The 57,671-nt window shown below is 41.0% G+C and carries 49 protein-coding genes and 2 tRNA genes (1 of these 51 running past the window's edge); 22 read left to right on the top strand and 29 right to left on the bottom strand.

Annotated features, from left to right (window positions below):
- Window positions 1-945 carry the 3' portion of an ABC transporter permease gene (locus FTU37_RS02790; RefSeq protein ID WP_180003320.1) on the top strand. Its footprint begins 186 nt before the window's first position, so 945 of the gene's 1,131 nt are visible here — the last part of the coding sequence; its start codon lies beyond the left edge, outside the window; the stop codon is at window positions 943-945.
- Window positions 942-2,060 (top strand): ABC transporter permease, encoded by a 1,119-nt coding sequence (locus FTU37_RS02785; protein ID WP_180003322.1) that lies wholly within the window; start codon window positions 942-944, stop codon window positions 2,058-2,060. The genes FTU37_RS02790 and FTU37_RS02785 overlap by 4 nt, the downstream gene beginning before the upstream one ends.
- A gap of 119 nt (window positions 2,061-2,179) precedes the next feature.
- On the opposite strand, the gene FTU37_RS02780 is transcribed toward FTU37_RS02785, so the two are convergent.
- The gene (locus tag FTU37_RS02780) at window positions 2,180-2,728 is read right to left on the bottom strand and encodes a hypothetical protein (protein ID WP_180123760.1); all 549 of its coding nucleotides are present in this window, start codon (window positions 2,726-2,728) and stop codon (window positions 2,180-2,182) included.
- A gap of 459 nt (window positions 2,729-3,187) precedes the next feature.
- Here FTU37_RS02780 and gltP point away from each other — a divergent pair, with 459 nt between their 5' ends.
- Entirely contained in the window at window positions 3,188-4,483 is a 1,296-nt protein-coding gene (gltP, locus tag FTU37_RS02775; RefSeq protein WP_180123759.1) for a glutamate/aspartate:proton symporter GltP, read from the top strand.
- A gap of 65 nt (window positions 4,484-4,548) precedes the next feature.
- Here the strand turns inward: gltP and FTU37_RS02770 are convergent, their stop codons facing one another.
- The 6 genes from FTU37_RS02770 to FTU37_RS02745 all read right to left on the bottom strand — a co-directional run bounded on the left by FTU37_RS02770 (window position 4,549) and on the right by FTU37_RS02745 (window position 12,271).
- The gene (locus tag FTU37_RS02770; protein WP_180123758.1) at window positions 4,549-4,992 is read right to left on the bottom strand and encodes a DUF3887 domain-containing protein; all 444 of its coding nucleotides are present in this window, start codon (window positions 4,990-4,992) and stop codon (window positions 4,549-4,551) included.
- 73 nt (window positions 4,993-5,065) lie between these two features.
- Window positions 5,066-8,050: a DNA gyrase subunit A gene (gene gyrA / locus FTU37_RS02765; protein ID WP_180123757.1), complete on the bottom strand. Its 2,985-nt coding sequence runs from the start codon at window positions 8,048-8,050 to the stop codon at window positions 5,066-5,068.
- Window positions 8,051-8,340: 290 nt separating this feature from the next.
- On the bottom strand, window positions 8,341-8,973 hold the full coding sequence (locus FTU37_RS02760; protein WP_180123756.1) for a hypothetical protein: 633 nt from the start codon (window positions 8,971-8,973) through the stop codon (window positions 8,341-8,343).
- Window positions 8,974-9,435: 462 nt separating this feature from the next.
- A complete protein-coding gene (locus tag FTU37_RS02755; RefSeq protein ID WP_180123755.1) occupies window positions 9,436-10,368 on the bottom strand; it encodes an FAD-binding protein in 933 nt (310 codons plus the stop codon).
- Between the two features lie 18 nt (window positions 10,369-10,386).
- Window positions 10,387-11,139, bottom strand: coding sequence for an electron transfer flavoprotein subunit beta/FixA family protein (locus tag FTU37_RS02750; RefSeq protein ID WP_078192067.1), 753 nt, complete (start codon window positions 11,137-11,139; stop codon window positions 10,387-10,389).
- 526 nt (window positions 11,140-11,665) lie between these two features.
- Entirely contained in the window at window positions 11,666-12,271 is a 606-nt protein-coding gene (locus FTU37_RS02745; RefSeq protein WP_180123754.1) for a LysE family translocator, read from the bottom strand.
- A gap of 113 nt (window positions 12,272-12,384) precedes the next feature.
- On the opposite strand from FTU37_RS02745, the gene FTU37_RS02740 reads away from it, so the two are divergent.
- Complete coding sequence (locus tag FTU37_RS02740; protein WP_078190405.1) at window positions 12,385-12,879, top strand: Lrp/AsnC family transcriptional regulator; 495 nt, start codon at window positions 12,385-12,387, stop codon at window positions 12,877-12,879.
- A 460-nt stretch (window positions 12,880-13,339) separates the two neighbouring features.
- On the opposite strand, the gene FTU37_RS02735 is transcribed toward FTU37_RS02740, so the two are convergent.
- From FTU37_RS02735 to FTU37_RS02705, 7 genes are all read right to left on the bottom strand, one after another.
- Window positions 13,340-13,711 carry a hypothetical protein gene (locus FTU37_RS02735; RefSeq protein ID WP_218954632.1) on the bottom strand — a complete coding sequence of 124 codons (372 nt, stop codon included), beginning with the start codon at window positions 13,709-13,711 and terminating at the stop codon, window positions 13,340-13,342.
- A 281-nt stretch (window positions 13,712-13,992) separates the two neighbouring features.
- Window positions 13,993-14,916 (bottom strand): tyrosine recombinase XerC, encoded by a 924-nt coding sequence (locus FTU37_RS02730; RefSeq protein WP_180008330.1) that lies wholly within the window; start codon window positions 14,914-14,916, stop codon window positions 13,993-13,995.
- A gap of 71 nt (window positions 14,917-14,987) precedes the next feature.
- Window positions 14,988-15,821, bottom strand: coding sequence for an enhanced serine sensitivity protein SseB C-terminal domain-containing protein (locus tag FTU37_RS02725; protein ID WP_180123753.1), 834 nt, complete (start codon window positions 15,819-15,821; stop codon window positions 14,988-14,990).
- An 84-nt stretch (window positions 15,822-15,905) separates the two neighbouring features.
- Window positions 15,906-16,751, bottom strand: coding sequence for a diaminopimelate epimerase (gene dapF / locus FTU37_RS02720; protein WP_111883917.1), 846 nt, complete (start codon window positions 16,749-16,751; stop codon window positions 15,906-15,908).
- Window positions 16,752-16,764: 13 nt separating this feature from the next.
- Entirely contained in the window at window positions 16,765-18,009 is a 1,245-nt protein-coding gene (lysA, locus tag FTU37_RS02715) for a diaminopimelate decarboxylase (protein WP_180123752.1), read from the bottom strand.
- A 24-nt stretch (window positions 18,010-18,033) separates the two neighbouring features.
- Window positions 18,034-18,243, bottom strand: a complete 210-nt coding sequence (locus FTU37_RS02710; protein WP_372491094.1) for a lipoprotein — start codon at window positions 18,241-18,243, stop codon at window positions 18,034-18,036.
- 345 nt (window positions 18,244-18,588) lie between these two features.
- On the bottom strand, window positions 18,589-19,992 hold the full coding sequence (locus FTU37_RS02705) for an amino acid permease (protein WP_180009988.1): 1,404 nt from the start codon (window positions 19,990-19,992) through the stop codon (window positions 18,589-18,591).
- A 330-nt stretch (window positions 19,993-20,322) separates the two neighbouring features.
- Here FTU37_RS02705 and FTU37_RS02700 point away from each other — a divergent pair, with 330 nt between their 5' ends.
- Window positions 20,323-21,678, top strand: coding sequence for a sodium:alanine symporter family protein (locus tag FTU37_RS02700; protein ID WP_180123751.1), 1,356 nt, complete (start codon window positions 20,323-20,325; stop codon window positions 21,676-21,678).
- A 75-nt stretch (window positions 21,679-21,753) separates the two neighbouring features.
- On the opposite strand, the gene FTU37_RS02695 is transcribed toward FTU37_RS02700, so the two are convergent.
- Window positions 21,754-22,278, bottom strand: a complete 525-nt coding sequence (locus FTU37_RS02695; RefSeq protein WP_306670191.1) for a hypothetical protein — start codon at window positions 22,276-22,278, stop codon at window positions 21,754-21,756.
- A gap of 185 nt (window positions 22,279-22,463) precedes the next feature.
- Here FTU37_RS02695 and radA point away from each other — a divergent pair, with 185 nt between their 5' ends.
- From radA to FTU37_RS02665, 6 genes are all read left to right on the top strand, one after another.
- Window positions 22,464-23,852, top strand: coding sequence for a DNA repair protein RadA (radA, locus tag FTU37_RS02690; RefSeq protein ID WP_180123750.1), 1,389 nt, complete (start codon window positions 22,464-22,466; stop codon window positions 23,850-23,852).
- A 123-nt stretch (window positions 23,853-23,975) separates the two neighbouring features.
- Complete coding sequence (locus FTU37_RS02685; RefSeq protein ID WP_180123749.1) at window positions 23,976-24,977, top strand: Tim44 domain-containing protein; 1,002 nt, start codon at window positions 23,976-23,978, stop codon at window positions 24,975-24,977.
- Window positions 24,978-25,179: 202 nt separating this feature from the next.
- Window positions 25,180-25,527: a hypothetical protein gene (locus tag FTU37_RS02680; RefSeq protein WP_180123748.1), complete on the top strand. Its 348-nt coding sequence runs from the start codon at window positions 25,180-25,182 to the stop codon at window positions 25,525-25,527.
- A gap of 1 nt (window position 25,528) precedes the next feature.
- Complete coding sequence (locus FTU37_RS02675) at window positions 25,529-27,280, top strand: PepSY domain-containing protein (RefSeq protein ID WP_180123747.1); 1,752 nt, start codon at window positions 25,529-25,531, stop codon at window positions 27,278-27,280.
- Window positions 27,277-27,615 carry a DUF3325 domain-containing protein gene (locus tag FTU37_RS02670; protein ID WP_180008350.1) on the top strand — a complete coding sequence of 113 codons (339 nt, stop codon included), beginning with the start codon at window positions 27,277-27,279 and terminating at the stop codon, window positions 27,613-27,615. The genes FTU37_RS02675 and FTU37_RS02670 overlap by 4 nt, the downstream gene beginning before the upstream one ends.
- Before the next feature lie 102 nt (window positions 27,616-27,717).
- Window positions 27,718-28,230: a tetratricopeptide repeat protein gene (locus FTU37_RS02665; protein WP_180123746.1), complete on the top strand. Its 513-nt coding sequence runs from the start codon at window positions 27,718-27,720 to the stop codon at window positions 28,228-28,230.
- A gap of 64 nt (window positions 28,231-28,294) precedes the next feature.
- Here the strand turns inward: FTU37_RS02665 and FTU37_RS02660 are convergent, their stop codons facing one another.
- The 3 genes from FTU37_RS02660 to FTU37_RS02650 all read right to left on the bottom strand — a co-directional run bounded on the left by FTU37_RS02660 (window position 28,295) and on the right by FTU37_RS02650 (window position 30,169).
- Window positions 28,295-28,819 carry a peptidase C39 gene (locus tag FTU37_RS02660; protein ID WP_180039612.1) on the bottom strand — a complete coding sequence of 175 codons (525 nt, stop codon included), beginning with the start codon at window positions 28,817-28,819 and terminating at the stop codon, window positions 28,295-28,297.
- A 65-nt stretch (window positions 28,820-28,884) separates the two neighbouring features.
- Window positions 28,885-29,832, bottom strand: coding sequence for a DUF4424 family protein (locus FTU37_RS02655; protein ID WP_180123745.1), 948 nt, complete (start codon window positions 29,830-29,832; stop codon window positions 28,885-28,887).
- Between the two features lie 34 nt (window positions 29,833-29,866).
- A complete protein-coding gene (locus FTU37_RS02650; protein ID WP_111883908.1) occupies window positions 29,867-30,169 on the bottom strand; it encodes a hypothetical protein in 303 nt (100 codons plus the stop codon).
- Between the two features lie 236 nt (window positions 30,170-30,405).
- Between FTU37_RS02650 and ahcY the strand changes: the two genes are divergently transcribed.
- The 7 genes from ahcY (at window position 30,406) to FTU37_RS02615 (ending at window position 40,995) form a co-directional block, all read left to right on the top strand.
- Window positions 30,406-31,788, top strand: coding sequence for an adenosylhomocysteinase (gene ahcY / locus FTU37_RS02645; protein ID WP_180039608.1), 1,383 nt, complete (start codon window positions 30,406-30,408; stop codon window positions 31,786-31,788).
- Window positions 31,789-32,005: 217 nt separating this feature from the next.
- Entirely contained in the window at window positions 32,006-32,842 is an 837-nt protein-coding gene (metF, locus tag FTU37_RS02640) for a methylenetetrahydrofolate reductase [NAD(P)H] (RefSeq protein WP_168378282.1), read from the top strand.
- Window positions 32,843-32,874: 32 nt separating this feature from the next.
- Window positions 32,875-33,588 carry a 16S rRNA (uracil(1498)-N(3))-methyltransferase gene (locus FTU37_RS02635; protein ID WP_180003365.1) on the top strand — a complete coding sequence of 238 codons (714 nt, stop codon included), beginning with the start codon at window positions 32,875-32,877 and terminating at the stop codon, window positions 33,586-33,588.
- Between the two features lie 183 nt (window positions 33,589-33,771).
- Entirely contained in the window at window positions 33,772-36,648 is a 2,877-nt protein-coding gene (locus FTU37_RS02630; protein ID WP_180123744.1) for an EAL domain-containing protein, read from the top strand.
- 140 nt (window positions 36,649-36,788) lie between these two features.
- Entirely contained in the window at window positions 36,789-39,068 is a 2,280-nt protein-coding gene (locus FTU37_RS02625; protein WP_180123743.1) for an NADP-dependent malic enzyme, read from the top strand.
- A gap of 81 nt (window positions 39,069-39,149) precedes the next feature.
- Window positions 39,150-40,385 carry a multifunctional CCA addition/repair protein gene (locus FTU37_RS02620; RefSeq protein WP_180113923.1) on the top strand — a complete coding sequence of 412 codons (1,236 nt, stop codon included), beginning with the start codon at window positions 39,150-39,152 and terminating at the stop codon, window positions 40,383-40,385.
- Window positions 40,386-40,554: 169 nt separating this feature from the next.
- Complete coding sequence (locus FTU37_RS02615) at window positions 40,555-40,995, top strand: GNAT family N-acetyltransferase (protein WP_180123742.1); 441 nt, start codon at window positions 40,555-40,557, stop codon at window positions 40,993-40,995.
- 36 nt (window positions 40,996-41,031) lie between these two features.
- On the opposite strand, the gene epmA is transcribed toward FTU37_RS02615, so the two are convergent.
- The 6 genes from epmA to greB all read right to left on the bottom strand — a co-directional run bounded on the left by epmA (window position 41,032) and on the right by greB (window position 45,096).
- Window positions 41,032-42,000, bottom strand: a complete 969-nt coding sequence (epmA, locus tag FTU37_RS02610) for an EF-P lysine aminoacylase EpmA (RefSeq protein ID WP_373683566.1) — start codon at window positions 41,998-42,000, stop codon at window positions 41,032-41,034.
- Window positions 42,001-42,005: 5 nt separating this feature from the next.
- On the bottom strand, window positions 42,006-43,073 hold the full coding sequence (locus tag FTU37_RS02605) for a 4-phosphoerythronate dehydrogenase (RefSeq protein WP_180123741.1): 1,068 nt from the start codon (window positions 43,071-43,073) through the stop codon (window positions 42,006-42,008).
- 115 nt (window positions 43,074-43,188) lie between these two features.
- Window positions 43,189-43,941 carry a class II aldolase/adducin family protein gene (locus FTU37_RS02600; RefSeq protein WP_180123740.1) on the bottom strand — a complete coding sequence of 251 codons (753 nt, stop codon included), beginning with the start codon at window positions 43,939-43,941 and terminating at the stop codon, window positions 43,189-43,191.
- A gap of 165 nt (window positions 43,942-44,106) precedes the next feature.
- A tRNA-Ser gene (locus FTU37_RS02595) sits at window positions 44,107-44,196 on the bottom strand.
- A gap of 229 nt (window positions 44,197-44,425) precedes the next feature.
- Window positions 44,426-44,515 (bottom strand) — tRNA-Ser (locus FTU37_RS02590).
- Window positions 44,516-44,601: 86 nt separating this feature from the next.
- Window positions 44,602-45,096 (bottom strand): transcription elongation factor GreB, encoded by a 495-nt coding sequence (gene greB, locus FTU37_RS02585; RefSeq protein WP_180113919.1) that lies wholly within the window; start codon window positions 45,094-45,096, stop codon window positions 44,602-44,604.
- A 365-nt stretch (window positions 45,097-45,461) separates the two neighbouring features.
- Here greB and FTU37_RS02580 point away from each other — a divergent pair, with 365 nt between their 5' ends.
- Complete coding sequence (locus FTU37_RS02580; protein WP_180116881.1) at window positions 45,462-46,574, top strand: transglycosylase SLT domain-containing protein; 1,113 nt, start codon at window positions 45,462-45,464, stop codon at window positions 46,572-46,574.
- A gap of 76 nt (window positions 46,575-46,650) precedes the next feature.
- On the opposite strand, the gene FTU37_RS02575 is transcribed toward FTU37_RS02580, so the two are convergent.
- Window positions 46,651-47,034 carry an SCP2 sterol-binding domain-containing protein gene (locus FTU37_RS02575; RefSeq protein WP_180008384.1) on the bottom strand — a complete coding sequence of 128 codons (384 nt, stop codon included), beginning with the start codon at window positions 47,032-47,034 and terminating at the stop codon, window positions 46,651-46,653.
- 222 nt (window positions 47,035-47,256) lie between these two features.
- Window positions 47,257-48,186 (bottom strand): tRNA 2-thiocytidine(32) synthetase TtcA, encoded by a 930-nt coding sequence (ttcA, locus tag FTU37_RS02570; protein ID WP_180049072.1) that lies wholly within the window; start codon window positions 48,184-48,186, stop codon window positions 47,257-47,259.
- Window positions 48,187-48,686: 500 nt separating this feature from the next.
- Here ttcA and FTU37_RS02565 point away from each other — a divergent pair, with 500 nt between their 5' ends.
- A complete protein-coding gene (locus FTU37_RS02565; RefSeq protein ID WP_180020710.1) occupies window positions 48,687-49,550 on the top strand; it encodes a lytic transglycosylase domain-containing protein in 864 nt (287 codons plus the stop codon).
- 133 nt (window positions 49,551-49,683) lie between these two features.
- Window positions 49,684-50,589: a protease HtpX gene (gene htpX, locus FTU37_RS02560; protein WP_078190437.1), complete on the top strand. Its 906-nt coding sequence runs from the start codon at window positions 49,684-49,686 to the stop codon at window positions 50,587-50,589.
- A 148-nt stretch (window positions 50,590-50,737) separates the two neighbouring features.
- On the opposite strand, the gene FTU37_RS02555 is transcribed toward htpX, so the two are convergent.
- The 3 genes from FTU37_RS02555 to FTU37_RS02545 form a co-directional block, all read right to left on the bottom strand.
- Window positions 50,738-51,328, bottom strand: coding sequence for a DUF4112 domain-containing protein (locus FTU37_RS02555; RefSeq protein ID WP_180026673.1), 591 nt, complete (start codon window positions 51,326-51,328; stop codon window positions 50,738-50,740).
- Window positions 51,329-51,408: 80 nt separating this feature from the next.
- Window positions 51,409-52,752 carry a magnesium transporter gene (gene mgtE / locus FTU37_RS02550; RefSeq protein WP_168378306.1) on the bottom strand — a complete coding sequence of 448 codons (1,344 nt, stop codon included), beginning with the start codon at window positions 52,750-52,752 and terminating at the stop codon, window positions 51,409-51,411.
- Between the two features lie 232 nt (window positions 52,753-52,984).
- Window positions 52,985-56,086: a multidrug efflux RND transporter permease subunit gene (locus FTU37_RS02545; RefSeq protein WP_180123739.1), complete on the bottom strand. Its 3,102-nt coding sequence runs from the start codon at window positions 56,084-56,086 to the stop codon at window positions 52,985-52,987.
- 277 nt (window positions 56,087-56,363) lie between these two features.
- Here FTU37_RS02545 and FTU37_RS02540 point away from each other — a divergent pair, with 277 nt between their 5' ends.
- Window positions 56,364-57,551 (top strand): glycerophosphodiester phosphodiesterase family protein, encoded by a 1,188-nt coding sequence (locus FTU37_RS02540; RefSeq protein ID WP_180123738.1) that lies wholly within the window; start codon window positions 56,364-56,366, stop codon window positions 57,549-57,551.
- Window positions 57,552-57,671 lie beyond the last annotated feature (120 nt).

Below are 57,671 nucleotides of genomic sequence, written 5' to 3'. Positions count from 1 at the left end.
CATTTTGCGCAGCTGAACCATACCTTAAAAGTAGCCACCATTACACCCAGTATGGATGATGCTGAAAAGCTTTTAAATCAGACTCAAATTTGGGGCTATATTCATATTCCTGCTGGTGCAGAGCAACGACTGGTTCAAGCAAAAGATGCAGAAGTCAGCATTGCCTATAACCAAAGCTATTTTAGTGTCGGCAATAGTATTTCATCAGCCATGCTGCTAAGTACATTGCAAGCCATGGCCGATTTTAGTGGTCATCAGTATTTAGAAAATACAATTCCCTACCTCGATGCACCGACACCCAATGTCAAAATTTCACCTTTATATAATCCAGGTTTAAATTATGAGTTCTATTTAGAGCCGTACATGATTCCTGCGATTCTGCATTTATTACTGTGTTGCTGTGTCGCATTTTCAGTCGGTCAAGAAATCAAATATGGCACTGTAAATCAATGGGTGAAACCGACTTCTGTCTTTCAAGCTTTAATCGCTAAAAATCTCAGTTATGTTTTCATTTTTACCGCTTGGACATGGGCATGGATGTTCTGGCTAATCGTGTTTCGAGGGTGGTTTGTTCAGGGTTCATTACTGCTAATTTTGCTCGGGCAATTGTTTTTTTATACAGCCTATGCCTTTATCAGTTCTACTGTAGTTTTGGCGACACGTGATCTCACCAAATCTTTTGGTTTTATTGCGGTATATGGTGGCTCATCACTGAGTTTTGCAGGGGTGACATTGCCGCTGAATAACGCGCCGATGTTTACAAAATTCTGGGCCAATATTATTCCCTATACGCCTTATGCCAAATTACAAACAGAACAATGGGTCATTGGTAGCCCAATCTCCATTTCAATCACACCGCTTGTCACCCTGATCATTTACTGTCTGTTCTATTTGGTTCTTGCCAGCTTCTTTTTACGGAAAGTACTGAAGGAGCAAAGCATATGAATAAAATCGTGTCATTTCTATCAACTTTGCTCAGACACTATATTCAAACCTTTAAAGATATTGTTAAGCACAGTTCGATTTTTACCACCTTAGTGCTTTCTGTTTTTCTTTACAGTTTTTTTTATCCCATTGCTTATCAAGCGGAACACGCAGAATCGCTCCCCATTATTGTGGTGGATGAGGAACAAAGCATACTCACCAATACGATTATTGGTGCTGTAGCCAATAGTCCCAATGTAGAAATTCTAGCTGTGACTGGTAATTTTGCGGAAGCTGAAAATATGCTCCGAAGTCAGCAAGCTGACGGGATTTTACTGTTGCCGAGTAATCTTTCAAATAGCATTCGCCGTGGTGAAACCGGTGGAATTGGTTTATATCTCAGTGCTGCAAACTTTCTAAAGACGCAAAAAATTGGCTTAGGTTTAGCCAGTTCGATGGAAAATGCTCTCGGCGAATATGCAGAAAAATTCCAGAACATATCCGATTTTAGCCCAGCTTTATCTATCCATAAGATTCCATTGTTTAATCCACTTTCAGGCTACGGCAGCTATATTTTCCCAGCGGTTGCACCCTTAATTATTCATCAGACGATTTTATTGGGTCTGTGCATGCTGATTGCGACCTATCGACAAAACACAGCATGGCGTCCGAGCTATACACAATTGGCTGGCATCTTCTTGTGTATTTTGACCGTAGGAACGTTGGGATGCTTCTATTTATTTGGTTTTACCTTTTGGCTGAATGATTATCCACGCGGTGGAAATTTTTGGGGCATGTTCATTGCTGTGCCCATCTTCCTCAGTTGTATTATTGCGATGACCCTCTATCTCGCAACTTTTCTTGACCTGCCAGAACGTGCAGGACATGTCATCGTTTTTAGTTCTATTCCGCTTTTTCTACTCTCGGGAACGGCATGGCCACATGCAGCTATGCCTAAATGGATGCAAATACTCGCTCAAGCATTACCTTCGACCCAAGGCATTCAAATGTTCCTTCAACTCAATCAGATGGGTGTGCCTACAGTAATCGTCATCCCAAAACTGCTTTACCTCACAAGTATTGGACTGATTTTTTTATGTCTTGCTGTCTGGCGTTTAAAGTTTGCCAAAAGATAAAACTGTTTGTGCTGTAAGACATGTCTGGTCTCAAGCGAAATGCGTTCAAACCTATTCATCATAGACTCGAACGCTTTGTATCTAATCATGTCTCAAATTTAAATTCTTGCTGTCATCTATTAGCTGTATGCATTTGGCGTGACAGTCGATGCCTCATCCACTTGAATATCAAAATCATCTGCATCTGAAGTGATCTCAGTAACCAAATCATCTGATTCTTTTTCTGCAGCGTTTTCAAGCCAGAATCCTTTCACTTTATCGTCCCCATCATGACCTGCAAAGACCACACTCATATACAGTTCTTTTTGCGGATAATCATATTTATACACAATTGTTGTGGTCTCACCTTCTCCCAGCCGAGTATTTGCCATTCGCTGAATCACTTCCGCCTCAGCGCTAGGTTGACCTGCAGGAATCAGTTTTTTCATACGTGAAAACAGCTCTGGATCTGCCAGCATCGCATCACGAACATTTTCTTCAACCAATGCCAAAAAGGTGTCTTGATGGGGTTCGTGTAGCGCGACGAATAATTTTTCTGACTTCACACGCTGTGAACTTGTCTCACTTGGCAGGCTTGATTCGAATTTTGCAATCAAGAAATCGCCGATTTTTTCACAAGCCGTTATAGGTAAGATTAAAGTGATGATGACGACTAATTTTTTCAACACCGTACAAGCCCTCTGGTTATTATTAAAATATATAAAGCTAAAATTTATTTCGGATAATCTGTGTGATTTATAGAATTTTCACTGATTTATCTGCCTCACAAGTATAAAGCAAACTTCTATATAAAAATGAAAAATACAGGCTCACATTTAGTTTTTCGATCTTTCTAGGCAAATCAGAAATTTTGTGAAGTGTTTATTAATAACTCAATTTTATTCGTTTTATAAATTAAACTTAACAATCGAATCGCTTATACAACTTAAAATGATAATTTATCGATCAAACAGTTTGGTTTTGATCAAAATCGTTGGCTGTATTCTCATATAAACTGCAAAATATTGTCGTATTTATCTCCCAAATTATTCAGAACTTTTTGTCATTGCGGATTCAGTCTGTCTGCAACATTTGTTCGTGGATGACTGTGGGCTTTTTTCTCCCAAATCTGACATAAGAGCTGATGTATGAAAAAGATTAAGGTGAGCCTTGCCTGGCAAATCGTGATTGCTCTCATTCTAGGTATACTTGTTGGTGCTTTCCTACACTATTCTCCTGAATATCGTGATGCTTTAGCTAATAACTTTTTGACTCCTTTGGGCTCAATTTTTATTAACCTCATTAAGATGATCGTTATTCCGCTTGTTGTGTCGATGCTTATTTTAGGTATTGCCAATACAAGTCACGGTAGTAACTTAGGTAAACTTGGTTTCAAAACGATTATTTATTTTGAAATCATTACCACAGTTGCAATTTTAGTCGGTTTAGTTGCAGCCAACGTATTCCAACCTGGTGCCGGCATTGATATGTCTGCATTGACGCAAGTCGATATTTCAAAGTATCAAGAAACAACACATGAAGTCAGTGAACATTCTCATGGTTTGATTCAAACAATACTTTCACTTATTCCATCTAACTTTTTTGCAGCTTTGACTAGTGGTCAAATGCTCCCAATCATCTTTTTCTCTGTGATGTTTGGTGTAGGTTTAGGTGCGCTTGATCAGGAAGTAAAACAACCTTTAATTAAAGTGTTGACCGCTGTTTCTGAAACGATGTTTAAAGTTACGCACATGATCATGATGTTTGCACCTATTGGTGTATTCGGCTTGATTGCTGCAACTGTTGCGAATTTCGGCTTCAGCTCTCTTGTGCCACTGCTTAAACTCGCAGTTTTAGTTTATGGTGCAATCTTCTTCTTTATTTTCATTGTATTAGGTGCAGTTGCTAAATTCTGTGGCTTCAGTGTTTGGGCCATTATCAAGATTTTAAAAGATGAATTGATTCTCGCGTATTCAACTGCAAGTTCTGAAACTGTCCTCCCCCGTATTATGGAAAAAATGGAAGCTTATGGTGCTCCGAAACCGATTACCAGTTTCGTGATTCCAATTGGCTATTCATTTAACCTCGATGGTTCGACCCTATATCAAAGTATTGCGGCTATCTTTATTGCTCAGCTTTACGGGATCGATCTGACAATCACCCAACAAGTGATTCTGGTCCTAACCTTGATGATTACCTCTAAAGGGATTGCAGGTGTACCAGGCGTTTCTTTCGTGGTCTTGCTAGCGACTCTCGGCAGTGTCGGTATTCCACTTGAAGGTCTGGCATTCATTGCAGGTATTGACCGTATTTTAGATATGGTACGTACTGTACTGAATGTAATTGGTAACGCGCTTGCGGTACTGGTGATCAGTAAATGGGAAGGCCAATTTGATACTGAAAAACAAAAAAATTATGCTGCTAATCTAAAAGATGCCGCTTAATTTAATGACATAATAAAGGACGCTTCGGCGTCCTTTTTTACAGCTTTGTTTTATTTTTCCAAACTTTATTTATTTTTTTCGCCAAACACTGAAATATTAAAATCTCGAATTTTGTTACTTCCTTCGGGTTTATCAAAACTTACATCGTACTGTACAAGGTTTTTATTGGTATAACCGTACTCATAAGTGACCGTATATAAAGACGGCTTTTCAGTCGATCTTTCAATGTGCTTAGCCACTATATTTTTGCGTGAGTAATCTTGTTTCGGAATACCTCGTGCAAATTTACGCAGCTCTTTTTCATTCTGTTCAAACTTCGCTTTGAGTTCTGGTTCAAAGTAGGTGTACAGCTTTTCAAAATTGCCTTCACGTAATTGATCATAGGCAGCTTGGGCAACTTCAGTCTGTTCAGCACTTGGGTCTGGTATTGCATTTAAGGCTTTTTGACCTATTTGGTCACAGCCGCCCAGCCCAATAAGTGAAGCCATTGCAAAATATTTTAATTTCATATTGTACTCATCAATCTAAAATTATCTGTCTATAAAAAAGGACGCCGTAGCGCCCTCTTTTCTCAATCTTCAATTAGTCTTCTTCAGGCTCATTGAGATCTGATTCATTGTCATTTTGATCAATAATCGTTGAGTCATCTACAAGTTGCTCAGTTTCGATTGCTTCCACTTCTTCAAAAGTTTCGTCTTCTTCAACTGCTTCGATCGCCACAACACCGACTAAGATTTCGCTTTCACCTAAACGGATCAAACGAACACCTTGAGCATTACGACCTGTTTGTGCCACTTCAGATGCACGTGTACGAACCAGCGTACCACCATCTGAAATTAACATCAGCTCTTTAGACGCATCAATCGCTACCGCACCAACAAGTTCACCGTTACGTTCAGATGTTTTGATTGCAATAACACCTTTACCGCCACGTTTCTTGGTTGGGAAGTCATCCACTGGTGTACGCTTACCATAACCATTAGCTGAAGCACAAAGTACTTCACCAGTTTCAGGAACAACCACCAATGACACAATACGGCTAATTAGAGCTGAATCAGACGTATCTTCATCATCCGATTCTACATCCGCATCTTCAGCATCTTCAGCTTGAGCAGCCGCACCAATGGTCACGCGCATACCACGAACACCTTTTGCAGAACGCCCCATTGAACGCACGTCAGTTTCTGCAAAACGAATGGCTTTACCTTCGTTTGAGAACAACATGATTTGTTGTTCGCCATCAGTAATGGCAACACCAATTAAGGTGTCATCACCATTGAGTTCAATCGCACGTAGACCGTTTGAACGAACATTCGAGAATTGTTCTAACTCAACACGTTTAATCGTACCGTATTCTGTTGCCATAAATACGTAGAAGTTTTTACGAACAGCTTCCGCTTGCTGTGCAAAGTCATTGATGATTTCATCATCAAGATCAGTCGTAGACAACTCTAGACCCAATTGTTTCAACTGAATACGAAGTGCATCAGATAAATCATCTGCACCATCTTCAGTCTCAGCAAGTGCTGCTTCTAAGCCAGCAAAATGACTGTTAATCACTTCATTGGTTTGTAACTGCGCACTATTGGCTTTTACAAATGCTTTAAAGTCAGCCAAACGTTCTTTAAATTTCTTCGGCGCATCAACCACAGGTAAAATAGCGGTGATGGTTTCGTTTTCATCTAATGGTAATAAGTTCACCATTGGACGACCTTTCGCACCACGAGATGCTTGAGGCACTTCATACACTTTCAGACGATAAACTTTACCTACATTGGTAAAGCAAAGCACTGTTGCGTGGTTTGAAGTCACGATCAAATGCTGGATGTAATCGTCTTCTTTCATTGAAGTTGCAGACTTACCACGTCCACCACGACGCTGTGCAGCGTAGTCTGACAATGGTTGAGTTTTTGCATAGCCTGATTTAGAAACAGTCAGTACCATTTGCTCTTCAGGGATTAAATCTTCACGAGAGAAGTCGATACGTGATTCCACGATATCGGTACGACGTGCATCGCCATATTGTTGAAGGATTAAAGCCAATTCTTCTTTAATTACGTTCATCAATAAGTTGAAATCGTTCAAAATTGCCGTGTATTCAGCAATTTGACCAAGAATTTCTGTATATTCAGCTTGTAACTTGTCTTGTTCTAGACCGGTTAAGCGATGTAAACGAAGTTCTAAGATCGCACCCACTTGGGTTGGAGACAGACGATAAATAGCACCTGTTAAACCAAATGGGCGTGCTGGATCTTCGCCTTCAATTTCATCTGGACGGACAGATACCGCGCCTGCTTTTTCAAGCAATGCAACAACACCACCGCCTGCCCACTCGCCCGCTTGTAAACGTTCACGTGCTTCGCTAGGGTTTGCAGATGTTTTGATGGTTTCAATGATCGCATCGATATTTGCGAGTGCAACCGTCAAACCTTCTAAGATATGTCCACGTTCACGTGCTTTACGCAGTTCGAACATGGTACGGCGTGTAACCACTTCCTGACGATGACGGATAAACGCTGCAATAATATCTTTCAAGTTCATTAATTTAGGCTGACCATTATCGAGGCAGACCATGTTAATGCTGAATGAATTTTCTAATTGGGTATTTTGGAATAGGTTATTTACAATCACTTCAGCGTTTTCACCACGCTTTAAGTCAATTGCAATACGCATCCCTTCTTTATCTGATTCATCACGAAGTTCAGAAATACCTTCAAGTTTTTTCTCTTTGACCAACTCAGCAATACGCTCAATGGTTTTTGCTTTGTTAACTTGATAAGGAATTTCAGTGAAGACAATCGTGCTGCGGCCCGATTTTTGGTCTTCTTCAATGTGATATTTACCACGGATATGCAAACGGCCTTTACCAGTACGGTACGCATCGACAATGCCAGATTTACCATAAATGATGCCGCCTGTAGGGAAGTCTGGACCAGAAATGTGTTCCATTAACCCTTCAATGCTAATGTGCGGATCGTTGGCATAAGCAAGACATGCATTAATGACTTCTGTCATGTTATGCGGAGCCATGTTGGTTGCCATACCTACAGCAATACCAGCTACACCGTTAATCAACAAGTTAGGCACACGTGTTGGCATTACTTGTGGAATACGTTCAGAACCGTCGTAGTTGTCTTCCCACTCTACGGTATCTTTCTCAAGATCCGCTAAAAGTTCGTGAGTCAATTTACGCATACGAACTTCGGTATAACGCATTGCTGCTGCACTGTCACCATCGACAGAACCGAAGTTACCCTGACCATCAACCAATTGATAGCGTAAGCTGAAATCTTGAGCCATACGAACAATGGTTTCGTATACAGCTAAGTCACCATGTGGGTGATATTTACCGATGACGTCACCGACTACACGGGCAGACTTTTTGTAAGCTTTGTTGTAGTCATTGCCCAATTCGTGCATTGCAAAAAGCACACGACGGTGAACAGGTTTGAGACCATCTCGGACATCTGGCAACGCACGTGACACAATCACGCTCATTGCATAATCGAGATATGAGCTCTTCAGTTCATCCTCAATGGCAATCGGTCTAATTTCCGATACGCTCATGCATACTCCTTGTTATACAAGCAGAATTCTGCCCGCATTTATATATCGTAAATCTGTAAAAATTAGTTCAAAAAACACTGAACCAATATCAAAAATCAAGTCGGACAGTATAGCATAAAAACCCTGATTTTTGTGCCAATCATCTTGCACTAGAACCATGATTTTTTGTATTTATTTTAAGCATTTTGATTTTATTTACTGTGAAAAAAACCTCTACGAATAGAGGTTGTTTAATGTTCAAAAAATTTCTTTTCGAAGCTTCAAGTTTAGACTTATAAATGTGATAAAAATCACTTTTTATGATATTGCATGACCTCTAATTCTTGAGGTACATGATCCTGTTGCATCCATGGGTATGCTATTAAAAACAAACCTAAAATAAGCGGAAATTCATAAACTTCTTCGATGAAATCCTTGTAAGCCAAATCGTACAAAAATAAAAAACTGAGACTTCGACTATGCTCAACTGCATCAGAAATAAGTAAGCCCAATATCACCAAGCACAATGGCCAAATTGGCAACGCCAAGGTTTTTAGCTTACGTACGATTTCTTGGCGTAAATAAGGCGAAAACAGCATAAAGACAACAGGTGCAATCATGAATACAGAAATTAAACGAAAATACGGTTTAGGCACATCAGGAAAATAGTCGCGCCCCCAGCTAATGCTACGACCAAATAGCAACAACCACCATGCGACAGCCCACAACCAAAATTGTTTCTTTCCATCTTGCATTTCAAGTGGTCGAATATAGAAAAAAGTAAAAATCGCAAAAAACAGCAATAACAATGCTTGGACCGATTCAACTGCTGTAACAGTCATTCCATCAAATAAAGGAAAAGAGATACTTTGTAAAACAGGAAAAAGTAAACAGCAGATCATCAGCACCAATACACTGATTGGTAACTGAAAATCAAATTTCAAAGGGAGACTCTGCCTAAAGGGCAAGTTCAATAAAAAAACAATGTTAACACAAAACATACAATCCTTTAAGCTTGCTTTAAGTTTAAGATTCAAACTTGAAGGATAAATTTTTATTATTTTATTTTAAATCTTTGTATTTTTTATAATTTATTAATCTCCATCCTATTACCAAGCGATTGCGCCTGCTTACTTACCATTTAAGTTTCAACATACGTTTAGCTTACGCTACAGTAGTGCCTAATACTGACAACAAGAAATAATATCGTAAGAATTTTGAAGTACGAAATTAAGAATCCACCACTCTCATAAATATGAAAAATAAAAGTGCAATGCATATTTATGTACATTCACGTATGGTTAATCGATTAAGCATGATCAAGAAGATCTACCAGACTATTCATTCCGCAATAAAAAACGCTCCTAAGCCATAAGCTTAGGAGCGTCTTGAACTGTGTTCAGAAATTAGATTTTAGATACTAATTCTGGAACAACAGTATTCAAATCACCCACTAACCAGTAGTCAGCTACTGAGTTAATTGGCGCTTCTTCATCTTTGTTGATCGCAACGATCACTTTAGATTCTTTCATACCTGCCAAGTGCTGAATCGCACCAGAGATACCTACAGCGATGTACAAGTCAGGAGCAACGATTTTACCTGTTTGACCCACTTGCATATCGTTTGGTACGAAACCAGCATCAACTGCTGCACGAGATGCACCTTGAGCAGCACCAAGCTTGTCCGCTAATGGGTCAAGTACAGTGTGATAGTTTTCACCTGAACCAACACCACGACCGCCTGAAACAACGATACGAGCAGCTGTTAATTCTGGACGTTCAGATTTCACGATTTCTTCAGAAACGAACTTAGAAATGCCAGCATCACCAGTAGAAGCAACAGCTTCAACTGCAGCAGAACCGCCCTCGCTTGCCACAGCATCAAATGCAGTACCACGAACAGTTGCAACTACAACAGACTCGCCAGACTCTACAGTTGCAATCGCGTTACCTGCATAGATTGGACGTTTGAAAGTTTTAGGGCTTTCAACTGCAATGATGTCAGTGATCATGCTTACGTCAAGTAGCGCAGCAGCACGTGGAAGAACGTTTTTACCTGTTGTTGTAGAAGCAGCAAGGATGTGAGTGTAACCCGCACCGATAGAAGCAACTAATTTAGCAACGTTTTCAGCCAATTGGTTTGCATAAGCAGCGTCGTCAGCAAGCAATACTTTGCTTACACCAGCTACTTTAGCCGCTTGGTCAGCAACTGCTTGAGCGCCTGAACCAGCTACTAATACAGTGATATCACCACCGATTTTTTGCGCTGCAGCAACAACGTTAAGAGTTGCACCATTTAGTGCTTTGTTGTCGTGCTCAGCGATAACTAAAATACTCATGATTTTTATCCTTCTGTATTAGATCACTTTCGCTTCGTTTTTCAATTTGTCTACAAGCTCGTCTACAGACTTCACTTGTACGCCCGCTTTACGTTCTGCAGGAGCTTCAACTTTAACAGTTTTAAGCTTAGTCGCAGGTGAAACGCCATAATCAGCAGGTGACTTAGTATCAAGCGGTTTTTTACGCGCTTTCATAATGTTTGGAAGAGCAGCATAACGTGGCTCATTCAAACGTAAGTCAGTTGTGATGATTGCAGGAAGTGCAAGTTCAACAGTTTGTAAACCACCGTCGATTTCACGAGTCACTTGTACTTTATCGCCTTCAACTTTCACTTCTGAAGCGAAAGTACCTTGGCCAGCACCTAAAAGCGCGCCAAGCATCTGACCAACTTGGTTAGAGTCGTCATCAATTGCTTGTTTACCAAGAAGGATCAATTGAGGTTGTTCAGCGTCTACAACACCTTTTAGGATTTTTGCAACTTCAAGTGCACCTAACTGGCTGTCGTCAGCTTCAACAAGGATACCGCGGTCTGCACCAAGCGCCATAGAAGAACGGATTTGTTCTTGAGCTTCTTTAGGACCAATAGAAACAACAACGATTTCTGAAACAGTTCCTTTTTCTTTTAAACGAACCGCTTCTTCCACTGCGATTTCACAGAATGGGTTAATTGACATTTTAACGTTCGTTAAGTCAACACCACTGTTGTCCGGCTTAACGCGAACTTTAACGTTGGCATCAACCACACGTTTTACAGCAACAAGAGCCTTCATGTAATCCTCGGCTGTTTTAGCAAATGTAAATGTTGAGAAAAGTTATATTAACTCTTCACTTTAAATTTTTTAGGTGCCCTATCTTGCAATGTGTACGGCATTTCGGTCAAGTCACAATTATCGAAAGACCTGTAAAAAAGCGTAATTTCCTTGAACTTATCGTTCACATTTTTTAAAGAATGGTTCAGTTATCCAAAAAAACGCATTATTCAGTTATTTTTTAAGCATTGATTTTTATTATTTTTTTACTTGATTTAGCTCATCAAAAGATCTGATTTAATATCAATTTTCGATCAATCTTTCTGGAATAGAGCTTTCCCTCTACACATTCGGCAACATATCTAAACTTGTCATTTAAGTTAGAAGCATAATGAATTTAGTGCTGATTTCACTTTTCTGAAGCTAATTGGCGTGTTTTTCTCCTGTTCTTATTCTTAATTTCTGTCGATATTCAGCACAGATAAAAAAACCTCCGCTTTCGCGAAGGTTTTAGTTAAGGCATTTAGCCCAATTTACATTTGCTGTTTTAATTGGCAATTAACCACGTCGCAGCAAGAGCCAATAAACCGCCTGATGTACCATCGATCCACTTTTGTTTGCGTTCATCGATTTCAGTTTTTTGTGTAATACGTGCAAAGACCAAACTCAAACTACAATACACCACAAAAATCAGGCCAATAAAAATGAAGGACAAAATCAAACCTTGGCTCACGGTATTCGCTGATTTATCGATAAATTGCGGCAAAATTGCAAAATAAATCAACATACCTTTCGGGTTCAGCAAAGCCGTAAAAAAGCCTTTTTTAATCGGGTTTGACGCTGACTTTTTCTCAATACTTAATTTTTTACTGCTAAATACTGAACGTAGCAAATGCGTCGCCAAATATAAAAGATAAGCAATCCCCAACCAGCGGATTGTTTCAAAGAGTAGTGGAAATGACACGATAATCGCAGCAATACCCAATGCCACCAAAATCGAGTGAACCAAGTAACCTGAACACACACCTATTGTTGCCATCATGCCTGCTTTTGCATCCTTACCCATCACTTGTGACAGGATAAAAAGCATATCGGGTCCTGGTGTGAAAATAAGGGGAATTACCGTTAAGGCAAACAAAGCAAATACAGACATTTCAATTTTCCCTTTCTATGTCCTGAAAGTAAAATTAGTATGTTTGAATCGCTTTAAAATAGGATATCAAATATTCTATAATAGATATTATTTTTAGAATTATATTCTATTTTATGAAGACATCTTCTAAGTCAATTCTAGTTAAACTGGATCGTATTGATAAAAATATCATTCGCGCACTTCAAAATAATGGTCGCATGCAAAATAATGACTTAGCCAAGGAAATTGGACTCTCTCCTTCTTCTTGTTTACGTCGGGTCAAATTACTCGAAGAGGCAGGTGTGATTCAGAATTACACCACCGTGGTCGATCCACAAAAAATTGGCTTTCAATTGATTCTATTCTCTCGTATTTGGTTAACTGGGCAAGATGCTGAAACCATCGATACTTTTATCGAAGCGATGAAAGAACTTCCTCAAGTCATGGAGTGCTACATTATTTTGGGTGAGTGCGATGCAATGCTCAAAGTAGTGGTGCCTGACCTAGAAAGTTACCGCAAATTTCAGTCTACTCACTTAACCAAGAAAAATGGCATCACCAGTGTAAAGACTGATTTACCGAGCCAAATCATCAAACAAAGCTTCCAGTTGCCGTTAGAAGATTTATAACCACACAATTGATCTGCCAAGAAACAATTCAAGCATTTAAAACAACGAGGCTGATACTACAAGCTTGGCAATGTAGTGACGGATTACCTTTACAGCCTCGAATGCAAATATCTAGCTATGCGGTATTTCCTTATATTTTAAGCAAAGAAAAATAATGATTTTTGGCACATTTGCAGCAATTGATTGGGAACGATCAAGGAGGTCTTTGAGCTCAATTGCTCAAGTAGGAAAAACATTGATTTTTAGACTCACACTATCAAGTCTGAATGAATTGAATCACTGAGCAGCGAAACGGATTGGCATTTAGACATTTTGTTTAGGCAACTTAGCTATGCAAAGAAGTTAAACACTCTAACGCTCTGCACTCAAGCATCTCAAAATGTCATGGAGCGAGTGATATAAGGGCTAAACATCCAAATCCAATGAAGATAGCCCATAAGTTGTTTATTTGCCCTATGGTTCAGGCTGGCTGATTTTCCAAAAAATCACGATGGATGTGGCTTAAGTCAATAAGTTCATACTTTGCCAAATCAAAAATGCGCCAAATGGTGAGGGCATCTTCTTTGCTGTCAAATTTTACAGTTGCTTTATTGCTAAGCTGCCACTGTTTATCCGAAATCCAAATAAAGTATTGGCCCGTCGCCGCATTAAACGCCTGAACTTTACCATCGGCATTAATCCCTTGAAGCTGTGAACCTTCTGGTAATACAGCTTCTATTTCAGGCAAACCAATTTCAACAAAGTGTTTGATTTGGCGTAAGCCGTATCCTGCAAAAATTTCTTTTTGCTGACCATTTAACTGGTCATATTTTTCTTGAATATCTGAAATCATGGTATGGCCTATATATTTTTTTAACGGTACAGCAATTTAGTAAATGGCGAATTTCACTTCAGCACTTACGTCAATTCAATAATGGACAATTTTTATACCCGATAATTTGAATTTTTATAATGCGACAATAGTTCAAAATGTCGGTCAATTTTACCAATATTTTTTCACATCCTTATTTAACTTTCATGAAGCAGACCACTTTAGGATGCAAAATATGAAATCTAGCCTATAAATTTAAGCAATATTTAGACCATTACGAGCTAAAGTCGTATTTGCAATTGTTACGAATCTTTATGCTGCGCCCGTGGATGGGCTTGATCATAAACTTGTGCCAATCGATCAAAATCCACATGGGTATAAATTTGTGTAGTGGTTAAATTACTATGCCCCAACATTTCTTGTACAGCACGCAAGTCACCACTATTGGACAACATATGGCTAGCGAAGCAATGACGCAATAAGTGTGGATGTAAATCGACATTTACACCTGCACGTTGAGCTTGAAATTTAACTCGATTTTCAATTTGCCTTACCCCGAGTGGATTACCTTTTTGGGTGATAAAAACTTGGGCTTCTGGGACAAAATCACCATGCCATGCAGGATATAATTGCAACCAATGCATCACAGCCTCTTTTGCTTTAGAACCAAAAGGTACAATGCGTGTTTTATTGCCTTTACCCGTAATACGTAACAGTTGGCGATTAAAATCAATATCTCGAATGGTTAAGCCCTGCACTTCAGCCAAACGTAAACCACTTGAATATAGCAACTCCAAAATCGCTTTATCACGTATCCAAAGTTGCCGTTGAGTTTCACTTTCTGGCTCAGGCTGTTCCATGATTTGTTTAATGGTTTCAATATCGACCAATCCAGGTAAAGGACGTGATTGGCGTTTGAGCTGAAAATCATCTGCGGGGTTGAAACTAAGATAATCCCCTTGTTCTGCCCATTTCATAAATTGGCGTATCGAAGATAACATGCGCTGCAAACTACTTGGACTGAGCTGAAACTGTTCCACTTTATGAGCAACAAATTCACGCAGATCTGACTTTTCAACATCATGCAGTGGCAAGTTGCGTATTGTACAAAATTGGAGAAAATCACTGACATCACGCTCATACGCTTGCAATGTATGTTTAGACTGATTTTGAATTTCACGTTCCTTCAACCACATAGTCAGTAGTTGACTCTGATCCATCGTCATCTGTCTTCTCCCATTTCAACATATGCTTAAGCGTTGCAGTACGTTCACTAAAGCGATTTTACATATTTGTTTTATGAAAAGAGTCTAGCAAAGAACCCCTTAGGCTTACCATCAACACGTTGGTAAAAAGCTTGCGTTTCATTAAGCAAATACCCTTCTACACCATCCACACTCTGCGGATTGACATGGATCAAATCCACTGGACATTGCTCTTTTAAACTGTCCTGTGTGATACGACCAATTTTACTGTGCAAATCTTGAATTTGTTGTTCAGATAATCCTGCTTCTAAATCTAGTCCGATCAGCAAAGTCGGTGAATCATCTCGAGCTTGATTCAGCATTTGCGCTAAATAGGCAGCTTTTACCACACGCTCTGTGCCGAAAAAAATGCTTAATTGATCAATCATAAACTGCGGATATTCCGCCGGCTGACCAATTAAAACTTCCGTATCTTCCGTAACTTCATAGTTTTCTGAGGGCTGAATATACTGCCCGTTCAGCAAATATTGAATTTCTTCTGGTACAAAGTCCTTCGTCGCATCAGGTGATTGTGGATTCAATACAAGCCTTGCCCCCATGGTCATTTCAAATAATGCCTTGGTTGGTAGCCGGATATACGACTCCTCTTCAGATATTGCCAACCGCATTTTTTCCAAGGACGTAAAAAATGGGATGACGCAATCATAAGTCTCATCTTCCCATGATTTCAATTGAATACTGTCGCCTTCATCCAAGATCAAATCTTCGGCAATGTGTGAATCACGTTCACCTGTTGTTCCCACACAATACACATTGGCTGCCAATAACTGAGCTAAAAATTCGGGTCGATACGCGGGTTCATGTAAGGCTTTATGAAAAAGTTGTTCTAAGATTTCTTCTTTTATTTCTTCGTTTATTTGTTCCATGTTGATTCCAATCCAATTGAATTATAATTTTTTATTCACTTTTTATTTTATGAAAAAAGCCCTGAATGAATCAGGGCTTTGATTTTAACCTTGGAAGTAACTTAAATCTAAGCGTCCTTCGTAAACTGTTGCAGTTGGTCCAGTCATCCAAACTACACCACCTTCTTGCCACTCAATTTGCAGCTTACCACCTGCCAACTCTATTTCGACCGAATTGGCTAATAAACCACGACGCATACCTGATACTGCCGCTGCACAAGCACCTGTACCACAGGCCATAGTTTCACCGACACCACGTTCAAATACACGTAAGCGTGCATGTTTCTCGTCCACAATTTGCATAAAACCTGCATTTACACGCTGTGGAAAACGCTCATGCGATTCGACTTGTGGACCAATTTTAGCAACGTCTGCGGTAATAACATCAGGAACGATCGTCACTGCATGCGGATTACCCATACTCACTACATCAATGGTGAGCTGTTCATTATTCGCCAATGCAATGTCGTATAAGTTTTCAGGCTCTTCCGCAATAAATGGAATTTCATGCGGCAAAAAGCGTGGATAACCCATGTTAACGCGCACCCAACCATTCGCACCTAATTCAGGCTCTACGATACCTGACTTGGTTTGTACTTTGATTTTGGTTTTGCTGGTCAACTTACGTTCATGCACAAAGCGCGCAAAACAACGTACGCCATTTCCGCATTGTTCAACTTCCGAACCATCTGCATTAAAAATACGATATTTAAAATCGACATTGGGTAAATCAGGTGGTTCTACAATCAAAAGCTGATCAAAACCAATACCAAAATGACGGTCGGCCAAACGCTGAATCGTCACTGTATCTAAATAAGCTCGTTGGCTAATCAGATCGACCACCATGAAGTCATTGCCAAGGCCATGCATTTTGGTAAATTCTAATAACATCTCGAATTTCTCCTTAAGGCAATAAACGTTCACGTTCCCATAATGATTCGATGGTTTCACGCTCACGAATCAAATGAGACTGATCACCGTCAACCATTACTTCAGCAGCACGTCCTCGGCTGTTGTAGTTTGAACTCATGACAAAACCATAAGCACCTGCACCCAATACTGCAAGCACGTCATTTTCTTGAATCGCCAACTGACGTTGCTTTCCTAGGAAATCGCCAGTTTCGCAAATCGCGCCAACAACATCCCAGTCTTTCTTTTCTGTATCAGTACGAGGCGTTACTTCCTGAATATCCATCCATGCTTCATATAAAGCAGGTCGGATTAAGTCGTTCATAGCAGCATCAATAATGGCAAAATTACGATGATTGGTCGGTTTGAGTAAATCAACTTTAGTTAACAACACACCTGCATTTGCAGAAATACTACGCCCCGGTTCCATATACACCTTAAAGCCTAATTTTTCTAAAGCCGGACGCATTGCCTGAGCATATTCTTCAACAGTTGGTGGAACTTCGTCTTTGTAAGTCACACCTAAACCACCACCGATATCGATGTGTTTTAGGTGAATCCCCATCTCTTTCAATTGATTGATCATCACAATGACACGCTCAAGTGCATCAACAAAAGGCTGAGTTTCAGTCAACTGTGAACCGATATGACAATCAATCCCGATAATCTCAAGATTAGGCAACGACGCTGCATATGCATAGGTGTCAAAAACGCTGTCTGAAGGAATACCGAATTTATTTTCTTTTAAACCCGTAGAGATATAAGGATGGGTTTTGGCATCCACATCTGGATTTACACGCAATGAAATCGGTGCTTTCTTACCCATTGCCGCAGCAACTTTTTGGATTCGATCTAGCTCTGCATGTGATTCAACGTTAAAACATGCAATACCCACGTCCAACGCTTTTTGAATATCAGCTTCAGTTTTACCCAAACCAGAGAATACAATTTTAGAAGCTTCACCACCGGCTTTTAATACACGTGCGAGTTCACCACCCGTCACGATATCAAAACCAGCACCCTGCTTGGCAAGTACGTTTAACACCGCAAGATTAGAGTTTGACTTTACCGCAAAACAAATTTGATGGTCGATAAAGCTAAATGCACGATCCATATCTGAATAATGCTTTTCAAAAATAGCTTTTGAATAAACATAAAGCGGTGTGCCATATTGCTGTGCAAGCTGTTGTAAAGAACATTGCTCTGCATGCAATACCCCATTCGTACGGGTGAAACTCATGAAAGTATCCTTTCTATAAAAGCATTAAGGTGTAGGGTTAGAATTTGAAGATTCCGATTCAGTTGCAACAGGAGCCGCTTGTTTTTCCTGCTTTTGCTGTGCAGGCGTATCTGGATAAATCAGATATTTTGCGCGCTTATCTGCATTTGCATCTGAAGGTAAATGCAATGCACCAGACTGACCACAAGCGGTCAGCAGCACAGCACTAGCTAATACAATAATTTTATAATTCATAAAACGATACATAAACGTACCTAATGAAAAGATTTTTCCGAGTATAACGTGATCAACCCGCGGATAAAAGAAAAGCCCTGTAATTCCAAGTGAGCTTTTTGCCATTCTGCACTAAATTTAAGCAAAATTTGATGGTGCTGTTTTCAATCCTTATTTGTCTTTATTTCTAGCTCGATCAGGCTATTGATTTCACTGAAATAGCTTATCAATTTGAATGCTGTTTAATACAAATCGAAACGCTAATAAACAGTCTGTTTTAACTTAAAATAAGTCCATATCCAAATAAAAAAGCTGCCCCCACAGGAGCAGCTTTTTTATGTTTTTACATCAGATCAAAAATGTAAATTAATGGTGCTTTTTCTTATAAAAACCGAAATAGCCAATAATCAATATGATGAACCAAATCGGGCTCACCATGAGCGCTTTCATGGTATCTGCTTCTAGCGACAAGACATAAATCATGCCGATGAAGAAGATAATCACGAGCCAACAGGTATATAAACCACCCGGTAGTTTAAAGGTTGATTTCGCATGCAACTCAGGACGAGTTTTATAGTAAACGATATAACTCCAGATAATCATGAGCCATACGCAGATAAATAAAATCGTCGACAGTGTAGTTGCTAAAGTGAAGGCTTCAACCGTGTTCGGTACGAAATACTGTAATGCCGCACCCAACAGTAAACAAACTGCCGAGAAATACAACGCATTTGCCGGAACTGCACGTGAGTTTAGACGGCCAAACGCTTTTGGACCTTGCTCTTCACGAGATAAACCAAACAACATACGTGAAGTCGAGAACACACCACTATTCATCGATGACATAACTGATGACAACACAACCAAGTTCATAATAATCGCAGCAGCAGCAATACCGGCTTGGCTAAACAAGTTCACGAATGGTGAAATGCTTGGGTCAATGGCATTCCATGGCGTAACGGACATCACAATCACAAGTGCCAGCACATAGAAAATAATGATACGAATCGGAATCGAGTTCACAGCTTTAGGCAAGTTGTGTTCTGGATCTTTGGTTTCTGCTGCCGTAGTACCCACGAGTTCTACGCCGACAAAGGCAAAAATGGCGATTTGGAAACCTGCCAAGAAGCCAGTTACTCCTGTTGGGAATAGACCACCATGTGACCATAAATGTGTGAATGATGCGATTTCACCTGTCGATGAGGTAAAACCGGTAAAGATCATCCAAAGACCGACACCAATGAGCACCACGATTGCAATAATCTTAATCAGTGCAAACCAAAACTCTAATTCACCAAAAAGTTTAACCGTAACAAGGTTTAAACCCATGATAAACACAATGGCGGCAACACTGATCATCACCCCTTCTTCGGGCGAGAACGGGTTACCTCCATTAAAGAATTGCAGGTAATAAATGATGGCCGATAAATCAGCAATCCCTATAGTGATCCAGCACAGCCAATAGGTCCAACCCACAAAATAACCTGCCCACGGGCCGATTAAGTCGGTTGCAAAATCGATAAAAGATTTATATTCAAGATTTGATAGTAATAACTCGCCTAATGCACGCATGACGAGGAAAACCATAAAACCAATAATCATATAGATAATAAGGATGGACGGACCAGCTAAACTGATGGTCTTTCCTGACCCCATAAATAAACCTGTACCAATCGCACCACCAATCGCAATCAATTGCAGGTGTCGGTTGGACAGGCTTCGTTTCAAATCGCCGCTATCGGCGTGCGATCCATGACTCTCATTTGACATTATTTAATTCAACTTCGCGTTCCAATTGCGACAAATTAACGTAAAAGTTTCAGAAAATACAAAATTATTTTTCATCATCTATATTTTCGGATTAAGTGACAAAGTTAATTTATTTTTCTTATATATAAAAATCTTAACCTCTATCCCAAATTCAAAGCGACAAACAAAACAACAATTTACTTGTAAAAACTTCAATTCTATGCAAAAAATATTTTCCCAACGATAAAAAATTTATGCCAAAAATCATGGAAGTTTCTAACAATGGCATATCAATTGCTACAGATATCAAAAATGTAGCATTCACTCAGGACCGATAAGAAGAAAGATACTATGCAAGATCTACACACACTCATGAATACACTCAGCGGCTGGGTCTGGGGCCCATACATGTTGGTCCTCATTGTCGGAACAGGTGTATTCCTCACCTTCCGACTACTTTTCTGGCAATTTCGCATGTTGCCTTTCGCATTCAAACAAGTCTTTGGCAAGCATCCTAAAGCAAATCAACATGATGGCGATATTTCTCATTTCGCCTCACTTATGACCGCACTTTCTGCCACCATTGGTACAGGTAATATTGCCGGTGTAGCCACCGCTTGTGTGCTCGGTGGTCCGGGCGCAGTGTTTTGGATGTGGATAACCGCGCTCTTTGGTATGGCAACCAAATATGGTGAAGGCGTACTCGCAGTCAAATATCGCGTAAAAAATGAAAATGGCGAAATGAGCGGCGGTCCAATGTACTACATTGAACGTGGACTGAAGTGGAAATGGCTCGCTGTCATTTTTGCCCTCTTTGGTACTTTAGCCTCTTTCGGCATTGGCAGTTCAGTACAGTCCAATACGGTTGCCCTCGCTGTTGAAAATAGTCTCGGACTTGAAACGTGGATTACAGGTATTGTTATTACTATTCTGTCTGCTTTAGTAATTCTCGGCGGAATTAAATCCATCTCTAAAGCATCCTCTTATATCGTACCTATTATGGCTGTCGGTTATGTATTGGGTGGACTAATCATCATTTTAAATAATCTTGAATTGGTCATTCCTTCTCTCAAATTAATCTTTACCTATGCATTTACTGGCGAAGCTGCGGCAGGTGGTGCGATTGGTGCGGCTATTCGTTATGGTGTTGCCCGTGGTGTTTTCTCTAACGAAGCAGGTATGGGTTCTGCACCTATTGCCGCGGCTGCTGCGAAAACGGATCACCCTGCACGTCAAGGTTTAGTTTCAATGACAGGTACATTTATCGATACGATTATCGTGTGTTCTATCACCGGGATTGTTTTGGTCATGGGCTTTATTATGGCAGGCAACAGTTTTGGCGACCAAACTGGTGCAGTTTTAACTATCAGCGTATTTGATAAATTATTACCGGGTTTTGGCGGCTTGATCGTCACCTTCGGGATTATTTTCTTTGCATACTCAACCATTTTAGGTTGGAGTTACTATGGTGAAAAATGCTGTACTTACTTACTTGGTGAAAAGTTTGTCTTGATTTACCGTTTGATTTACATCGCTTCAGTCTTTGTAGGCTGTGTGGCGACTCTTGATCTTGTGTGGTTATTTGCCGATACCTTTAACGGTTTGATGGCTGTACCAAACTTAATTGCGCTGTTGTTACTTTCTGGTGTTATTGCCAAAGAATCGAAGGACTTTATTGCACGTCGTAAATCAGGTGAACTGTACTAATCCTTTCACGCTACTAAACAAAAAGCCACGTGAATTCACGTGGCTTTTTTATTCGGACTGATAATCGATATTTACTTATTGAATCGTACCGATTTGACCATCATCAAATTTGTCGTTTTTCGTGTTGCTTTCATTGGATTCATCCTTTTGATCTGACTCAGCATCTTCAATAAAGCCTTCGCCAAATTGGTCACCAAACTCATTTTCAGCATATTCAGAATCTACAGCACTGACTTCCATCAGATCCGCTTCGATTTCTAAGGCAATTTCCAAGGATAAAGAAAAGAACAATACCCCCTGAATTTTCATGTTCCCTTGTTCATCTTCAAGATATTCACTGAGAGTTTTATATGCAGGGCTGCTTTCATCAAAAGGTACGTCAAGGTATAAATCACCTGTATAGCTATCGATCAAAGACTCACCTTCTAGCCCCATACAAGGGAAATACTCGAGATTTTGCAGGTCAAACCAGTGCATAACGTCATTACGTACCGTATTTTTCTCAGGATGTTGATGATCATATTCTTCAAAATGCACAAATAACACATCACGATTTTTTTCACGTGCAATGGCATCGATATGTCGTAATAGTTCAGTCATGTGGTGACCCATTTCAAAAAATATAATGCGCTATTATAAAGTGCTTACTATATAAAAGTGCAGCTATTGAAAATAAAACGACATCAATTGACCTTCAACAGTCATTTCATGCGATAAAAACTTGGTTTTTCGATGTATTCACCGCTATGCTGTGACTCAATTTGAGTTTGTGCACAGTAAATATTATGGCGAAAGCAAAAAGTGTCTATCGATGTGAACAATGTGGTGCTGATCATCCCAAATGGGCCGGTCAATGTACCGAATGTGGTGAATGGAATTCATTAGTCGAAGTCAATATTGCACCCGCCGTTACACACCGTGCGCAGCCTAAAATGGGCGGTGGCTATGCAGGTCAAGCAGCTGCTGTGACTACCTTAAATCAAGTTTCCGTTTCGCATGAAACTCGAATGGCAACAGGTATTGGTGAATTTGACCGTGTGCTCGGTGGTGGACTGGTCACAGGTTCAGTTGTGCTGATTGGTGGTGACCCCGGCATTGGTAAATCCACTATTTTGCTACAAACCGCAACCTATATGGCGGCGAGTAAAAGTTCTGCCTTATATGTCACTGGTGAGGAATCTTTGTCTCAAGTGGCTCTACGTGCCCAGCGCCTAGATTTGCCGACCGATCAACTCAAAGTCATGGCCGAAACCTGTGTCGAGCGTATTTGTGAAGTTTTGGCACATGAACGCCCTGCCGTTGCCATTTTAGATTCGATCCAAACCCTATACACCGAGACACTCCAGTCTGCGCCGGGCGGTGTTTCCCAAATTCGTGAATCGGCTGCACTCCTGACTCGCTTTGCCAAAAATAGTGGCACTGCACTATTTATTGTCGGTCACGTAACGAAAGAAGGTTCTTTGGCAGGCCCTCGTGTGCTTGAGCACATGGTCGATTGTGTTTTGTATTTTGAAGGTCAGTCTGACTCGCGCTTCCGTATGATTCGGGCGGTGAAAAACCGTTTTGGTGCGGTCAACGAGCTTGGTGTATTTGGCATGACTGATAAAGGTCTGCGCGAGGTATCAAACCCATCCGCTATTTTCCTGAGTCGTTATGATGAAGCCATTCCGGGTTCCATTGTCATGATTAGCCGTGAAGGTACACGTCCACTTTTGGTTGAAGTTCAAGCTTTGGTAGATGATGCGCACGGACAACCTCGACGCGTGGCCTTAGGTTTAGAACAAAACCGTTTAAACATGCTTTTAGCCGTTATGCACCGTCATGGTGGCGTACAAACCGCTGGACAAGATGTCTATGTCAATGTCGTGGGTGGTTTAAAAATCACAGAAACAGGTTCTGACCTTGCGGTACTTTTAGCCTGCGCCTCTAGCTTAAGAGCTAAAGCCCTGCCACAGCATTTGGCAGTATTTGGCGAAGTCGGACTTTCAGGCGAAATCCGTCCTGTACCCAATGGACAGGAGCGACTCAAAGAAGCCATTAAGCATGGGTTTAAAACCATTATTTTACCTCGTGGTAATGCACCGCAAAAAACCATTTCAGGTGTAGAGATTATTTCTGTGGCACGTTTACATGAGGCGTTGAGTCAGGCAATTACACTGACCGATGAGTCTTAGTCACGTTGAATCGTTTATTTTGAATGAATTTTCAATTTTTTACCGATGTTCTATTGAAATTCAGTACAAATGGCGGCATAACTAGATGGCTATTTTAACTTTATATAGATATAGGAAAATTTGATGGAAGTTCGACAGCGTGGTTTGATGACTGCTCTTTTAACAGCAGCCCTTTTGGTAGCGCCGATTGCAGAAGCGAAACGTGCCGGTGGTGGTAAAAGCCATGGTATGAGCCGTCAAGCTACTCCAACTCAGTCTTATCAGCAACCTCGTCAATCTGCTCCTGTTCAACAGCCTGCAACTGCTGGCGCTCCAGCAAAATCTGGCTCGAATGTGGGCGGAATGGTTGCTGCTGGTGTGGCTGGTGCTGCTATTGGTGCAGTCGCTGCAAATGCGATGGCCGATGACAATAACGGTCAAGCAGCTTCTGAAGCGCAAGCTCAACAACAGGAAGAGAAAGGTGGTATTCCAGGCTGGATCTGGATTTTACTTGCCGCTGCTGTTGCCTTCTTCATTTTCCGTAAGATGGGCGCAAAAAAAAAACTAGCCGCTAACAATCCGTATGCGCCAAACAGCGGTGCAAACAATGCACCGTTTGGCCAGCAAAATGCTGCACCTCGTGCAGGTAATGACAATACGAATATTTTTGGTAATTCTGTAGGCGGTAATTCAGCAGCTTCAAATGCTCCATTTGGTGCAGCTGCAGCAACGAACGCGCCTTTTGGTGCTGCCTATACCAACAGCGGCAATCAATTGCCTGATGGTACAGAGCCAGCAACATTTTTACGTGTTGCACGTCAGCGTTTTAACCACATTCAATCGATGAATACGGCAAGCAACATTTCTGAAATTCAGCGTTACTTAACGCCTGATCTTTACCAGTCTATGTATAACGACATTATGGCGAATAAAGATGAAGACGTTGCTGAGTTTTCTAACTTAAATGCTATGGTGGTCGATTCTGCTAACGAAAATGGTCAATACGTTGTAAGTGTGCGTTTTACAGGTACGGTAAGTGAAGACTTAAATAGTTTGCCACAGCCATTTGCTGAAGTATGGCATTTTGTTAAACCTGCGGGTTCTGATCAAGACTGGTTAGTTGCAGGCATTCAACAAGAGCAATAATGTAGAAAATTAAGCATTCTTGCATTCTAAAATAGCGACTCCGGTCGCTATTTTTTCGCCTTTAATTCCCCTCTTTTTAAATCAATTTCTACTCAGCATGCTGAAAAATCAATAAATTTGTGAATACATTATTCTAATTATTAATAATAATTGTTATCATTTAGATTAACTTTAATACAATTTCCAAGCGCTTAAGTATTTTATGAATAGCTCACCACCTGAGGCACTCGTGACACCCCTCACATCTGCGCTGCCTAAAGCGCGTAAAGATACCCCCTCTCTATTGACCTATCGCTTGATGATTTTCTATCGCTTTGCCCTCGCTTTAGTGGGCGGATATGTTGTCGCGATGCTATCTGCCATCGTAATCGCAGATGTGTTTAGCGAAGACCGTGGAAGTGCAGCCATGAGTGCAACTTTAATTGCATTTATCCTGTGGAGCTGTGCATTTATTTGGGTCTTTATGGTGAATAAAACCCTCAAAGCAACTTTAGGTATTGTGATCCCTGCGGTGTGTTTGTATGCCATTTACATGATGATGGGAAGCTAAAATGCGTGTTGATGCAAAAGTAGAGGGACCTCGCCAGTCCATGTCTTGGCTGCATACATGGGCCAGCCTAATCTTAGGTTGGTTGCTGTATGCAATTTTCCTGACAGGGACCCTAAGCTTCTTTAAAAATGAAATCAATGTTTGGATGACACCTGAGCTGCATCAATCTGTTCCAGCCAGTTCACAAGTCCAACAAACTGAAGTCGCACTGAATTATTTACAGCAAAATCATCCGAATGCAGGTGCTTGGAATATTTTGCTGCCAAATACGCGTCAAAATGCCACATTAATTACCGTTCGTGAACAAGGTGAAGACCCTCGCGCACGCCGTGGTGGTAAACAAATCTACATTGATAGTGCTACAGGTGAAGTGCTTGAGCCGCGCGATACGCGTGGTGGTAATTTTCTCTATCGTTTCCATTTCGAACTTTATGGTATGCCACGTATGTGGACGCGATGGTTTGTCGGGATAGCGACACTGTTGATGTTAGTTGCCATCATTAGTGGTGTGATTACTCATAAAAAAATCTTTAAAGATTTCTTTACCTTCCGTTCAGGTAAAGGACAACGTTCTTGGCTCGATGCACATAATGCAACCGCAGTATTTGCGCTTCCCTTCCACATCATGATCACCTTTAGTGGCCTGTTGCTGCTGTTATTTACGATCATGCCTTGGGGGATTGAGCGTATTTATGAAAACCGGGGACAATTTTTACAAGAACAAAATCGTGCCCTAGTTCAAGAAAATAAACCTGAAGGACGTGAATCTGCCCAAGGACGCGAAGAACGTGGCGAACGCCCACAGCAAGCCCGTGCCAATTCTGCGCAAAACCAAGGCGAAAATCGTGCTGAGGGCCGTGGTGAAGGTCGAGGAGATCGTCGCTCTAAACGTGAAGAGCAACCTGTCGTTGCTGCGCCGTTGACCAACTTAGCGCCAATCGTGACTGCGGTTCAGACTGAATGGAAAAACAATCCGATTAGTACCGTTAGCATCATTGCACCGAATACAGACCAAGCTAAAATTGAGCTACGTGCCTTACATGGTGAAAGTGTCGCGTATCGAAATGTCTATGCAAGCAAACAATTTGATGGCGTAACTGGCAAAGACTTAACTGACGAAAGTGCCAAGTTAAAGCACCCTTCTGTACCGATGGGTATTTACAATGTAGTCACTACGCTACATGAAGCACGCGGTGTAGATTTAGCACTACGTTGGCTGCTGTTTATTTCAGGGATTGTAGGCACACTGATGGTCGCTACAGGTCTCATTCTGTGGTGTGTAAAACGTGCGCCGCAACAGCAAAAACAAGGCTTTAAATCATTTGGCTACCGCACGGTTGAAGTGACCAATATTGCAGCGATTATTGGTTTGCCGATTGCCTGCGCAGCATTTTTCTATGCCAACCGTTTTATTCCCGCACAACTTGAAAACCGTTCGGAATTAGAAATTCGTAGTTTCTTTATTGTTTGGCTACTGACGCTCGTTTATGCGATGTTCCGTACGCATCGTCAAGCGTGGCTAGAACTTTTAGCTTTTGCCACAGCAATTTTTGCCTTACTGCCGATTGTAAACTTCATGACTGGTGGTCAACCGCTTTGGAATACCATGGCAAATGGCCAATGGATGATTGCATCCTTTGATCTTGCAATGTGGCTTTTGGCTATCTTGTTTGCCTATTCATTTTACAAAGTGAAAAAGCATAAAGGGCTGCCTGTTAAAAAAGCACGTGGCACAAAGGAGGTTGAAGCATGATGTTCTTTCTCCTGATTTGGACACTGAGTAGCTTAGGTTTTTTTGCCTTGGCAAGCAGCATGTCAAAACATCAAAAGCAGTTCTACAGCAAAGAACTAAGTGTGGGCCAAACACGGTTAGCCACGCTAGTCGGCTGGGCGCTATTGATCATCGCCTTGATAATTTGCCTCTCTCTTGGCACGCCGAGCAATAACATCAGTTATTGGTTTGGCGCGCTGACTATTGCGGCTTTATTTGTCGGGCTATGTATTAGTTATATCGCTGAATATTTTTGGAAAATTATTGGTGCATTGGTTGTCGTATTTGTATTGTCAGCTGTGTTATTGAAATTTTAATTCATTAGACAAGCTTCTCTAAACATTGAAAGCCAATCTTCGGATTGGCTTTTTTCATGCCAACCGATTAGGCTATGCCTATTCTGCTCTTTTGGATTACACATGTCTGAACTTTCGATCTCTCCTGCTTTATATAACCGTGCCATGGCAGGCAATAAAGATGCTCAATTTGAACTGGCTGAAATTTATATGCAAAGTGAAAATGATGAGCATGTTGAACTTGCAGAAGAATGGGCACTCAAAGCAGCTCAGTTAGGTCATGTAGAAGCAATGTATTGGCTGGGTGAAGGCTATGCAGTCTATGCCAAAGATATGCTCGAAGAAGATCCGGAAGAATCTAAAACCTATTTTGAACATGCGCACCGCTGGTTAGAACAAGCGGCGAAGCATGACCATCCTGCTGCAATTTTAGAATTGGCCAATTTTTACCGTCGCGGCGATGTGGTGGAAAAAGATGTCGCTAAATCCATTGAACTGGTTGAACAATCTGCAAAATTAGGTGAAGTTCAGGCCATGCGTGATTTGGCTTTTATTTATGCCAATGGATTAGGCATCGACGCCGATGAAGAAAAAGCAGATTTTTGGAATGAAAAAGCCAGTATGGCTGAGCAATAATCCAATTATTTTCTAAAAAATAAAGCCCATCTCATGATGGGCTTTTTTCATTCAACAATATGGCTCAGCTCGCCACATAATCATTTACATCCACAATAATGACTTGTCGGCAAATGCCTTCCGCACCACGCTGCTGTTCAAATACGTCTGCTGGCATGGCATCAAAGCTGTCAAAGAAACTGATCTCTGTCTCATCAATGTCATACACCAAGGAATGATTCCCCACTCCGTCTAGGGTGTCGTAATAGACAATCACAAACTGATTTTGTTCAAAAGCCTGCTGGATTTGTGCATAGCCAATTGCAGGTAATATAGGCAGTTCCAATTGATCCGCTTCTGCATAGCTGCGTTTTTCACTGTCTTGCAGCTCAGGATCATGCTCTGTGTAAAACTTTACTAGAAAGCCAAACTTTTTCAGTCCTACAGCCAAACCAATGGTTGTTGTGCCATGGCCAGCTTCATAAGCGCAAACTTCGATGAGCTGCTGAATGTCTGCATCTATACCTAAGTGCTGCAGCAACATCCACACTGCATAAATGCCGCCATTGGCTTCTAAATTTGCCAACTCATCAGGTATTTCCATCGACATATATCAAAACTCAAAATTGCTTATGGACGATGATAAACAAATCGCAGCAGTTTTGCCTGCAAGTTTTAATCCAGACCTGATTTCACATGCACAAAAATAATGTCCAAATCTTGTTTGGGCACAAAATTCTTTTCAACCATTTGAAACTGCGTAGCGCTGATTTTCTTCACTTTACCTGCCCAGCAAAATGAAACCAGTTCGTTAGCATCCCGCTCAATAGTCAGCTTAAAATCTTGAATAGGTTTTGCCCAATTGGCACCTGTTTTTAAGATATAGCCCAGTGCTTGAAATGGTGCATGCTGTGATTTGGCCTTTCTGAGTCCTGCCTTAAAGTTTTTATCCATACAAAATTGTTGATTATACTCATCTGGATATAACGCCACAGAGCCACCCACTAGCGGTGCATATTGATGCTGTACGCGAGTAAATGCTTTGGCTTTAAAGGTTTGCTTCCAGCTGTAAATTACCTGAGATGACCATGAAATGACTTCACTCGGATCTTTGGGCAAAACTTTTTGCAAAGCTGCATTTTTACAGTTTCTGAGTTTTTCCTCGAAAGTTTCATATTCATCATCTTGCCTGCTCCACGGATTCAGCATGTCTTTTTCCGTAAACCCGCATTGCTTAAAACTCTCCGTCATATCAATCGGGGCTGTTTTTTCATCTTTTTGAATAAAAGTGCGCACATGCATTTCAGGCTGAATCGTTTTTCCATTCACTTGAACTTTAAAACGTTTGAGCAACTTTTCTGTATTGGCAAAATCTGATTCAAAGAAGTTTTTAACTTTTGGCAACGGAAATAAGACCGTTTCAATCACATCTTGATTGCTCAGATTTTTAAACTGATAATCGACCTTGATCATTTTTTTACTGATAAACAGGTCTTCACTGAACATTTGAATGTCTTTATTTTTCAGGTACTGCACCCCTCCCGTTGCCACATAGCCTGTTGAATCGTTGGCATATGTTAGTGCTGAAAAACACAAGCATATGAATGCAGTTAATTTTTTCATTATTAGCTTCCAATTTTTTATATTTAAAATTGCACTAGAATATCATCGACCATTTTTCAGGAATATACTCAGAAATTAGCCCTATCCCGATAATTATAAGGGCAATGATGCCAATCAAAATAATAAAACTCACTGCTTTTATGACTACTCTAAGGGTTAAATTTAAGCCTTTCGTATAATTTTCAATAAAGCCTGAAAATTTAAATAAGGATAAAACCCCAATCAAAATTAAAGGCAGAAAAAAAATATCTTGTGGTGAAAAGTCGCCTCGCCTTGCTGAGACAGCTTGTGAAGATACGAGTAAAACTAGGAAAATATTAAATTTTAATATATTCATGATATGTACGTTATTATCTTTTTATTATCAGATTATTCATCTACATATTAACCAATTTTTGATTGGAACTCACTCTATTTCCAAGTACAATACTCCGCTAGTCGAGGGATGCTGCGACTTTCTTATAGGCACTAAATATAAGATCGCTAGGCTCGACGATTCGGTTGGACACTCGTTCCAATCAACAACGGCATCCGCGAACTGAATGATCAATTGTTTTTATTAAGGAGATCGTGATGAACGCGGTTAATGCTTCATTTACAGATTATAAAGTTGCCGATATTTCACTAGCTGACTACGGCCGTAAAGAAATCAAACTTGCAGAAGCAGAAATGCCAGCCCTAATGGGTCTTCGCAAACGCTATGCAGCGGCTAAACCGCTTGCTGGTGCGAAAATCCTTGGCTGTATCCACATGACCATTCAAACTGCAGTTTTAATTGAAACTCTAGTTGAATTGGGCGCAGAAGTACGCTGGACTTCATGCAACATCTTCTCTACTCAAGACCACGCTGCTGCTGCAATCGCTGCTGCAGGTATTCCTGTATTTGCTTGGAAAGGCGAAACTGAAGAAGAATACATGTGGTGTCTTGAACAGCAAATCAATGTGAACGGTACACCTTGGGATGCCAACATGATTCTGGATGATGGCGGTGACTTAACTGCGCTTGTTCACGAAAAATATCCTGAAGTGATTGCTAAAATCCACGGTATTACAGAAGAAACCACTACAGGTGTTCAACGTCTTTACGAAATGCACCGCGACGGTACTTTAAAAGTTCCAGCGATTAACGTAAATGACTCTGTAACCAAGTCTAAAAATGACAATAAATACGGCTGCCGCCACTCATTAAACGATGCAATCAAACGTGGTACAGATATGCTTTTATCTGGTCGTCGTGCGCTTGTAATCGGTTATGGCGACGTAGGTAAAGGTTCTGCTCAATCACTTCGTCAAGAAGGCATGATTGTACGTGTAACTGAAGTTGACCCAATCTGCGCAATGCAAGCATGCATGGACGGTTTCGAAGTTGTTGCTCCGTATAAAAATGGCATTCAAACTGGCAAGAAAGAAGACATCAACCTTGACCTTCTTCAAAATACTGACTTGATCGTAACAACGACTGGTAACTACCACGTATGTGACGCAGCAATGCTTGATTCATTAAAAGCTGGCGCTGTAGTTTGTAACATCGGTCACTTCGACACTGAAATCGATACAAACTACCTACGCGGTTACAAGTGGGTTGAAGTGAAGCCACAAGTTCACCAAGTGTATCGTACCGAAAATGAAAACGATTACTTAATCCTTCTTTCTGAAGGTCGTTTGGTGAACCTTGGTAACGCAACTGGTCACCCATCGCGTATTATGGATGGTTCTTTTGCTAACCAAGTATTGGGGCAAATGCACCTATTCGCTGAAAAATTTGCTGATCTTCCTGAAGATCAAAAACAAGCGGCGATCCGCGTAGAACTTATTCCTAAGAAATTAGACGAAGAAGTTGCTGCTGCAATGGTTGCAGGTTTCGGTGGCGTATTGACGACTTTGACTCAAGAACAAGCGGATTACCTCGGTGTTCAAGTTGAAGGCCCGTTCAAAGCTGAGGCTTATAAATACTAAGTTTTATAAATACCTCTCCCTAACCCTCTCCTGAGCGTGCTTCAAGCACTGCTTTGAAGCTCAGCGCAAGAGAGGGAACTCTTCATTGTGAAAGCAAATTTGTTGTTAACTCCAAATAACTATTACTTTCATAATGGAAGTCCCTTCTCCCTCTGGGAGAAGGTTAGGATGAGGGGATTTTTTTAAATAAAAGTATTTATAAAAAAAGGATTTGAACATGTCAAAACAGATTCCTATTTCCTTTGAGTTCTTCCCGACCAAAACTGATGCGGGCGCGGAAAAACTTAAAGTTGTACACCAAGAACTACAATTATTAAATCCTGAATTTTTCTCTGTAACATACGGTGCAGGCGGTTCTACCCGTGAACGTACTTTGTCTACATTGAACGACTTCAACGGTAAAGGCACACCGGTTGCCCCTCACCTGTCTTGTATTGGTGACAGCAAAGAACGTATTGCTGAATTGCTAGATTTGTATAAATCGCAAGGCATTGACCGTATTGTTGCGCTGCGCGGCGACTTGCCGTCTGGTCAAGTGGGCTTGGGCGAATTGCCTTATGCAACAGATCTTGTGCGTTTCATCCGTGAGCACACTGGCGATCACTTCAAAATTGAAGTTGCAGCTTACCCAGAAATGCATCCTCAAGCAGACAGCTTTGACCTCGACATCAAACGTTTCTGTGATAAAGCCAATGCGGGCGCTAACGCAGCACTCACACAGTTCTTCTTCAATCCAGATGCATACTTCTACTTTGTAGAACGCATTCAAAAAGAAGGCGTGAACATTCCTGTCGCTCCAGGCATCATGCCTATTACCAATGCAAGTAATTTAATTCGCTTTGCTGATGGTACAGGTGCAGAAATTCCTCGCTGGATTCGTAAACAGCTTGCGACTTATGGCGATGACACAGCGTCAATCAAAGCCTTTGGTCATGAAGTGATTGTGAAACTTTGCGAACGTCTGATTGCTGGTGGTGCGCCAAGCTTGCACTTCTATACCATGAATACCACTGACCCTACACGTCAACTTGTGAAAGACCTCGGTCTTGCATAAGACATTTCGACCTTTTTGAGAGTAAAACTTTAATGCCACGTTTTTATATTGAAGCTGATTTAACTGTTAATACGACTGTTGAATTAACGGAAACAGTATTTCATCACTGGGTAAAAGTTTTACGTGCTCAAGTGGGCGAAACTGCCACTTTGTTCAATGGGCAAGGTGGCGAATATCATGTTAAATTGGTTGAAGTCGCTAAAAAGTCGGCTGCCGTCCAAGTATTGCAATTCAATCCAAGCAATCGCACACCACATTTTACGGCGCTCTTGGGTCAAGTGATGAGCAAAGGCGACCGCATGGATTATGCGATTCAAAAAGCTGTGGAACTCGGTGTTTCTAAAATTCAACTACTCATTTCAGAACGTTGTGAAATGCGTTTGAAGTACGATCGTGATCAAAAGAAACTCGACCATTGGCAAGGTATTGCCATTGCTGCATGTGAACAATGTGGTCTCAACATTGTCCCTAAAGTACTTGCGCCCCTTTCCCTTGAAAAATGGCTGGAGAGTAATCTTCCGACTACCAAGTTGGTACTCGCACCCAATAAAGATGAAGTTGATGTATTAGCTGATGCTGACCCACAATTTGCCTTACTGATAGGCCCTGAAGGTGGCTTGAGCGAAGCCGAGATCAGCGCAGCAAATGAGAAAGGTTTTGTGAACTGGTGTATCGGTGAACGTGTCCTTCGCACAGAAACTGCACCTGTAGTTGCACTTTCAATTTTAAATTATAAATTTATTTAATTTTTACTCGATAGTTCATCTGAAAGCATCAATGATGACATCCTCGATATTGCTTTTTATTTGTAACGCAATTACCCTAGAGTCAATAAAAACAAATGATTTGTTACTAAGAATAAACAAATACTCTCAGGAACAATACAAATACAACGATCTAAATTTGGTTAAGGCAGGGTTTTTATATTCATGACGTATAAACAAGATGAATATATCAAGCAGTACAATCATACTGCTCAAATTGCGAACACGATTCGCCATAGCCGCTATTTTTTAGTCAGTATTCTGATTATTTGCTTATATATTTTTTCGATATATCAAATTTTTTATAAATCGCCATCTTTATATTTCAATATTTGGTTTATTTTTACCGAAGTTTTTGTCAGTTTATGTTGGCTGATTAGCACCGTTTATTTTAAACCTGAACAATATTCACTGATGATTGCGCATCGTTGGCTACAGTTTCAGTGTTTTTCAGTCGGCACGCTGATTGCGAGCGGTATCTTTTTAATTTTTTACTATTTACCTGCGACCAATCAAAGCTTTGAACCGATTCAGGCCTTAACGCTCTCCGCCCTACTCTTGATCGTGACACAAACCTTTGGTTTGACCTATTTAACGCAAAAACTCAATTATTTTTGTTTGGCATTTATCCCGTCTATCGTGCCTTATCTGATTGCACAGTTCTTTTTCTTAGATGGTTCAAATCACTTATTTAGCCTGAGTATTAATTTTGGGCTCATTGTGATTCTAATGTGCGCCATGACGTCATATCGAATTCATCGTCGTGTATCGACTTTACATGCTAAAAATAACCTACTGGTCGATAGTGCCAAGCAACAAGTCAAATGGACTGATGAACTGTGTCAGCAGCTCCAAGATGAAGTCAACAAATCACGTGACATCGAATTACAACTACAGCTAGGTAACCAAATACTTGAACAGAAAGTCAAAGAGCGGACCTTCGACATTGAGCAAATGAACAAGGATTTAGAAAACCAACAAGCCAATTTAGTCCTTGCACATGAAATCGCCGGTTTACGCCCTTGGGATTGGAATATCAAAGATCGTAAAATCGTGGTCACCAACTATAAGCAAGAAAAAACCCTTAGACATTCGAAAGAGCATCAGCAACAGTTACAACATGTGATCCATCCTGATGATATCCCTCATTTTAAGTCGGCAATGATTCAACATCTACGTGGATTTAAAGACCGTTATGAGGCCACCTATCGGATTCAAAACAGTCAAGGAAAATGGAGTTGGGTACATGATATTGGACGGGTCATTCAACGCGATCCAGATAATCGTAAGCCATTGCGCATGGTCGGTATTCGTCGTGATATCCATCAAGAACGGACGTCTCAAGAACGTTTAAAACTTGCAGCCAGCGTACTCGAACAAGCCGCTGAAGGGATTTTCATTTTAAATGAAGAGCTGTGCTATATCGAAGTCAATCCGTTTTACGAACAATTAACTGGATTTAACTACGACCAAATTATTGGCAAACATCTATTTGATATCACAGCAAATTACAAATCAATTCAACGCAGTATGCACTACTCGATCATTAAACAAGTGCTGAAAATTGGTGAATACGATGGTGAATTACACGAAAAATTTCTTTCAGGTAAAGAACTGACACTGTGGATGCATATTAATGCCATTACCGATGATCAAAACCGCGTCACCCATTATATCGGGATTGTTTCAGACTTAACCGAACGTAAATTGCAAGAACAACGTTTATCTTATTTAGAAAACTATGACACCTTAACAGATTTACCTAACCGTTTTTATTACAACTATCAACTGCATCAATATTTAGTTTCACAGCAAGATTCGATTAAACAGTTGGCCGTTATTCGTTTAAACATCGACCGTTTCCGTCCATTAAATGAATATCTCAGCAACAATGGTGGTGACGAACTGTTACGCCAAGTCGCACAGCGTTTACGTCTAACCAATGCCGAAGCTCTGTTTGTAGCACACTTAAATGGCGATGATTTTGCGATAGTGTATGAAATTTCACACATTCGCCCTTCTGTGCAAGAGCATTGTGAACGCATCAATAAAGCCTTTAGCATTCCATTTAATATTTTTGGCCAAGATCATGTTATCACTTTATCGATGGGTGTCGCGTTCTACCCTGAGCATGGTCGTCAGTTGGATTATCTGAATAATTGTGCAGAACAAGCGCTGAGCGAAGCAAAAAATTTAGGTGGCAACACCACTCGTTATTATTCCAATGAAAATACCGCATTATTAGAGCAGGGGATCTTCTTGGAACGCGACTTGCGTAAAGCCATTCAAAATAATGAGTTGGTGGTGTATTACCAACCGAAGATTAATTTCCGTGATAAAAATATTTATGGTTTTGAAGCCTTGGTGCGTTGGAATCACCCTGAAAAAGGCTTAATACCACCAGGCTTATTTATTCCTCTAGCAGAACAAACCAGTTTAATTTCGGATATCGGGCGTTTTGTCCTGCAAAAAACCGCACAGCAAATTCGTTTTTGGAACAATTTGGGTTATCAAAATATTTGTGTATCTGTCAATATTGTCGCGCAGCAACTGCGCCGCGGACAATTGTTAAATGATCTTGATGAAGCGATTGATGCCAATCAAATTGATGGTGCTAGTCTGGAACTGGAAATTACTGAATCTTCTTTGGTCGAAAATCTAGATTCAGTACGTGAACTGTTAAACGAAATCAAAAAACGTAAAATCAATATTTCACTTGATGACTTTGGTACGGGCTATTCTTCTCTATCCTATCTAGCTGATTTTCCAATTGATATCTTAAAAATAGACCGCAGTTTTATCTCTAAAATTGATGAAAATAAACAATTGGCCATCGTTAGTGCCATGATTGCCATGGGTAAAGCGATGGGCATGACGGTAGTCGCTGAAGGGATTGAAACTGAACAGCAGTTACAGTATCTACAAGACTTAGAATGTGACATTGCTCAAGGCTATTTTTTCTCTAAGCCACTGCCACAAGAAGAGGCAACCGTGTTCCTTGAAAATAATATCTCTTCGCCTGCTTATACTTACTTAATATAAGTCACTATGCCTGAGCTATAAGATTGTCTGAAAAAGACGCGACTTCGACTGTCCCAACTGTGCAACTAATGTTATATTCAAGCGGATAAAGCAAGCATTTCAGCTTTATATTGGATAAACAAAACACAATCGAGATACAGATGGACGATCAATCTTTAAAACAGCAGGCTTTGTATTATCACGAATTTCCAACTCCGGGGAAAATCAGCGTTACACCAAGCAAACAATTGGTCAACCAACACGATTTAGCCCTCGCATACTCGCCAGGTGTCGCTGCACCTTGTTTAGAAATTGAACGCGACCCATCTACTGCTGCACTTTACACAGCGCGCGGTAATCTTGTTGCTGTAGTCAGTAACGGTACAGCCGTACTGGGCTTAGGTAACATTGGTCCTCTAGCGTCAAAACCTGTTATGGAAGGTAAAGGCGTTCTATTCAAAAAATTCGCTGGTGTTGATGTTTTTGACATTGAAATTGCTGAAAACGATCCAGACAAAATCGTAGATATCGTTGCAGCATTAGAACCAACTTTCGGTGGTATCAACCTTGAAGACATCAAGGCCCCAGAGTGTTTCTACATCGAGCAAAAACTTCGTGAACGCATGAATATTCCTGTGTTCCATGATGACCAACACGGTACATCGATCATTGTGGGTTCTGCATTACTGAATGCACTTCAACTCAATGGCAAAAAAATTGAAGAAATCAAAATTGTCGCTTCTGGCGCAGGTGCTGCTGCCCTTTCATGTTTGAACTTACTTTGCGCACTTGGCGTGAAAAAAGAAAACATCGTTGTGGCAGATTCACGCGGTTTATTGACGACTAAACGTGAAGGCTTGGATGAGTCGAAAAAGGCATACGTTCAAGACATCGAAGGCTCTCAGCTTGCTGATGTAATGGAAGGTGCGGACATGTTCCTCGGTCTTTCTGCAGCAGGTATTTTGACCAAAGAAATGGTTAAAGTCATGGCGAAAGATCCAATTATCTTTGCCCTTGCTAACCCAGACCCTGAAATTCTTCCTGAACATGCACATGAAGCACGTCCAGACGTGATTATGGCAACTGGTCGTTCAGACTATCCAAACCAAGTAAACAATGCCCTTTGCTTCCCTTATATCTTCCGTGGTGCACTAGATGTTGGCGCAACTACGATTAATGAAGAGATGAAGATTGCTTGTGTACATGCGATTGCTCGCATGGCGCATGTCGAAGCTGATGCTGCATCGTATGGTGAAAAATCTGCTTCATTTGGTCGTGATTACCTCATTCCGCGCCCATTAGATCAACGTTTGATTCTTGAAATTGCACCTGCAATTGCACAAGCAGCGATGGATTCAGGTGTTGCAACTCGTCCGATTCAAGACTTCTCTGCGTATCGTCAACGTTTGTCTGAGTTTGTTTATAACTCTGCGTTTATGATGAAACCAATTTTTGCGCAAGCAAAAACTGATCCAAAACGCATTGCCTATGCTGAAGGTGAAGATTTACGTGTACTTCGCGCAGTACAAATTGCAGTTGATGAAGGTTTAGCAAAACCAATTCTTGTAGGCCGTCCTGCAGTCATTGAAGCAAACATCAAAAAATTAGGTCTACGTCTTGAAGATGGCGTGAACATCACTATCGTCGATCAAGAGAAAAACCCTGAATACGATAAGTTTGCTGACGATTACTACAGCATCATGCAACGTAAAGGTGTAACACCTGAATACGCTCAGCGTGAAGCACGTCGTCGCTCTACCCTGATCGCTGCAATGCTGGTTCGTCATGGTGTGGCTGACGGTATGCTATGTGGTACTTATTCTAGCTATGACATTCACTTAGACTTCGTCAGCAATGTGATTGGGCTAAAAGAAGGCCGTAATAACTTCTTCACGCTGAATGCATTAATGCTTGAAGATCGTAACTTGTTTATTGCCGACACTTACATTAACCGTAACCCAACAGCTGAACAGCTTGCTGAAATGACTATTTTAGCGGCTGAAGAAGTCCGCCGTTTTGGTATTACGCCGCGTGTAGCATTGCTTTCTCACTCAAGTTTCGGTTCTGACCAAAATGATCCTAGCGCTCAAAAAATGCGTAAGGTTTATGATATTTTGTCAGAAATTGCACCTGAACTTGAGGTTGAAGGTGAAATGCATGGTGATGCCGCATTGGATGAAAATATTCGTCATTTCGCATACCCGAACTCACGTTTTAAAGGTTCTGCGAACTTGCTGATTATGCCTAATCTGGATGCAGCGAACATTTCGTTCAACTTGTTGAAATCAACTTCAGGTAGTAACGTGACGATTGGCCCAATTCTTTTGGGTGCTGCAAAACCCGTTCATATTTTAACGCCAACAGCGACAACTCGCCGTTTAGTGAATATGACTGCATTGACTGTTGCAGAGATTCAAGAAAACGAAAAATTAGCACTCTAATTTAGTTGACCTGAACACACTTTGTGACTTGAGAAAACCTCTGTTCTGTAGCATGATTGCTCTAAGAATAGAGGTTTTTTCATGCAAGTTTATTTAGTAGGCGGTGCAGTTCGAGATCACTTGCTCGGGCACCCCTATCACGAAAAAGATTATGTCGTTGTCGGTGCAACGCCGGAACAATTACTTGCTCAAGGTTATCAACCTGTGGGTAAAGATTTCCCTGTTTTTCTTCATCCAGAGACCAAAGACGAATATGCCTTAGCCCGTACAGAACGTAAGTCTGGACATGGGTATCATGGCTTTGAATTTTATACCGACGTCAATGTCACACTCGAACAAGATCTCATTCGACGTGACCTCACGATCAATGCGATTGCCATGGATGATGCTGGCCAAATTTATGATCCCTACCATGGTCAACAAGATTTAGAGCGACGCATCCTTCGCCATGTGTCTGATGCCTTCGTCGAAGATCCTTTGCGAGTTCTGCGGATTGCACGTTTTGCAGCACGTTATAAAGCTTTAGGTTTTAAAGTGGCTGAAGAAACACTTGCGCTGATGCAAGAGCTTGCCAAATCTGGCGAGCTTGAAGCCCTCACACCTGAACGCGTATGGAAGGAAACATCCCGTGCATTAATGGAAGACCATGCAGATGAATATTTTGAAGTCTTAAGAGCCTGTGGCGCTTTAAAAGTCTTATTCCCTGAAATTGATGCGTTATACGGTATTCCACAGCGTCCTGAATATCATCCTGAAATAGACTGTGGTATTCATACCATGATGTCATTGCAGCAAGCCTGTCGTGCCAATTATTCTTTGGATGTTCGTTTTGCTGTACTGGTACACGACTTGGGCAAAGCACTCACTCCAGTAGATGAGTTACCACGCCATATCATGCATGAAGAACGTGGGGTAAAACCGGTTACCGAAGTCTGTGACCGTATGCGTGTACCCACCAATACCAAGCAATTGGCCATTTCAGTATGTAAAGAGCATTTAAAATGCCATCAAGCCTTGAGTTTAAAACCGGGGACATTATGGCGTCTGTTACAACGTATGGATGTACTACGCCGTCCTGAACGCGTAGAGGCCTTTGTACAAGCCTGTGAATGTGATTCACGTGGTCGCTTAGGTTTAGAGGATCGTGCCTATCCGCAAGCTCAATACGTTTTAGATGCCATGCAGGTGGTTCGTAATATTAAGGCTGCCGATCTTCCACCTGATGTATCAGGGCCGGATATTGGTGAAATGCTGATTGAACGACGTATCCAAGCCATTGCCGCACTTAAAACAAGTCAATATGCAGTTGAAGCTTAATTAGAGCACCTTCGGGTGCTTTTTTAATTTTCCTTTTCTATTTTTTAAAAATTTAACTTCTGCAATAGAACACCTTACCCTTTCAAATATAGATAAGCTTTGAAAAATTTCAGCATTCACCTTTATGCACTTTTATCTATGCTCTAAGGAAAACCATCGAGCTGACAATATGCATCCCCAAATTCGTCCGTTACAACTCAAAGAAGATCTCCTCGACATTCATCAACTCACACTCCAATTGGGTTATGAAATACCACTAGAGCGACTCCAACAGCAATGGCAGTTGATTCATTTGGATAAGCATTATCAAACCGTGGTGATGACGGCTGATGACCGCGTCATTGGTTATGCAGGTTTTATCCAACAATACAGTTGGGAGTTTGAGGAAGAATTTATTCGGAGTCAGGCTTTTGTCATTGATGCCAGTTATCGCGGTCAAGGTTTAGGGCGACGCTTCATGCAAGCCATTGAGCAAAGCGCTCGGCGACAAGGTCTAAAACGTATTTTACTCAACAGTGGTAATCGTCCTGAACGCTATGCCGCACATGCTTTTTATCAAAATTTAGGGTTTGAAGCCTATAGTTTGGGTTTTACTAAATATTTAAATTGATCGGCCAATTTTACCATCAGCCGATCAAGACATTTTTTAAGAAATATCAGCTGGGAAACTAATGACTTTTTCAAGTTTTAACTGATTCGTTGCCACCATTAGCAATCGATCAATGCCTAAGGCTATACCTGCACACTCACTCATATACGGTAATGCAGCAAGCAAATATTCATCAATCGGCATCACATGCAAGCCAAGTTTAGCGCGCTCTGCATTATCCGCCTCAAAACGACGGCGTAAAACGTCTGCATCAATCAGTTCATCATAAGCATTTGCTAACTCTAAACCTTCGATATATAGCTCAAATCGTGCTGCAACCAATTCACCATCTTCGTCCACACGGGTTTTCGCCAAAGAAGCCATTTCCGGTGGAAAATCTGTAAGGAACACTGGCGTATCAAAACCGAGGCTCGGCTCAACATAATGCGAGAACAATAAATCGATATAGCCTAAACGGTCTTCACCCAGATCTAAGCTTAGCCCTACACGACGACAGCAATCTTTCAGATCTTGTAAAGAAGCTTGTAACGGGTTCAAATCCAAACGATCCATAAAGGCATGCTTATAGCTCAAAATAGTTGGACGAACTTCACCAAAGCGCTGTTTCAAAGTTTCATTCAATAAGTCCGTCACTTCAAACATCAAGTCTTTTAAGCTAAAACCCGGACGGTACCATTCCAACATGGTGAATTCACTGTTGTGTTTACGTCCATGTTCATCATCACGGAAAACTTTACAGATTTGGTAAATAGATCCACTGCCACTTGCCAACAGACGTTTCATGGCAAATTCAGGTGAAGTTTGCAAATAATGCGTTTGCTTTTGACCATTCACATGGCGCTGAGCCTGTACCGATGCTAAATGCACATCGGTGACACCGGCTTGAGAAAGCACAGGTGTTTCCACTTCTAGTACATCACGTGCCGCAAAAAACTGGCGAATTTGAGCATACATCGTGGCACGTGCACGAAGTGCAGTGAGTTCACAACTCGGTTGAAAGTTCATTTGACTCATGCTGCTGGGCCTCCATGTGCAGCCCATTCACGGCGTAAAGGATAGGTTTTACGTAAATAATCAAAGGCTTTTTGATCCACCTTGCCGTCTTTTAGGCAAGCACGTAAGTTGGCATCATCACGAGCGATGTCATAAATATCTTTTAAATAACGCTGTAATACCGTCTTAAAGTCAGCACCCGTAAAATACTGCTCACAGACGGGCAACTGACTTTCAAAAGCTTTATTTATCGGTTGCTTGAAAGTTTGACAAAATGCTTCATAGATCATCTGTGTGCCACGTGCTTTACCTTCCAAGCTATAGCCCGCAATATGTGGTGTCACCACGTAAATTAAATCTAACAACGCTGCTGAAATCTCTGGCTCATGCTCAAAAACGTCTAAGACCACTTTACGCTGTGTCTGTTGAATATCGGCAATTAAGGCAGCTTCTTCGACCACTGGCCCACGCGCGGAATTAATCAAGATCGCAGTTGGCTTCATAGCAGCAAGCGCAGCAGCATTGATTAAATGATAGGTTGGATGTTCACCCTCTTTGGTCAGTGGCACATGAATACTAATCGCATCTGCACTTTTTAACAGTTCTGCAAATTCAACTTGTTTCACCTGATCAGATTGCACAAATGGATCATAGCCAATGACATTCCAACCGAATAATTCTGCCATGACGGCTAAACGTGAACCAACATTACCTAAACCAACAATGCCCAAGGTAAATTTTTCATTTGCATTCAACAATTCAGGTTTAACATAAAGCAATGCCGTAATCACATATTCAGCAACCGCTTGTGCATTACAACCTGCGGCATTTGACCAAGCAATCCCCTGCTTTTCTAAAGCAGTAATATCTAAATGATCTGTTCCAATCGTAGCACTACCGACAAATTTGAGTGCGGTCTGTTGAATTAAGTCTGCATTTACCTGAGTCACCGATCGCACCAATAATGCATCGGCTTCTTTGACATCTTCATGGGTCAGTGTTCGACCTGCTGCTTGCTTTATTTCACCAAATTCGGCAAAAAAATACTCAGTAAATGCCAGATTTTCATCTGCAACGATTTTCATAGTTCATCTCATAGTTCCACTATAAACATGATAACGCGTTGCCCAAGCCATGACTATTCCTCTGCACATAAGGCACAGTGCCTTCAATCTACAATCTTGATGATTGAAAATTATATTAGCGACAATAATCTGACCGCTGATCTTCAATTAAAGACAAGGCCGCCTGCCAAGCCGCTTGAATAATGGGCTCGGCCATCGGATTTTCAAACTGCTGCAACGTATGTTCACAAACCTTCGGACTTGGATAATGCAATGTAGCACTCGACAATGCTTTTACTTGAATTTGACAAGCTCGTTCTAAAAAGTAAATTTCATGAAATACCCGTGCCACACTATCCCCAGTCGCAAGCAAACCGTGATTGCGTAAAATCATGCAGCGATAATCACCCATATCCTGCACCAACCTTTCACGCTCTTCAGTTGAAAAGGCTATGCCCTCATATTCATGATAAGCAATGTTCTGATAGAACTTTAACGCATGTTGCGAAATTGGCAATAAACCATGTTCCTGCGCAGAAACTGCCACGCCATCGGCAGTATGCGTATGAATCACGCAATTAATATTTGTACGTGCATGATGTAAGGCAGAATGAATCACAAAACCTGCGACATTCACCATCTTCCCCGCATCATAGGTTTCAACAATTTTACCTTCATGATCAATTTTGACCAAATCCGAAGCCGTCATTTTGTCAAAGGTCACACCATAGCGATTAATCAGAAAATGCTCAGGTTCATGACTTAAACGCAGGCTGATATGGGTATCAATTAAGTCGGTCATTTTATAATAAGCCACCAAGCGATACAGTGCCGCCAATTGACAACGCGCTTGCCATTCCAGTTCATGAATAAGCTCTGATTTTTGCATGGGTGAATTCCTTTTCCAAATCGATTGATCTTGTTTTCTGTTTATTGTGAATAATTAATAGCATGTCATATCCATGCTGTATATCAGCTTCGCCTGTCGAAAAAATAATTCAAAAATTTTAGGCAAAAAAAAACCCCAATGTAAAACATTGGGGTTTTTTGAATATGGCGGAAGCGGTGAGATTCGAACTCACGGAGGACTCGCGCCCTCGTCGGTTTTCAAGACCGGTGCATTAAACCGCTCTGCCACGCTTCCATGGCCGCTATCATATAAATAAAAATTCAGATTGGCAAATTATTTTGCCTTATTTTGAACACTTGGCTAATCGTTCATACAAAATTTAGGCGATTGTAAAATTTTGGCTTCGAGCTGAAAAATAGATGCTCAATCAATATGTATTGAATTGAGATCAAGGCAAATTGCATTGCCTAAATTTACGCACATAAAAAAACCCTGATGTTAAAAACATCAGGGTTTTTGAATTTGGCGGAAGCGGTGAGATTCGAACTCACGGAGGACTCGCGCCCTCGTCGGTTTTCAAGACCGGTGCATTAAACCGCTCTGCCACGCTTCCATGGCCGCCATCATATAAATAAATTTCAGCAATGGCAAATTATTTTGTAAAAAACACGTCTAATTGAACAAATTAAGAGCAGATTGTTATTTTTCAGTACTTTCGCCCATTTCATAACGAATTGAATTGATATACCAACATTTTTTTCCCAGCGGGGTCAGCACTTCGACCTCATCATCCACTTGCTTGGACAGGAGTGCTCGAGCCATAGGTGAATCAATCGAGATATGCTGCGGATGATGATCATAAATTTCATCCCCCCCCACGATCCTTAGCGTTTTTTGTTCACCGTCTTCATTTTCAATATCGACCCACGCCCCAAAATAGACTTTCCCTTTTTGTTCGGGTGAATAATCGATAATACGTAGCTCTTCCAAACGTTTTCCCAAGTAGCGTACACGTCGGTCAATTTTGCGTAATAATTGCTTATTATATTGATAATCCGCGTTTTCCGAACGGTCGCCAAGACTGGCCGCCCAGTTCACTTTTTTGGTAATTTCAGGTCGTTCTTCATGCCATAAATGTTGAAGTTCAGCGACCAATAAATCGTGTCCACCACGGGTAATTAAGTTAGATTTCATGATGATTTTTCGGCCTTGAGCAAGCGCTGATTTTTACAAAACATGCCTATTTTATCCTCCATTTCTACACAGGCAAAGTATATAAAATTTATTCGTAAACAAAATCAATTATTTATGTTACATATTTTAATATTTTTTCGTACAAAATTTGACAAGTATTTTTTTGCTTATTATTATGCGCACATCTTTTAGGCTTGTTTAATTTTTATCCAGTGTAGATTTTCTACACATTTCCCGAAAACCCCTAGTCATTTTTGAATGACGTCATGACTGCCCAACCCTTATTGAATTTATCAAACTTGAGAAAGTCTGAGGCGTGTTTGCCTTTGCTTTTTAGGGCATAAATTACTTGTAGCGGAGACAACATGCACAGTAGTTCAACTTCTGGGTCGAGGCTTTGCCTTAACTCTTTTAACTCTCTCCCATTTAAAGCGCTTGCACTTAGTACTGTCTTAATTCCTTTTCACAGTATTAATGCCAGCAAAACAGCTCATCAATATGATGCTGTCGTCAACAGTAATAAACTCACTGTTGTTGCCGTTGCCAATCCTGACATTGTTTTTCAGGATGGTAAACATCGACATGGTTTTGGTTACGACCTTGCACGTAACTATGCAGAAAGTTTAAATGTCCAATTAGATTTTAAAACAGTGAATGACAATGCCACTGCTTTAAAAATGGTTGCCAAAGGTCAAGCCAATTTTGCTATGACCACTGCCGAAATGAGTACTATTGAAGCCAAACACTTGACTTCATTTTCAGCCAGTTGTGGTGATACCGTTTCTTTGAAAAAAAATGGTTTAAACAGCAACTTGAACTGGGTATTTAAAAATGCAGATGATCCACTCAGCCAAACCGCGAGTGGCTTTATTTGCCGTGCCAAACAAAATGGCGCAATTGGACAGTTGGCTTCGTTCTACAACCGTAATGTAGTCAAACAAGATTCTTGGAATGTGATTCAACGTGATTTAAGTAAACGTATGCCAATCTATAAGGCAAGTTTTAAAAACACGGCCAAGCAATATGACCTAGACTGGCATTTATTGGCAGCGATTGGTTATCAAGAGTCTTACCTCAAACCTGACTCGGTATCCCCGACCGGTGTTCGTGGCATTATGATGCTGACCAACAGTACAGCAAAAGCAATGGGTGTGAGCAACCGTACAGATGCGACGCAAAGCATTCAGGGCGGTGCTAAGTACTATGACCAAATGCTAAATCGTTATAGCAACATTCCCTACCCAGATCGTAATTGGTATGCCTTAGTGGCTTATAACATGGGTCCTGGTGCTGTAAGTCAGATTCAAAAGCGCATTAAATCTCAGGGTAAAAACCCAAATAAGTGGGTGAATTTATATGCTTATCTAGACCGTAACAAGGCCAGCAATGGTCGTTATCGTCAAGCTGTGCAATATGTCACGCGTATTCGTGCGTATTTGGAACATATTAAAACCACACCACAACTGGTGAATATCTAATATGCGTCCACCTAACATTTACATGTGAGCGCACAAAAAAAAGCTTACCTTCGGGTAAGCTTTTTTCGTTTTAGACTTAAGCAGTTTGCTCAAGTACTTTTTTGAACAAATCTTTTTGCTCAGCACTTGGTTTTGCTGTTTGCAATGCCATCAATTGTGACATATCACCTTGTACTTTTATTTTGCCCGTCATAAACGCTTGCATCGCTGCAGCCATATCAAACTCAAGGAATACTTTACGTAAAGTTTCAGCATCCATGTTCAACGTTGTTTTCGCGTTTGAAGATAAACCTTTTTTAATTGCACCACCGTCTAATGACAATTCAGTATTGCCTGCAGCGTCAGCAACCACAAGGTTAATTGCAAGATTAGCCAATGCAGGTGGTAAGTTTAAATCACCAGCTTGAGCTGTCAGAGTTTCTACAGTTGAAAACCAATCATCAGTTAAAAAAGCAGGCATGATCTTTCCTCAATTTATTTTGTTCGTGTGTGTTGCCGTTCCGGACAACATCAGTACAAGCATATTTTGCTTGAGGTTTGTTATAGCATGATCATTTGTGAAAAGGCTAAAGTTTTTTGTACGCACCGTTCAATATTTAACTGTTTAATAACAAAATGAGAAAAATCATAAGCATAAAAAAGGCATTCCGTAGAATGCCTTTTGCATGATAAGGTTTTCGGCTTAATCTGCCATAAACCCTAAGTTCACCATATTAATGCGTTTGCTTTCTGAATCACCTTCTTCAGTTGAACAACTTTCGCTATTTTTAAAGTCAAATTCGCGTTGTTCATCTAGGGCTTCAAAGTCGAATAACTCACGGTCTGCCAGTTGTGAAGGTGATACATTTTGCAACGCACCAAAAATACTGTGTAAACGTTTTGGAAATTCTTTATCCCAAGTACGCAGCATGTCATTTAACATCGCACGTTGTAAGTTTTCCTGAGAACCACACAAGTTACATGGGATAATTGGGAACTTACGCATTTCTGCATACTTAATAATGTCTTTTTCTTCCACATAAGCCAGTGGACGAATCAAAATGTTCTTTTTATCAGAAGACAATAATTTCGGTGGCATGGCTTTTAAGCTACCGCCATGGAACAAGTTCAAGAAGAACGTCGCCAAAATATCATCACGATGATGACCTAAAGCCACTTTCGTCGCCCCAATTTCTTGAGCAAAGCCGTATAACGAACCACGACGTAAACGTGAGCATACTGCACAATACGTTTTACCTTCTGGGGTTAAACGTTTAGTAATGCTGTAGGTATCTTTTTCTAAGATGTAATACGGAATTTTGTTTTCTTCTAAATAACGTGGCAATACGTCTTCAGGGAAACCCGGTTGTTTTTGGTCAAGGTTGACCGCAACCACATCAAAATTAATCGGTGCAATACGCTTAAACTGCAACAAAATGTCGAGCAAGGTATAACTGTCTTTACCGCCTGAAATACAGACCATCACCTTGTCGCCCTCTTCGATCATTTTAAAATCACGAATGGCATGACCGACCTGACGGCGTAGCTTTTTCAATAAACGATAATACGCAGAGCTAGTTGGTAGTTCTGGTTTGAAATTAAATCCTTGTTCGGACTCAACTGGCGAGAACATAGACGAGTTAAACCTAAAAAAAAATACCGCGCAATTTTATCCGATTCGCAGACTTCTCGCATCAAAAGAATGTAATTTCCGAAAAAACTAAAAATACTGTCATGATCACGTCATCCTCAGCGCATTATTTTATACGGTCGAGTTCATTTTTTAGGCGAAACGCTTATCTTTTGGACTTTTCCACAGTTGTCCACAAAAGCTGTGGATAACTTTGTGGATTTTAAATGACTTGACAAGGTGAGCTGCCCTTATTTTAAGGCTTCTATTTAAATTGATCATTTTTTGATCAATTTATTATCCCTTACTTATCAATGCTTTAGATGTGTCAAGTTATGCTCATTAAAAAAAAATAAATATTTTTTTTGATTATTGAATCATCAAAATGACTTGATTTTTACAAAGTAAAGAAGAAATCAGCCCTCGAAGCCTTTTCATCTGATTTTTTTTTGATAAACTCTATTTTAACTGTTTGGGGACAGAATTTTTTTCTTCACAATAAAATGAAAAACAATACTTGGACTTTGGGGCTGTTATTAAGTGGAAGTGTGGCTATCAGTTTAGCTGCACCGAGCATTTTTGCCGGCCAAACGATCTATCAATTACGTGAAAGTAACGGCACAACGCTACTAACCAATAAACAAGGCCGCTATAGCAATCTGAAAGTCGAGAAAAAAACCTACTATCCGGACAGTAATATCCATAGTTATAGTAACTGGGGCTCAAATGAAGCGTCTGTGTTGCCAAGCTATAGCCGTAATAAAAATGCCTTTGACAATATTATTAAACAAGCCGCGGCCCAACATGGTGTTTCCGAAGGTCTGATCAAAGCGGTGATGCATACCGAATCTGGTTTTAACACCAATGCACGCTCACCAGTCGGTGCGCAAGGTTTAATGCAACTCATGCCTGCCACAGCACGTCGCTTCAATGTATCGAATGCCTACGATCCACATCAGAACATTATGGCTGGTGCGCGCTATTTATCTTGGCTACTGAAACGTTTTAATGGCAACACCTCACTTGCCTTAGCTGGTTATAACGCAGGTGAAGGCAATGTCGCAAAATATGGTGGCATCCCACCTTTTCGTGAAACTCAAGACTATGTCCGCCGTGTCACTAGCCGCTACAGCAACCTATATGCTGGTAGTTTAAGTGTCTCGGGTTCGAGCAGTTCAAATAGCACTTCTAATAGTGGTCGGATTATTGCCAGTTCGGACAATTACCATGCCGCTGCCCCTGCTGTTGCCAAGTCACCGGCACGTCAAATTATTCAAACGGACAATGGTAGTTTTACCGATGCACCTTCAGGTTCATTTGCGACAGCAAATGCTTCTGCCTCAGCGCGCATTTATCTCAATGAATGAAATCACTGATTTTGTAAAATTGCATCTGTTTTACTAATTTTTCCTTGAAATTTTAAGACTTTCACCTCATATTGAGTTTAATGATTTTTATTTGTAAATCAGATCATTTTTCTATAATAAGAGGATTTACCCAATGATGCGGATTGGTTTGTTCTTGCTGACCAACCTCGCGGTACTGGTTGTAGCTGGCATAATCTTGTCACTCTTCGGTGTCGGTAGTTACCACGGTGCAGGCGGCTTAAACTTAGGCAACTTGCTCGTTATCTGTTTTGTGTTCGGTATGGTGGGTTCGATGATCTCACTATTCATGTCAAAATGGATGGCGAAAAAAACCACGGGTACAGAGCTGATTGACCCTAATGCACCACGTAGCCAAGCTGAAGCATGGTTACTCAACGAAGTTGCGCAACTGGCACAACGTTCTGGTATCAAAATGCCAGAAGTGGGTATTTTCCCATCGTACCAGTCAAATGCCTTTGCAACAGGCTGGAACAAAAATGATGCTTTAGTGGCGGTTTCTACCGGTCTACTGGAGCGTATGAACAAAGATGAACTCCGTGCCGTACTCGCTCACGAAATTGGTCACGTAGCCAATGGTGACATGGTGACCCTTGCTTTGGTGCAAGGTGTAGTCAACGCCTTTGTCATGTTCTTTGCACGTGTAGCAGGTGACTTTATCGACCGTAATGTCTTCGGTCGTGAAGATGGTGAAGCACCGGGTATCGCATACTTCGTCATTACGATTGTATTAGATATTGTCTTTGGTATCGCAGCGTCTGCTATTGTGATGTGGTTCTCTCGCTACCGTGAATACCGTGCCGATGAAGCTGGTGCGCGTCTAGCAGGTAAACAAGCGATGATTTCTGCCCTATTACGTTTACAAGCAGAATCTGAAATGCCAGATCAAATGCCAAAAGAAATGAAAGCCTTTGCTATTTCTGCGGGTCAAGAACAAGGTTTCAGCTTAGCTGCATTGTTCCAAACACACCCAACGATTGAACAACGTGTTGCGGCTTTACAACAATTAGATTGCCCATAATTCAGCATCTGATGTAAGTCGTAAAAAAGCCTCCCTATGGAGGCTTTTTTTGAGTCTAATTTTTTCTCAGAGCGTTTACTGTTTTATCAATCACTTTTCAGTTGAACAGCCTTTCATTGCTAGCACTCAAGCCACAAATCTGTCCTATCTACAATACCCCATTGGCCTTTAACCATTGCCAAAGCAATGAACCGCCCATGTAAATTGCAAAGATAAACACCAATAAGAAAATCATCCCGAGTATATCTGGGATATGGATCCATAACCATGCAATCACAGGGTTACGCCAAAAAGCCGATTGCTGTTGTTTCTCTTCTAATTTTTCATGTAAAAACGGATGTACCACATGTTGATCTGTACTGATTTGATATTCTTCACGTATATGCGTGTGTACGACATCTAAAGCTTTACGGCTCGGACGAATAAACACATCGAAGATCGTCCCCGCGACAGGAATAAACCCCACGACAGCATCCATAACCGCGAGTTTCATCACACCATTTAATTTGGCTTGTGGTACGCCAATCTGTTTGGCCTTATAGACGGCATAGCAGGTCAAGACGAATCCTGCAATATCACCAGCGACCGGAATGGTACTCAACGCTGCATCTGCACCTACCCCTTGTCGGGTAAATGGAATCCGAACCACAGAGTCCATCATATTGGCAAACTTGGCGAGATCGCGTTCAAGGCGAATGACTTCTTGCTTTGACATTTTTTGTTTTAATGGTTCAGTCATGTTTTATCCAATAAAAACCGTGTAAATCACTGAGATTAAAACATATTAGAAGTCTTCTATCTGTAGCAAAATGCTAATCTCTATAAATTGAGCAATTGTGAAGCAATCATCAAATACACCACCACGCCGGTCGCATCACAAATCGAAGTCACCAAAGGTGCAGAAGCACTTGCAGGATCGAGCTTTAACTTGTTGAGTACAAAGGGCAAACTCATGCCAATTAAACAACCGAGCAATACGATACCCATCATACTTAAAGCCAAGACCAAGGCGACGGTTGCATCACCACGATAGTAGCCTAGAATTGATACAGCAATGGCCATGGTTCCACCGAGGCAAAGCGCGACGAGCGTCTCCCGTCCCAACAAATAAAACCAATCTCGAATTTTTACATCCCCAGTGGCAAGCGCTCGCACCATTAAGGTCGCAGACTGTGAACCCGCATTGCCTCCACTTCCGACCAGTAAGGGTAAGAAAAAAACCAAGACGATATGTGCTGCAATGATGTCTTCATAATAGGAAATACCTAAACCGGACAATAAACTGCCAAAGACCAATATCACCAACCAGAACACCCGCTTTTGGTACAATTTTAAAATCGGTGCTTTATTAATGCTCATACCTGGTTCAGTACTCACCGCACTGGCTTTTAAAAAGTCTTCAGTGGTTTCAGCCTGTACCACATCCATCGCATCATCATAGGTGACAATCCCCATCAAACGCTGAGCATGATCCACAATCGGCAAGGCCATAAAATCATATTCAGCCAATTTTCGAGCAATACTTTCTTGGTCTTCATCTATCCAGCCGGTCACCACATCTTTGGTCATCACCTGTTGAATTCGTGCATCACGGTCAGCCTGCAAAATTTGCCGCAGTGAAATCACCCCTTCTAATTGAGACTGATCATTGGTGACATAAATTAAATATAGGGTTTCACGGTCATGCGGTTCATGGCGCAAGGCCTCTATGGCTTGTTGCATGGTAAAGTCAGCAGGCATACTGACATAGTCTGAACTCATGATTGCACCTGCAGACTCTTCTGCATATGCAGATAATGCCTTTAGATGCTCTTGGGTATCTTGATCAAGTTGTTGGTAAATTCGATCTTGTTCTGCATCAGTTAAACTTTTATATAAATCCGTTGCATCATCAGAATGCATATCATCAAATAATTCAATTTGTAGACGCAGTGGATAACGCGAGATTAACTGTCGCTGTGACTCAAACGGGAAAAACTCAAATACCAAGCCTTGATGCGCTAAACCTGAAAGTAACTCAATTTGATCTTCAATTGGAAATTGCTGAATTAAACGGGCCTGATCAGCGTAATTCAGAGGCTGTAAAGCGAAAACTGCTGCTGCATAATTTTGTTGTTGCAGCAAAGCGGAAATTTCACGCTGTCTTTGTATTAAATCCGCCATTCAACTCACTCTTATTTTAATCTTTCTATGTAGTGCACATTTTGAAGGATAAACTGAAGAGTTTCAAATCTCTTCAATATGTTCTCGGTGAACGTTGTTTGCGAAAATTCTCTGTGCAAATTCTCTGTGCAAATTCCCTGTCGAAAGTTTGATGACATAAAAAAGCCACCGCGAAGTATTCAAGCTTTAACGGCGGCTTTTACTAGAGCAATACGCTGTGCGTGAATTATTTCTAAGTTTCAGACACCGGCTTGATTTTAAAAATAGATCGGACCATCACATACATAAACGGAATAAAAATCAGCACCAAGACTGTACCGAATATTACCCCACCGAGTACGCTTACCCCGATCTCTTGACGACTGGCTGCACCAGCACCAAAAGCAAGAACTAAAGGAACCACCCCTGCACCAAATGCTAAAGAAGTCATCAAAATAGGACGTAAACGTAGTGCTGCGCCTTCCATTGCAGCCTCGATCACATGTTTGCCTTTTTCTTGTGCCATCGCTGCAAACTCTACAATCAAGATCGCATTTTTACAGGACAGACCAATGGTCGTCAGCAAGGCAATTTGGAAGTAGATGTCATTTGGAAAACCAGTCATGTAGCTAAACAAAATATTACCGCCAATCCCGAGTGGAATCGCACTCATGACTGCGGTTGGAATGCTCCAACTTTCATATAGGGCGGCAAGACAAAGGAAAATAAATCCAATCGAGACCAAATACAGCCAAATCGCTTGATGACTTGATTTTTGCTCTTCAAAGGATAAACCACTCCATGCCACGTCCACACCAGGCACCTGATCGACTAAGGCTTTCACATCCTGCATGGCTTGTCCACTTGAGACATTTTTGGCTGTATCCGCTTCCATTTGTAATGCGGTATACCCCATAAAGCGATTGACGACTTCTGGACCGCCACTCCAACCAATGGTTGAAAAATTACTAAATGGAATCATTTCATTTTGGTCATTACGTACATGCCAATAAGCCAAATCTTCTGGTTTAGAACGGAATTCGGCATCTGCCTGCATCATGACGCGTTTAATACGTCCACGGTCAATGAAATCGTTGATATAACTCCCGCCCCATGCACTACTAATGGTGCTATTAATCGCATTTTGCGTTAAACCCATGGCCATCGCTTGTTTTTGATCAATATCAACTTTCAGTTCAGCTTTGTCTGGGTTAGAGCGTTTGTCTAAATTTTCGAAACTACTGTATTGTGCGGATTTCTGTTGCAAGCTTTTAAATTGCGCATCGAGATAAGCTCGACCTTCACCATTCATATCTCGCAGCCAAAACTCCAGACCATCGGTTTGACCAAGACCACTGACTGAAGACGGCATGCTGACATTGATTTGTGCATTGTTGAACTTTTTAAAATGTTTCATAGCACGCTCACGAATCGCTTGCGCTGAATTGTGTTGTCCTGAACGTTCATCCCAATGCTTCAGTGCAATAAAGCCTTGCCCTAAGTTTTGACCCGTACCAGAAAAATTTCGTCCATAACGAATCATCACCAAATCGACATTTTGCTTTTCTTCAGTCAAAAAGTACTGTCGAATTTGTTCACCAACCTCACGACTTTTAGACATCGGTGCACCTTCTTGTAATTTAAGTTGCACACTCAAAATGCCTTGGTCTTCACTTGGAATAAAACTGGTCGGCAAAGCACGATAAAACAAAGCAAATACCGTAATGAGCCCCGCAAACAAAACCACCGTCCATAAGCGATAACGAACCGTGGCTTGTGCAAGTGCTAGATATTTGGTTTTTAAAGTCTCTAATTTGGTGTTAAACCAAATCGCCCAGCGCTGTGGTTTCGGATTGGGTTTTAAAATTAAGGCACATAAGGCAGGGGTTAAAATCAGCGCAACCATCAGTGACAAGCCCATTGCAGCCACGAGTGTGATGGAAAATTGTCTATAGATCACGCCCGTTGAGCCACCAAAGAACGCCATGGGAATAAATACAGCGGTCAATACCAAAGTAATCCCGATTAATGCCCCGCTAATTTCATGCATCGACTCGATGGCCGCTTGTTTTGCTGTTAACTGTTGTTCATGCATTAAACGTTCGACGTTTTCCACCACAACAATCGCATCATCGACCAACAGACCGATGGCCAGTACCAATGCAAACAATGTGAGCGTATTAATGGTCATGCCCAAAGCATATAAAATCGCTAAAGTCCCAAGAATCACCACAGGCACCGTAATCGCAGGTATCAGCGTTGCTCGCCAATTTTGTAAGAAGATAAACATCACCAAAACCACCAGTAAAACGGCTTCGAATAACGTTTTCACCACTTCTTTAATCGATTCTTGTACAAATGGCGTGTTATCCCGTGGATAAACGATTTTATAACCGGCAGGTAATTGCTTCGCTAACTGTTCAATTTCTTGCTTAATTAAGGCAGAGGTTTCAAGTGCATTTGCACCAGAAGCCAATGAGATCCCCATCCCTGAAGATGGATAACCATTAATGGTATTCACCCCTGAATAATTTTCCGCACCCAATTCAACACGTGCAACGTCTTTTAAATAGACAAAACTGCCGTCTCGTGCAGATTTGACAATAATATTTTCAAATTCTTCAACTGACTTTAAACGTGAACCTGAAGTGACTTTTGCATTGAGATATTGATCCGATAAACTCGGCAATTCACCTACGGCGCCGGCGGCCACCTGCGTATTTTGTGATTCAACAGCCGCACGGATATCACTGGGCATAAGGCTATATTGCTTTAGCTTCAGTGGGTTGAGCCAAATGCGCATGGCAAATTGCGAACCAAAAACATCGACTTCACCGATGCCCTCAATTCGAGCAATGTCCTGTTCTAGATGCGTCATCATATAGTCACCAAGTTCGATATTCGAACTCTTGCCAGTCTCATCATAGAGGCCAATAACCATATGGGTATCACCCAAAGATTTATAGACATTTACCCCTTGGCGCTGCACATCTTCAGGCAGCCGATTGATTACCCCATTTATGGCATTTTGTACTTGTACTTGAGCGGTATCTGGGTCGGTACCATTTTCAAAACTGATACTGATCCGGCTTCGACCTGAAGAGTCGCTGCTTGAACTAAAATATAAAAGATGATCAATTCCTTTAATTTGTTGCTCAAGTACTTGTGTGACACTTTCCTCAACTGTTTCTGCTGACGCACCGCTATAACTTGCGCTGACGGTAATTCGTGGAGGTGCAATATCTGGATAGCGCTCTACGGGTAAATTGAGGACAGCAAATAGCCCGAGCGCCATGACGATGATCGCCAAGACACCTGCAAAAATTGGTCGATAAATAAAAAACTTAGACAGCATCAGTCCATGTCACTTTTCAATTAATGAAATAAAAAATGTAGATTGAATTTTTTCAAAAAATCTTATTGATAATCAATCACAATGAGCTTAATTACAAGCCTAGGCTACATAAAAACCTTGCTTCAAGCTGAATATGTAGAAAATATGGAGAGCTTCCACCTCAGCTATTTTAGTAAATTTATGTGACAAAACCGCCTCTGTCATGAAGCCTTAGCCACTGCCCTGCAATGTATGCCTGCAACATCATTCATTTATATAAAAAGATGCCGAGGCAGCCATGCAAAAACAATTAACAAAGCAGTTGAATATAGCGATAACAAGCAAAGTGAAATCCTCATGGGGCGTGTCTTCACTGCTCCTTTTTAGCGTTTTCGGTTTATCTGCATGTAATTCGGATGACGATAAAACCCATGTCACCAAGCCCCCTGTTTTGCCTGATACTGGTTTTGTCATTGTTGGGCATCGCGGTGCCAGTGCTTTGCGACCCGAGCATACCCTTGCCGCATATCAAAAAGCGATTGACGATGGTGCGGATTTTATCGAACCCGATTTAGTACCAACCAAGGATGGATATTTGGTTGCACGTCATGAAAGTGAAATTTCAGGGACAACCAATATCAGTAAGCTGTCACAATTTGCGGATCGAAAAACCACCAAAAAAATCGATGGTATCGACTATACAGGATGGTTTACAGAAGACTTTAATTTGAATGAACTGACTCAAAATGTAAAAGCACGTGAGCGTATTGCACAATATCGTCCTAATAACACTCAATATAATGATCAATACAGCATCCCGACGCTCGAACAGATCATTGAACTTGCAGATGCGCACTATAAAAAAACCGGGAAAATTGTTGGTTTATATATTGAAACCAAGCACCCAACTTTTTTTCAACAGCAAAATCTAGCCATGGAAGATCGTTTACTCACCACGCTTGCCAAATATAGTTATACACGTGATATCGCGCCTGTATATTTACAGTCCTTTGAAACCACCAATCTTAAATACTTACATGATCAACTCACGCAAAAGAAAACCCTCAAACATGGCAAAATTATTCAATTATTAGATAGCCCAACTGCCATACCGGGTGACTTACAGCAACAAAACTCACCTCAAAATTATGCAAGTTTAGCCACTGCAGATGGCCTAAAATCAGTGGCAAAATATGCAGATGGTGTAGGTCCAAGTAAAACCTATATTTTTTCAAACACTGAATTTAAACAAACCAGTTTTGTCAAAGATGCCCATGCTGCTGGTTTGAAAGTCCATCCTTATACACTCAGACCTGAAAATGGTTTTTTACCTGACTATTTAAAATGTAACTCAGTGGCGACCGAACGTTGTGATACCGGTGCAGCTAAAGAATTTGAAAACTTCTATAAAGCTGGTGTAGATGGTGTATTTGCCGATGATCCAGGACTGGCACGTAAAACCTTAACGCAACTGCAAAAGCCCTAATTTTCCTAAAATGAAAAAAGACGCCGAGGCGTCTTTTTTATTGTTCAACGGAAATCTTAAAGCGGGTTTGCCAAATATTCTGCGGCTGACTGCGTTGCCACTGGCTGAGGTGCTGGAGCT

This window comes from Acinetobacter sp. YH12097 (assembly GCF_013419225.1).
GTDB classification, from domain to species: domain Bacteria; phylum Pseudomonadota; class Gammaproteobacteria; order Pseudomonadales; family Moraxellaceae; genus Acinetobacter; species Acinetobacter amyesii.
Note: the sequence above shows the minus strand (reverse complement) of the source record. Positions and strands in the feature narration are given on the sequence as shown.

Coding starts and splice junctions, on each gene's coding strand:
- radA (WP_180123750.1), top strand. CDS start 22,464: ATGGCGAAAGCAAAAAGTGTCTATCGATGTGAACAATGTGGTGCTGAT.
- lysA (WP_180123752.1), bottom strand. CDS start 18,009: ATGAGTTTCACCCGTACGAATGGGGTATTGCATGCAGAGCAATGTTCT.
- FTU37_RS02770 (WP_180123758.1), bottom strand. CDS start 4,992: ATGAAATTAAAATATTTTGCAATGGCTTCACTTATTGGGCTGGGCGGC.
- FTU37_RS02705 (WP_180009988.1), bottom strand. CDS start 19,992: ATGTCAAATGAGAGTCATGGATCGCACGCCGATAGCGGCGATTTGAAA.
- FTU37_RS02670 (WP_180008350.1), top strand. CDS start 27,277: ATGATGTTCTTTCTCCTGATTTGGACACTGAGTAGCTTAGGTTTTTTT.
- FTU37_RS02620 (WP_180113923.1), top strand. CDS start 39,150: ATGCAAGTTTATTTAGTAGGCGGTGCAGTTCGAGATCACTTGCTCGGG.
- FTU37_RS02635 (WP_180003365.1), top strand. CDS start 32,875: ATGCCACGTTTTTATATTGAAGCTGATTTAACTGTTAATACGACTGTT.
- dapF (WP_111883917.1), bottom strand. CDS start 16,751: ATGTTATTAGAATTTACCAAAATGCATGGCCTTGGCAATGACTTCATG.
- FTU37_RS02695 (WP_306670191.1), bottom strand. CDS start 22,278: ATGACTGAACTATTACGACATATCGATGCCATTGCACGTGAAAAAAAT.
- FTU37_RS02730 (WP_180008330.1), bottom strand. CDS start 14,916: ATGACGATGGATCAGAGTCAACTACTGACTATGTGGTTGAAGGAACGT.
- FTU37_RS02630 (WP_180123744.1), top strand. CDS start 33,772: ATGACGTATAAACAAGATGAATATATCAAGCAGTACAATCATACTGCT.
- FTU37_RS02540 (WP_180123738.1), top strand. CDS start 56,364: ATGCAAAAACAATTAACAAAGCAGTTGAATATAGCGATAACAAGCAAA.
- FTU37_RS02575 (WP_180008384.1), bottom strand. CDS start 47,034: ATGCCTGCTTTTTTAACTGATGATTGGTTTTCAACTGTAGAAACTCTG.
- ttcA (WP_180049072.1), bottom strand. CDS start 48,186: ATGTTCTCGCCAGTTGAGTCCGAACAAGGATTTAATTTCAAACCAGAA.
- FTU37_RS02710 (WP_372491094.1), bottom strand. CDS start 18,243: ATGAATTATAAAATTATTGTATTAGCTAGTGCTGTGCTGCTGACCGCT.
- FTU37_RS02740 (WP_078190405.1), top strand. CDS start 12,385: ATGAAGACATCTTCTAAGTCAATTCTAGTTAAACTGGATCGTATTGAT.
- FTU37_RS02605 (WP_180123741.1), bottom strand. CDS start 43,073: ATGAAAATCGTTGCAGATGAAAATCTGGCATTTACTGAGTATTTTTTT.
- FTU37_RS02580 (WP_180116881.1), top strand. CDS start 45,462: ATGCACAGTAGTTCAACTTCTGGGTCGAGGCTTTGCCTTAACTCTTTT.
- FTU37_RS02700 (WP_180123751.1), top strand. CDS start 20,323: ATGCAAGATCTACACACACTCATGAATACACTCAGCGGCTGGGTCTGG.
- FTU37_RS02600 (WP_180123740.1), bottom strand. CDS start 43,941: ATGCAAAAATCAGAGCTTATTCATGAACTGGAATGGCAAGCGCGTTGT.
- greB (WP_180113919.1), bottom strand. CDS start 45,096: ATGAAATCTAACTTAATTACCCGTGGTGGACACGATTTATTGGTCGCT.
- FTU37_RS02650 (WP_111883908.1), bottom strand. CDS start 30,169: ATGAATATATTAAAATTTAATATTTTCCTAGTTTTACTCGTATCTTCA.
- FTU37_RS02755 (WP_180123755.1), bottom strand. CDS start 10,368: ATGAGTATTTTAGTTATCGCTGAGCACGACAACAAAGCACTAAATGGT.
- FTU37_RS02655 (WP_180123745.1), bottom strand. CDS start 29,832: ATGAAAAAATTAACTGCATTCATATGCTTGTGTTTTTCAGCACTAACA.
- htpX (WP_078190437.1), top strand. CDS start 49,684: ATGATGCGGATTGGTTTGTTCTTGCTGACCAACCTCGCGGTACTGGTT.
- gltP (WP_180123759.1), top strand. CDS start 3,188: ATGAAAAAGATTAAGGTGAGCCTTGCCTGGCAAATCGTGATTGCTCTC.
- metF (WP_168378282.1), top strand. CDS start 32,006: ATGTCAAAACAGATTCCTATTTCCTTTGAGTTCTTCCCGACCAAAACT.
- FTU37_RS02725 (WP_180123753.1), bottom strand. CDS start 15,821: ATGGAACAAATAAACGAAGAAATAAAAGAAGAAATCTTAGAACAACTT.
- ahcY (WP_180039608.1), top strand. CDS start 30,406: ATGAACGCGGTTAATGCTTCATTTACAGATTATAAAGTTGCCGATATT.
- mgtE (WP_168378306.1), bottom strand. CDS start 52,752: ATGGCGGATTTAATACAAAGACAGCGTGAAATTTCCGCTTTGCTGCAA.
- gyrA (WP_180123757.1), bottom strand. CDS start 8,050: ATGAGCGTATCGGAAATTAGACCGATTGCCATTGAGGATGAACTGAAG.
- FTU37_RS02545 (WP_180123739.1), bottom strand. CDS start 56,086: ATGCTGTCTAAGTTTTTTATTTATCGACCAATTTTTGCAGGTGTCTTG.
- epmA (WP_373683566.1), bottom strand. CDS start 42,000: ATGAACTTTCAACCGAGTTGTGAACTCACTGCACTTCGTGCACGTGCC.
- FTU37_RS02745 (WP_180123754.1), bottom strand. CDS start 12,271: ATGTCTGTATTTGCTTTGTTTGCCTTAACGGTAATTCCCCTTATTTTC.
- FTU37_RS02680 (WP_180123748.1), top strand. CDS start 25,180: ATGAATAGCTCACCACCTGAGGCACTCGTGACACCCCTCACATCTGCG.
- FTU37_RS02785 (WP_180003322.1), top strand. CDS start 942: ATGAATAAAATCGTGTCATTTCTATCAACTTTGCTCAGACACTATATT.
- FTU37_RS02675 (WP_180123747.1), top strand. CDS start 25,529: ATGCGTGTTGATGCAAAAGTAGAGGGACCTCGCCAGTCCATGTCTTGG.
- FTU37_RS02660 (WP_180039612.1), bottom strand. CDS start 28,819: ATGTCGATGGAAATACCTGATGAGTTGGCAAATTTAGAAGCCAATGGC.
- FTU37_RS02750 (WP_078192067.1), bottom strand. CDS start 11,139: ATGAAGGCTCTTGTTGCTGTAAAACGTGTGGTTGATGCCAACGTTAAA.
- FTU37_RS02565 (WP_180020710.1), top strand. CDS start 48,687: ATGAAAAACAATACTTGGACTTTGGGGCTGTTATTAAGTGGAAGTGTG.
- FTU37_RS02555 (WP_180026673.1), bottom strand. CDS start 51,328: ATGACTGAACCATTAAAACAAAAAATGTCAAAGCAAGAAGTCATTCGC.
- FTU37_RS02625 (WP_180123743.1), top strand. CDS start 36,789: ATGGACGATCAATCTTTAAAACAGCAGGCTTTGTATTATCACGAATTT.
- FTU37_RS02685 (WP_180123749.1), top strand. CDS start 23,976: ATGGAAGTTCGACAGCGTGGTTTGATGACTGCTCTTTTAACAGCAGCC.
- FTU37_RS02665 (WP_180123746.1), top strand. CDS start 27,718: ATGTCTGAACTTTCGATCTCTCCTGCTTTATATAACCGTGCCATGGCA.
- FTU37_RS02615 (WP_180123742.1), top strand. CDS start 40,555: ATGCATCCCCAAATTCGTCCGTTACAACTCAAAGAAGATCTCCTCGAC.
- FTU37_RS02735 (WP_218954632.1), bottom strand. CDS start 13,711: ATGATTTCAGATATTCAAGAAAAATATGACCAGTTAAATGGTCAGCAA.